Origin of the sequence: Chromobacterium sp. ASV23 (genome assembly GCF_016428945.1) — a bacterium.
GTDB lineage: Bacteria > Pseudomonadota > Gammaproteobacteria > Burkholderiales > Chromobacteriaceae > Chromobacterium > Chromobacterium sinusclupearum.
Genome location: NZ_JAELTR010000037.1, coordinates 1 through 41365, shown reverse-complemented (window position 1 = coordinate 41365; position 41365 = coordinate 1). Strand labels below are relative to the sequence as shown.

Sequence of the window (41365 nt, the reverse complement as noted above, 5' to 3'; positions counted from 1 at the left end):
CCCCCCCCCCCCCCCCCCCCCCCCCCCCCCCCCCCCCCCCCCCCCCCCCCCCCCCCCCCCCCCCCCCCCCCCCCCCCCCCCCCCCCCCCCCCCCCCCCCCCCCCCCCCCCCCCCCCCCCCCACCCCCACCTCCGTGCTGTCGTCGGCAGCGTCAGATGTGTATAAGAGACAGGGAACGTACTTCCGGATCGCTGCTGCAGCCCAGGAACAAGCGCTGATGACCTAGTCCGCGCAGGATTTCCATCATCTGGCGCAACAGCGCCTTGCCCACCCCCAGCCCCTCGTACTCAGGCAATAAGGCCAGCACCACGATCTCGCCACTCATTGCGTCACCAAAGCAATAACCGACGATACCGCCATCCACCTCAGCCACCACGCCTGGCAGCTCGCCCACGCGCACGCTTTGCGCCCAGCTTTCACGCGTGATGCCCAATTCGTTCAGCGTGGATTCGGAAATGGCATTCTCACGGGTCTGACCGCGAATGACGATGCAGGTGGTGATGTCTCCCGGATGAGCAGGGCGGTAGCTAATGGCTCTCATAATTTCCCAAAGAACATAATTGATGTCAGATTCTGACCCAGCTTACCTCCAGATGGTTCATACAAAGCAAAAGGCGGAAGTTATAAAACCAGCCGCCTTTCAGAACCTAAAAAATGAGATGCCATTCAAAAAATCAATCAATTCAAGCAGTTCAGCGTCTCCTGAAAGAAATCCTCAGAACCCCCTCCCGATAGACAAACCCTCGACAATCCTTTTGTATTCCACGATGGCATCTCTGGAAGATTTGGCTCGGAGCGTCTGATCGTTCACATAGCCTTTTTTCAACAAGCTCTTTCCTCGCCAGACATTGGCATAGAATCCATAAATCGAAGATACGAGAAGACCCAACACCAAACCCAAAAAGGGATGAAACTCCAAAAAGCCATTGAGAAGAATGGCTAGCAACACACCGACCGCCCCTTGCCAATATAGGCGATGAAAAAATGCCCAAGCTCCGCCAAAGAAAAAGGCGAACCAGTTCATGCCCTCTTTTAGGGCTACAATTGATTTCCCGTTAACCGAGTACAGTTTCCAACTATGCATGCTCCCCCCCAAGATAACCATCCATCCAATCTCTCATAATACAACTGCGGGATTGACCAGGCTCAAATACTTCTGACTTCGTAACCGCGCTCCCGCAAGACTTTCACCCACTCCGCCATGGCGATCTCCACCAGCGCCGGCTGGCCAGCAAAACCAAACTCGATATGCATCTGCGGAATCGCCTCATTGCCGAAATTGGGCAGACTGGACAATTTGAGCGAAGGGTAGCGGGTAGTGAAATCCTGCATCAGCCCGATCAAATCGCCCTCTTTCGCAGCGATGGCGATGCAAGTCATTTCGATATCGGGCTGATCGTTGAACAGCTGGCGATAATGGGTATCCAGCACCCACTCGATCATGGGCCAGGCCATGCTGGGGAAGCCGGGCACAAAGTGGACGTGGCCGCAGGAAAAACCGGGAATCTGATTGACGGGATTGGGAATGATGGCCGCGCCCTGCGGAAAGTGGCCCATGTGGATGCGGTGCGGATAGGCTTCGTCGCCGAAGCGCGCTTCCAGCAGCGCCTTGGCTTCCGGGTGCAGCGCCAGCGGCACGCCCAGCGCGCGGGCGGCGCAGGCGCGGGTATGGTCGTCCGGGGTGGCGCCGATGCCGCCGAAGCTGAACACTAAATCGCTGCCGGCGAAAGCGCGGCGCAGGGCGGATTCGATGCGGGCCGGATCATCGCCCAGGTACTCGGCCCAGGCCAGCTTCATGCCGCGCGCGGCGAGAATGCGGATCAGCGCCTGCATGTGTTTGTCCTGGCGTTTGCCGGACAGCAATTCGTCGCCGATGATCAGTGCGCCCACTTGCATGTTTTGCTCCTTTTAGCGTCCGCCGTCTTCCAGCATGCGCCGGCAGACGGCATAGCAGTCGTCGATATGGCTGTTGCCGACATAGCGCATGGCGGCGAAGCCGATGGCGGCATTGGCCGCCCAGCCGAGCACCGGCACCAGCTTCAGCGCTTGTTTGCCGGCCCAGCGTCCGGCGGCTCGCTTGACCAGCGCAGCCAGCAGCGTCCGCGTCACCTCCAGCCCCAAAAGCGCGCTGCCGGCGCGGCGGATCAGCTGGTACAACATCTGCTTGCGCGCCGCGTCGTAAGCGGCAATCTGCTCCGGCGCCACGCCAAAGCGCTGGTTGATGGCCGGAATCAGCTGCAGCAGGATGGCCACATCGGCGGCAACATCCACGCCGGGCGCCGGCAAGGCCGACGCGCCGGCCGACAGCGCGGCGCGTTGCCTCACCAAGGCGCGGCATTCCTCGCGGATGGCATCCAGCTGCGCCAGGCTGGCGGGCAGCATATCAGTGCGCCTCACCCACCTGCGGGCCAACCAGCGCATCCTGCGGCATCGTCAGCTGCCTCACCACGGCCTGAGCGGCGGCGAAGTCGGCACTGGCGATCACTTGCCGCCAGCTCTGCGCGCTGCTCTTGGCCGCCATGCGTTCCAGGCGCGCCGCCAGCTTGGGTTGCGGCGGCGGCGCAAGCTGAGCCAGCATTCTGTCGGCCTCTTCCGGCTGGTTGCACACCAGGACCATGTCGCAACCGGCATCCAGCGCCGCATCGGCGCGTTGCACATAGCTGCCGGCTCCGGCCGCGCCGGCCATGTCCAGCGCATCGGAGAAGATCACGCCGTCGAAGCCCAGCTTGCCGCGCAGGATATCCTGCAGCCAGACGCGGGAGAAGCCGGCCGGCTGGCTGTCCACCGCCGGATACAACACATGGGCCGGCATCACCGCCCCCATGCCGGCATCGGCCAGACGCGCGAAGGGGATCAGATCGTCGCGCTCGATCTCGGCCAGGCTGCGATCGTCCTGCGGCATCAGGTGGTGGCTGTCTCCGGTCACATAACCATGGCCGGGGTAATGCTTGCCGCAACTCATCATGCCGCCGCGTCCCAGGCCCTGCTGCAGCGCCTCGGCCAGCGCCGCCACGGCCTCCGGATCGCGGTGGAAAGAACGGTTGCCGATGACGGCGCAACGCTCCCAGTTCAGATCCAGCACCGGGGTGAAGGACAAGTCGATGCCGCAGGCCGACAGCTCGGCCGCCAGCACATAGCCGACGGTTTCCGCCAGTTTGAGCGCCTGATCGCGGTCGGCATCCCAGGCTTCGCCCAGCACATTCATCGGCGGCAGGCGGGTGAAACCATCGAGGAAGCGCTGCACGCGGCCGCCTTCGTGGTCGACGGCGATCAGCAGATGCGGGCTGCGCAAGGCGCGGATCTCGGCGGTCAGCGCGCGCAGCTGCTCGATATCTTGGAAATTGCGGCGGAACAGGATGACGCCGCCCACCAGCGGATGGCTGAGCCGAGCGCGTTCCTGCTCGGTGAGCGCGAAGCCGGCGATGTCCACCATCACCGGGCCGCGCGGAAGGTTCAATGGGGTCTGAGTCATGGTTTTATCCTCGACCGTTGCGGGAGGCATGGATTGCCAACCCAAGTATTGCAAAGACAAGGCGGGAGCGCCGCTCGTTCCCGCTACGATTCCAGCACGACAAAAGCCAGCGCGTGGCCGCGCTCATCGCTGATCGACACATGCATGCGCGCGACGCCGCGCGCGGCGGCGAAGGCGGCCAGCTCGTCGGACAGCGCCAGCAAGGGCTTGCCCTGCGCGTCATGGCAGACGCCTATCGCCGTCAGCAAGGCCGGCGCCACCACGCCGGTGCCCAAGGCCTTGGCGAACGCCTCCTTGACGGCGAAGCGCTTGGCCAGGAAGCGCGCCGGCTCGGCGTGCGCTTCGAATTCCGCTTGCTCGATTTCCGTCAGGATGCGCCGCCCGGCCTTGGCGCCCCAACGCTGGAAGAGCGCTTCCATGCGGGCGATTTCGACCAGATCGGTGCCGATGCCGTAAATCATTACAGCCCCTGGCGGCCTTCTATCATCAGCGTCTTCATTTCGCGCACCGCTTGCGGGAAGCCGACAAACAAGGCGTGGGCGACGATGGCGTGGCCGATGTTCAGTTCGGCGATCTGCGGGATGGCGGCGATCGGCTTGACGTTGTGGTAGTTCAGGCCGTGGCCGGCGTTGACCACCAGCCCCAAGCTGGCGCCGAACTCGGCGGCTTCGCGGATGCGGACCAGTTCGGCCTCGCGCTCGGCCGCATGCAGGGCATCGGCGTAGGCGCCGGTGTGCAGCTCGATCACGCGCGCGCCAGCGTCGTAGGCTTTCTGGATTTGCTCGCGGTCCGGATCGATGAAGATGGAGACGCGGATGCCGGCTTCGCTCAATTTAGCCGTGTAGTGGCCGACGTCGGCGTAATGGCCGCGCACATCCAGGCCGCCTTCGGTGGTGACTTCCTCGCGCTTTTCCGGCACCAGGCAGACATCTTCCGGCGCGACTGCCAGCGCGTGCGCCAGCATTTCCGGCGTCATCGCCATTTCCAGGTTCATCCGGGTTTTCAGCACCGGACGCATGGCCTTGACGTCGGCGTCCTGGATATGGCGGCGATCTTCGCGCAGGTGCAGGGTGATCAGGTCGGCGCCACTGGATTCGGCCACCAGGGCGGCCTCCACCGGGCTGGGGTAGCGGGTGCCGCGCGCTTGGCGCAGCGTGGCGACGTGATCGATGTTTACGCCCAACAGAATCATTTGCTTCTCCCTTTTTCGCCGTCTAGTCCGACAGGGACTGGATGGCCTGCAATAATTCGCGCGACGCCAGCGGCTCCTCGCCCAGCAACGCCCCCAGCCACACCCGGCTGAGCTGGCGCGCTTGGCCGCGCACCGCCGGATCGCTGTAGTCGTCGGCGTCAATCGCCAACAGCGCCGCGCCGGAAAGCCGCGCCACGCGGCCGATCAGCGCCAGCTCAGGATGATCGTCCGGCTCCGGCAGCGCCGCGTCGCGGCACAGGTAATGGCGATCGGCGGCGACGTCCGCGCCGTGGCTGTCCCGCGCCAGCGACGGCGCGTAGCCCAGCACCTGGGCCAGTTTCAACTCATAACGGCGCAGCACCGGCGCCAGCGATGACTGGACGGCCAGATCGCGCACCGCCGAGTCGTAAACGGAAAAAGCCCGCGGCTCGGGATCATCCCGCGCCGTGAGCTTCATCATCAATTCATTCAGGTAAAAGCCGCAAACCAGCGGCAAGCCGGTCAGCGGCCGCACGCCGCCATCCCAATCCGCGCCATGCAGCGTGCGCAACTCGCCCTTGCCGAACCACGAGAGCGTCAGCGGCTGAAACGGCAGCAGCACCCCGCGCAAATCGGAGCGCGGGCGCCGCGCGCCGCGCGCCACCAGGCTGAAACGGCCATGATCGCGCGTCAGCACTTCCAGCAGCAGGCTGGTCTCGCGGTACGGCTGGGTATGCAGGATATAGGCCGACTGCTTGTCCACCCGCCCCGGCTGGCTCATGCGCGGCTATCCTCCGGCAAACGGCGGCTGACGACAAAATCGAACTCGCCGGCGCCGCGCCCCAAGCGCTGCAGAACCAACTGCTCCACCCTGCCGCGCCAGGCGGCGATGGCGTCGACGCTATCCCAATACGTGAGCTGCTCCACCGCATCGCCGCCCAGGCAGCCCGGCTGCGCCGTGGCCAAGCGCAGCGCGCACAGAGACAGCCCGGCCAGCGCCGGCGTGTCGGCGGTAAGCCGCACCGTCCAGCAAGGCTGAAACGGCGGGTGTTCCAACGGCTTCATCAGTCCAGACCGAACTCGCGCAGGAAGCGGACGTCATCGGCCCAGCCGGACTTCACCTTCACCCATACCTGCAGGAACACCTTGCCGTCGAACAGCTTTTCCATGTCCAGACGCGCTTCGGTGGAAATTTTCTTCAGCTTCTCGCCGCCCCTGCCGATCACGATGGGCTTCTGATGCTCCTTGTCCACCAGCACCGCGATGTGGATGCGGCGCAGCGCGCCGTCCATCTCGAACATCTCCACTTCGACGTTCATTTCGTACGGCAGCTCTTCGCCCAGATAGCGGAACAGCTTCTCGCGGACAATCTCGGCCGCCAGGAAACGCTCGTTCTTGTCGGTGATCATGTCTTCCGGATACAGCGGCATCGACTCCGGCAGATGCGGGCGCACTTGGTCCAGCAGCTCGGCCAGGCGCTGGCCGTGCTTGGCGCTGACCACTTCCACGCCGGCGAATTCGAACTCGGCGCACACCTCGTCGATGAAGGCCTGCAGCGCCAGCTTGTCCTTGGCCTTGTCCAGCTTGTTCACCACCAGGATGACCGGCGTTTTCTTGGGCAGCAGCGCCATCACTTCGCGGTCGGCGGCGGTGAAGCGCATCGCTTCCAGCAGGAACAGCACGCAATCGACGCTGCCGAGCGAATCCTTGACGCTCTTGTTCAGCGCCTCGTTCAGCGCGCCCTTGTGGTAGGTCTGGAAGCCCGGCGTGTCGACGAACACGAACTGCGCCGCGTCCTCGGTATGGATGCCGGTGACGCGGTGGCGCGTGGTCTGCGACTTCTTGGACGTGATGCTGATCTTCTGGCCGATCAAGTGGTTCATCAACGTGGACTTGCCCACGTTGGGACGGCCGACGATGGCGACAAAGCCGCAGTGGAATGGGGTGTGGGTCATGTTCGTTTCTTGCTTGCTGCGAGTTTCTGTTCCAGCAGGTTGATCGCCGCTTCGGCGGCCTGTTGCTCGGCGGCGCGGCGGCTGCCGCCTTCGCCGGTGGCGATCAGGGCCACTTCGCCCAGATCGCACTCCACCTTGAACCATTGTTCATGCGCCTCGCCGCTTTGCGACAGGATGCGGTACTTCGGCAACGCCAGCTTGCGCGCCTGCAGCGCTTCCTGCAAGCGGGTCTTGGCGTCCTTGGCCTGGCGCGTGGTGTCGATGGTGGCCACGCGCTGCGCGTACAGCTTGCGCACCACCAGCTCGGCGGCGGCGAAATCCGCGTCGAAGCTGACGGCGGCGAACGTGGCTTCCAGCGCGTCGGCCAGGATGGACGGACGGTTGAAGCCGCCGCTTTTCAGCTCGCCCTCGCCCAGGTACAGGTAGTCGCCCAGCTTCAATTCATGGGCGATCTCGGCCAGCGTGTTCTGGTTGACCAGATTGGCGCGCAACCGGGACAGCTCGCCCTCGGTCAACTGCGGAAACTGGTCGAACAACATGCGGGCCACGGTGTAATTGAGGATGCTGTCGCCGACGAACTCGAAGCGTTCATTATTGGCGCTGCCGTAGCTGCGGTGCGTCAAGGCCTGGCGCAGCAATTCCGGCGTCTTGAAGGAATAGTCCAGCGCCTGGGACAGGCGCCGGAATCGATTATCGGTGTGGGTCACGGTATGGTTATTGAACAGCAGGCGGTTGGCCTGCCTGGGTATCGAAATGGAATAGCAGACTGACATTGGCGAACAGCGGCACCTCGCGCTGATACTGCGCGCGCAGGAAGTTGCCGCTACTGCCGGCCACCACCGTCAAGTTATCGCCCTTGATCGCGGTGATGTCGGCAACGGCCGCCTTCTGGTCAAACTCATGCCGCAGCGTGTACTCGCCGGCATTGGTTTCGGCGGACAGGGTCTGCAACGTATTCTTGATATTGGCGAATTCGGTGTAGACCGGCACGATCTTGAACACCAGCAACAAGGCGGCGCCGGCCAGGGCGACACACAACAGCACGGCGATGCCAGACAAGCCCCTCTGTTTTTTCATGCGAATCTCCCGCTGCGGCCAGCGCGGCCTGTAGCTTATTGAATTTTGCTGCCGATGCGCGACAGGTTGCCGAAGTTCATCCAGATCATGAAGGCCTTGCCGACCATCAGATCATCCTTGACGAAGCCCCAGTAGCGGCCGTCGGAACTGTTGTCGCGGTTGTCGCCCATCATGAAGTAATTGCCCTGCGGCACTTTGCAGACAAAGCCATCGTCATCGTAGCGGCAATTGTCGCGGTACGGGAAGTCCTGCACCTGGCTCAGCGCCACCACAGGCGTGCCCGCATTATTCAGCACCTTGTAGTGCTTGCCGTTCTGGCTTTCACGGAACTGATCGGCCGTAATCTGTTGCAGGCCCAACTCCTTTTCCAGGTAATCGTAGGTGCCGTCCTGCACATCGGTCAGCGGCTTGCCGTTGACGGTCAGGCGCTTGTTGCGGTACTCGACGGTATCGCCCGGCAGGCCGATCACGCGCTTGATGTAATTGATCTTGGGATTCGGCGGGTAGTTGAACACCACCACGTCGCCGTGCTGCACCTGCCCGACCGGGATCAATACATTATTGAGGACCGGCACGCGAATGCCATAGGCGAATTTATTGACCAGGATGAAGTCGCCGACGACCAGGCCCGGCCGCATCGAGCTGGACGGAATCTGGAACGGCTCCACCAGGAAAGAGCGCAGCACGAACACCACCAGGATCACCGGGAAGAAGCCGCGGGAATAATCCACGAAATGGCCGGCCTCGGCGCCGCTGGCGGCGCGCTTCTTGGCCAGCAGCCACTTGTCCAGCGCCCACACCACGCCGGTGATCAGCACAAACACCAGCATCACGGCGGTGAAGCTCATGTAGTTGGAGAGGAAGCCGAAGCCGCCGATCACCAGCGCCAGATAGCCCCACTGCACGGACTGCGGCCAATCGGCCGCCCCTTCCTGCTTCTTGCCGCCCAGCACGATCAGCATGGCGCCGATCGCTGCCAGGGCGACGAATACCCAGTACAAGTTTCCGCCCACTTATTTGTCCCCTACTTGAAGAATGGCAAGGAAAGCCTCTTGCGGGATTTCCACGTTGCCGACCTGTTTCATGCGTTTCTTGCCGGCTTTTTGCTTTTCCAACAGTTTCTTCTTACGCGTGATGTCGCCGCCATAGCACTTGGCCAGCACGTTCTTGCGCAGCGCCTTGACGGTTTCGCGGGCGATGATGTGGCCGCCGATGGCCGCCTGCACCGCGATGTCGAACATCTGGCGCGGGATCAGTTCGCGCATCTTGGACACCAGCTCGCGGCCGCGGTACACGCTGGAAGCGCGGTGCACGATCAGAGACAACGCGTCCACCTTCTCGCCGTTGACCAGCACGTCCAGCTTGACCAGATCGGCGCTCTGGAATTCCTTGAACTCGTAGTCCAGCGAGGCGTAGCCGCGGCTGGTGGACTTCAGCTTGTCGAAGAAGTCCATCACCACTTCGTTCATCGGCAGGTCGTAGGTCAGCATCACCTGGCGGCCCATATACTGCATATTGCGCTGCACGCCGCGCTTCTGGTTGCACAGGGTCATCACCGCGCCGACATAATCCTGCGGCACCAGGATGGTGGAGGTGATGATGGGTTCGCGCAACTCGTCGTACTTGCCGGCTTCCGGCATGCGCGACGGGTTGGACACCACTTCAACCGTGCCGTCCTTCATCACCACTTCGTAATTCACCGTGGGGGCGGTGGTGATCAAGTCCATGTCGAACTCGCGCTCCAGCCGCTCCTGCACGATTTCCAGGTGCAAGAGGCCAAGGAAGCCGCAGCGGAAGCCGAAGCCCAGCGCCTGCGACACTTCCGGCTCGTACTTCAGCGAGGCGTCGTTCAACTGCAGTTTTTCCAGCGCGTCGCGCAGCGCTTCGTAATCGTGGCTTTCCACCGGATACAGGCCGGCGAACACTTGGGACTGCACGTCCTTGAAGCCCGGCAGCGCCTCGGTGGCCGGATTGCTCACCAGGGTGATGGTATCGCCCACCTTGGCCGATTTCAGCTCCTTGATGCCGGCGATGACAAAGCCGACTTCGCCCGCGTTCAGGCTGGGGCGCTGCACCGACTTCGGCGTGAACACGCCCACCTGTTCGCACAGATGCTCGGCGCCGGTGGCCATGAACTTGATCTTGTCCTTGGGCTTCAGCGAGCCGTCGATGACCCGCACCAGCATCACCACGCCGACATAGTTGTCGAACCAGGAGTCGACGATCAGCGCCTTCAGCGGGCCGTCCGGATTGCCCTGCGGCGGCGGAATCTTGTTGACCACCTCTTCCAGGATGTCTTCGATACCGATGCCGGACTTGGCCGAGGCGCGCACCGCGTCTACGGCTTCAATGCCGATGATGTCCTCGATCTCCTGGGAGATGCGTTCGGGGTCGGCGGCCGGCAAGTCGATCTTGTTCAGCACCGGCACCACTTCCACGCCCAGTTCGATGGCGGTGTAGCAGTTGGCCACGGTCTGGGCTTCCACGCCCTGCGAGGCGTCCACCACCAAGAGCGCGCCTTCGCAGGCGGACAGCGAGCGCGACACTTCATAGCTGAAGTCCACGTGTCCCGGGGTGTCGATCAGGTTCAGATGGTAGACCTCGCCATTGCGGGCCTTGTACTGCAAGGCGGCAGTCTGCGCCTTGATGGTGATGCCGCGTTCCTTCTCGATATCCATCGAGTCGAGCACCTGGGCGCTCATTTCGCGCAGCTCGAGGCCGCCGCAGAATTGAATGAAACGGTCGGCCAGGGTGGACTTACCATGGTCGATATGGGCAATGATCGAAAAATTTCGGATGTTCTTCATCGGTTTCCAGCAAAAGAGAAGGGCACGCAAGCGTGCCCGGGGCTGCTGACGGATGGCCCTTCCGGGGGACCCGCTCGGGTCCGACGGCTGCCGGAAGCCGATCAGCAAGCGGGGGCGCGTCCTGCGCGCCCCCGGTTTGACTCACACTGGCGCGGATTTTAGCCGATTTCGCTCAAGTGTGCAGCCAACTTCGTCGCATCGAGATGCCAGTGGCAGATTTCGGTCTCGCCATCCATCAGCACCGGCACCAGCTCATTGAAGCGGGCCTCCAGCGCCGGATCGGCATCGACATCCAGCACTTCCAGCTCAAAGCCGTGGCGCTCGCGCCAGGGCGCAAGCTCCGCCAGCATCTGATGGCACAGGCTGCAGTATTCGCGGAAGTAAAGCGTCAGCTTCACTGCGCGTCGCCCACAGTCAGCGGCACAAACTGCACCTGACCCTGGCGCATCACCTGCAATGCCACCGTGCCGCCCTTCTTCACTTGCTCCAGCGCCTTCTTCAACTGGGCGAAGCTCTGCAGCGGCTCGCTGCCGACGCCGACGATGACGTCGCCGGGCTGAATGCCGGCGCGCATCGCCACGCCGTTGGCCGCGCGCACCAGCAGGCCATAGTCGATGCCGGCCTGCTTCAGCTGCATCGGCGTCAATTCCTGCAGTCGCAGGCCTATCTGCGCCAGGCTCTGCTCACCCTGCGCGCCAGGCTTGCGGTATTCGCGCTGGGCGATGCGGGAGTCCTCTTCCTTCAACTCCTCCGGCACCACGCGCACGCTCGCCGGCGCGCGGTTGCGCCAGATATCCAGCGCCAGCGGCTTGCCAGGCGGCATATCGCTGATCAGGCGCTGCAGATCGCCGCCGGAATTCACTTCCTGGCCATTGACCTTGACGATGATGTCGCCAGCCTTCAGCCCCGCTTTCTGCGCCGGGCCTTTCGGATCCAGCGCATTGATCAGCGCGCCGCTGGGCTTGGCCAGGCCAAACGAGGCCGCCAGCTCCTTGCTCAGCTCCTGAATCACCACGCCGATGCGGCTGCGGGTCACCTTGCCCTTTGCCTTCAGCTGATCCGCCACATTCATCGCGGTATCGATCGGAATGGCGAAAGAGATGCCCATGAAGCCGCCGGAACGGCTATAGATCTGCGAATTGACGCCGATCACCTCGCCCCTCATGTTGAACAGCGGGCCGCCGGAGTTGCCGGGATTGACCGCGGCGTCGGTCTGGATGAACTGCACCGCGCTTTCGTCCGGCAGCATGCGGTTCTTGCCGGAAACGATGCCCGATGTAGCGGTGTTTTCAAAGCCGAACGGCGAGCCGATGGCCAGCACCCACTGTCCCACCTTCACATCCTTGGCATTCCCGAGGCGGGCCACCGGCAGGTTGGCGGCTTCGATCTTCAGCAAGGCCACGTCGGAACGGGCATCGGAGCCGATGACCTTGGCCTGGAATTCGCGCTTGTCGGTCAATTTGACGGTGATCTTGTCGGCGCGCGCCACCACATGGGCATTGGTCAGCACGTAACCGTCAGCGGAGATGATGAAGCCGGAGCCGAGCGAGCTTTCCTGGCGTTCCTGCATGCGCGGCGGCGCGAAACGGCGGAAAAACTCGAAGAACGGGTCGCCCTCCATGCCTTCCGGCAAACCGGACGACACTTCCTTGACCGTGGACGTGGTGCTGATATTGACCACGGCCTTGCCTTCGGTTTCAACAATGGCGCTGAAATCCGGCAGATCCGCCGCCATGGCGACGGGAACCGCGGCAGTCAGCACCGATGCCGCCAGCATGGCGGAAACGATCAGCTTTTTGATCGACATGTGCGCTCCATCTTTTTGCTGTGTTGTGGATTGAATACGCCGGCGAGCGCCGGCTATTGAAACGAACAGACAGGAAATACAAGCCTGGCGGCCGGCATCACCCCTCCTCTATTCTCATCGACGCGGAAGAACAACCGCGCCGGTCACTGCGGGCCACTCTCCCGCCGCCAGCGGAAAAGTGGCCAATCCCAATCATCTTGCCCGGCTCACTCGCTCTTGGCATTGAGATGCATGCCCTTGAGCAGCGCCATCATCGCCGTTTGCGGCATATCGCCCACCGCCGTCAGCTGCATATCGCCCTGATAGCTGGTAGCCATATTGATTGCGCCGTGCAGATTGCCCACCCGCTCCATCCGCGCGTTTTCCGGCGGCGGCGGCTCGACGAACACCGACAGCATCACCAGCCCGTCGGACAGCACCAGATGACGCACCGGCTTGGCTCCCGTGCCAGGCAACACCCGTTCCGCCGAGCGCAACAAGCGGAAGCCCTGCGGCAAACCGGTGATTTCATTTTGCGAAATCGACGGATCCGCGCCCGTCGGCGCCTTGGACGAACGCAGCAGGAACTTCTGCGGCAGCTTGGCGCGGTAGGCCCGCTTATCCTTGACGCCGGCCAGCTCTATCTCGGTGAAGGTGAATTGCTCCACCGAGTCGCCGCGCGGCGACAGGGTGATCATCTTCAAGGGCAGATAGGTGGTCGGCTCGACGCACATGCGCATGGTGTAGCGCTGCGGATCGCGCGGCTGCAGATCCAGCCACTGGCAGTCTCGCTGCGCCACCCGATCCGTGCCGGTGCGCTTGAGCACATAGGAGCGGGCAATATCGTCGACATCGTCAGGCAGCAAGGCCGGGAACAGCCGCATCGCGCTGATCTTGCAGGCCATCAGCGCGCGCTTGTCCTGCGCGTAGCAAGTCAGCTCGCCGCCGTTCCTCACCACCTCGCGCGGCGGACCGTCCAGCGAAGTACGCTTCTCGCGGACATTGTCCCCCGGCCCCTGGCGCACCAGGCGGAAGGTTTCCAGCATGCCATTCATCTGATGCAGATAGGTGCCGTCCAAAGCCTGCTGCCGGCTGGCATTGCCAACCTTGCGCAACAGCTGCATGTCATCCTCGGCGTGGGCCGCACAGGCGGCCCCGAACATCAACACACCAATCAGGGGTACGACACGCATCAGTGGCGAACTCCGTTTCCGTAAGATACGCGCATCACACCTTGATCCGCGGTCACTTCCTGGTGAGCCAGCACATACGGGTCATCCTGCTCAAGCTGAGCCGGCTGAGCCATCTGCACCGGCACGCCGCGATCGGCGATCACGGATGGCGAGGCCTGACGATGGCTGAGCTGCTGCCAGCCCACCACCGCGGCGAAGCTGACGCTGGCGGCCAGCGCCACGGCGCCCGCCGTTCTAGCGCGCTGCGGCCGCATCCAGCGGCGCGGAGCCAGCACGGTCGGCTCCGCCGCCAGGCGCTCGGCCACCTTGGCGCGCACGTCGAGCGAGGCCAGCCGATTGGCGCGCATCGCATCGCCGATCAGATGATATTGTTCCCAGGCCGCATCCAGGTCTTTGTCGTCGGCGATCGAGGCAATGGCCTTATTGACCAGGGGCTCGTCCAGTTCGCCGTCAATCAGCGCGGAAATCGTTTCTTTCATACTTACCACCTTCTGTTCTTGGCCGTATCCAGCAGAGGCCGCAGTTCAGCAGCAATCGCCTCGCGAGCGCGGAAAATCCGCGAACGCACAGTGCCTATCGGACAATCCATCACCGTAGCGATCTCGTCGTAGGACAGCCCCTCCATTTCCCTGAGGGTAATGGCGGTACGCAACTCCTCCGGCAAGGCTTCCACGGCGGCATTGACCGTTGCCAGAATTTCCTTGTTCATCAGCTCGGTTTCGGGCGTGTTCATGTCCGGGATCTGCGACGCCATGTCGAAGCTCTCGCCGTCCTCGTCCTCGATCTCGCTGTTCACCACCGGGCGTCGCCCGTTGGCGCTGAGGAAATTCTTGGCCGTATTGATGCCTATCCTGTACAGCCACGTGTAAAACGCGCTCTCACCTCGGAAAGACGGCAAAGCACGATACGCTTTGATAAAAGCTTCCTGCGTCACATCCTCGATGTCCGAACCGTCGCGGATAAACCGCGACAACAGCCTGGCGAGACGTCGCTGATACTTGGCAACAAGCAGATCGAAAGCTCTTTTTTCACCTCGCTGGGCACGTTCCACCAACTGTTGATCGATATCCCGATCACTCATGTCGTTGTTATGCTCCCTGGTTTGCCCACTGTTCTATGTGGTCGTTACGTGGACTGTGATCTAGACCACAGGCTTCGCCTTGAGTTCCCAATATCGAGGACGATGCGAAACATATCATCCCCGCGGCAAAACTTGAACATCCAAATGTCAACTATTGCCAGTATTTTCTAGAGCCTTTACACTCCAACCAAGCACTTGCTTGAATGACAGGCAGCTAACCCATATCCACCGTCAGGAGCATCCAATGAGCACTCCCGGGCAGCGTTTCCGCCAGGCCGTGGCCACCGAAAAACCGTTGCAAGTGGTGGGCGCAATCAACGCCTATGCTGCACGTTTGGCCGAACACTCAGGTTTCAAGGCCTTATACCTGTCCGGCGGCGGCGTCGCCGCGGCATCCTGCGGCATTCCGGACCTTGGCATCACCACGCTGGAAGACGTGCTGATCGACGCTCGCCGCATCACCGACGTCACCGACCTGCCGCTGCTGGTCGACATCGACACCGGCTGGGGCGGCGCCTTCAACATCGCCCGCGCGGTGCGCAGCCTGGAGAAAGCCGGCGTGGCGGCCGTTCACATTGAAGATCAGGTTCTGCAAAAGCGCTGCGGCCACCGCCCCAATAAGGCGATCGTGCCGCAGGATGAGATGGTGGACCGCATCAAGGCCGCCACCGACGCCCGCCGCGACGACAGCTTCGTCATCATGGCCCGCACCGACGCCCTGGCGGTGGAGGGTTTGGACGCCGCCATCGAACGCGCCGTCGCCTGCGTGGAAGCCGGCGCCGACATGATCTTCCCGGAAGCGATGACCGATCTGGCCATGTACAAGCGCTTCGCCGAGGCGGTGAAAGTGCCGGTGCTGGCCAACATCACCGAGTTTGGCGCCACCCCGTTGTACACCACGGACGAACTGGCCGCCAATGGCGTCGGCCTAGTGCTGTACCCGCTATCGGCCTTCCGCGCCATGAGCCAGGCCGCGCTGGAAGTATACGGCGCGATCCGCCGCGACGGCACGCAACAGGCCGTGCTGGACAAGATGCAAACCCGGGTGCAGCTGTACGACCACCTGGGTTACCACGAATACGAAAAGAAACTGGACCAGCTATTCGCCGCCGGCAAGCAATAAAAACACGCAAAGCAACGGCAACGCCCCAAGTCTGACAAAGGAGAAGTGGCATGACTGAAGTGGTACTAACCGGCAAACCGAAGAAATCCGTGGCGCTGTCCGGCGTGGCCGCCGGCAACACCGCGCTGTGCACCGTAGGCCGCAGCGGCAACGACCTGCACTATCGCGGCTATGACATCCTGGACATCGCCGGCCATTGCGAATTCGAGGAAGTGGCCTACCTGCTGGTGCACGGCAAGCTGCCGAACAAGGCGGAACTGACCGGCTACAAGAAGAAGCTGAAATCGCTGCGCGGCCTGCCAGCCTCGGTCAAGGCCGTGCTGGAAGCGCTGCCGGCCAGCGCCCATCCGATGGATGTGATGCGCAGCGGCGCCTCGGCGCTGGGTTGCGCGCTGCCGGAGAAGGATGACCACAACCTGGCCGGCGCGCGAGACATCGCCGACCGCCTGATGGCCTCTTTCGGCTCCATCCTGCTCTACTGGTATCACTACAGCCACAACGGCAAGCGCATCGAGGTGGAAACCGACGACGACAGCACAGGCGGCCACTTCCTGCACCTGCTGCACGGCGTCAAGCCGTCCTACGAGTGGGTGCGCGCGATGCACACCTCGCTGAACCTCTACGCCGAACACGAATTCAACGCCTCCACCTTCACCGCCCGCGTCATCGCCGGCACCGGCTCCGACATGTACAGCGCCATCACCGGCGCCATCGGCGCGCTGCGCGGCCCCAAACACGGCGGCGCCAACGAAGTGGCGTTTGAAATCCAGCAGCGCTATGAAAATCCGGACGAAGCGGAAGCCGACATCCGCGCCCGCGTCGAGAAGAAAGAAGTGGTGATCGGCTTCGGCCACCCCGTTTATACGATTTCCGACCCGCGCAACAAGGTCATCAAGGAAGTGGCGCGCCAGCTGTCCAAGAGCAACAGCGACATGAAGATGTTCGATATCGCCGAGCGCCTGGAAAGCGTGATGTGGGACGTCAAGAAGATGTTCCCGAATCTGGACTGGTTCTCGGCCGTCAGCTACCACGCGATGGGCGTGCCCACCGCCATGTTCACCCCGCTGTTCGTGATCTCCCGCACCAGCGGCTGGGCAGCCCACGTGATTGAGCAGCGCCAGGACGGCAAGATCATCCGCCCGTCGGCCAATTACATCGGGCCGGAGGATCAGGTTTTCATTCCGTTGGAAAAACGCTGAGCTTCTCGCCACGAGACCCACTGAAAGACGAAGACGCATTTCCAAATACCTAGGCCGTGAAGACGCAGGGCTCTTGTGGATTTCGTGGGTTTCGTGGCCAACTGGATTTACTTGTGGGATTTTAATGAACACCGCCTACCGCACCGCCCTGCCCGGCACCGGGCTAGACTACTTCGACGCCCGCGCCGCCGTGGAAGCCATCCAGCCCGGCACCTGGGACAAGCTGCCCTATACCGGCCACATCCACGCAGAGAACCTGGTCCGCCGCTGCGATCCGGCCATGCTGACCGAATGCCTGGAACAAATCGTCCATCGCAAGCGCGAGCGCGACTTCCCCTGGTTCCCCGCGCGCGTGGTCTGCCATGACATCCTCGGCCAGACCGCGCTGGTGGACCTGGCCGGCCTGCGCGACGCCATCGCCGACCAGGGCGGCGACCCGGCCCAGGTCAACCCGGTGGTGCCGGTGCAGTTGATCGTCGACCACTCGCTGGCGGTGGAATGCGGCGGCTTCGACCCAGACGCGTTCCAGAAGAACCGCGACATCGAAGATCGCCGCAACGAGGACCGTTTCCATTTCATCGAGTGGACCAAGACCGCCTTCGACAATGTCGACGTGATTCCGGCCGGCAATGGCATCATGCACCAGATCAATCTGGAGAAGATGAGCCCAGTGATCCACAACGACCACGGCGTCGCCTACCCGGACACCTGCGTCGGCACCGACAGCCACACCCCGCACGTGGACGCGCTGGGCGTGATCGCCGTAGGCGTCGGCGGCCTGGAAGCCGAGAACGTGATGCTGGGCCGCGCCTCGTGGATGCGGCTGCCGGACATCGTCGGCGTGGAGCTGAGCGGCAAACCTGGCTCCGGCATCACCGCCACCGACGTGGTGCTGGCGCTGACCGAATTCCTGCGCCAACAAAAAGTCGTCGGCGCGTATCTGGAGTTCTACGGCGAAGGCGCGGCCGCGCTGACGCTGGGCGACCGCGCCACCATTTCCAATATGGCGCCGGAGTACGGCGCGACGGCGGCGCTGTTCTTCATCGACCAACAGACGATCGATTACCTGAAACTGACCGGCCGCAGCGACGAGCAGGTGAAGCTGGTGGAAACCTACGCCAAGACCGCCGGCTTGTGGGCGGACAGTCTCAAAACCGCCGAATACGAGCGCGTGCTGAAGTTTGATCTCTCAACCGTCACCCGCACCCTGGCCGGCCCATCGAATCCGCACAAACGGCTGCCGGTAGCCGACCTGGCCGAACGCGGCATCGCGGTCAACTTGCCCGAGGCGCGCGCGCAGGAAGCCCAAGGCCTGCTGCCGGACGGCGCGGTCATCATCGCCGCCATCACCAGTTGCACCAACACCAGCAACCCGCGCAACGTGATCGCCGCCGGCCTGTTGGCGCGCAATGCCAACAAGCTGGGCCTGGTGCGCAAACCGTGGGTCAAGTCTTCGCTCGCGCCCGGCTCCAAGGCCGTGGAACTGTATCTGAAGGAAGCCGGCCTGCTGTCCGAACTGGAAAAGCTCGGCTTTGGCATCGTCGCCTTCGCCTGCACCACCTGCAATGGCATGTCCGGCGCGCTGGATGCGAAAATCCAGCAGGAAATCATAGCCCGCGACCTGTACGCCACGGCAGTGCTGTCCGGCAACCGCAACTTTGACGGCCGCATCCATCCCTACGCCAAGCAGGCCTTCCTCGCCTCGCCGCCGCTGGTGATTGCCTACGCCATCGCCGGCACCATCCGCTTCGACATCGAAAAAGACGTATTGGGCGTGGTAGAGGGCAAGGAAATCCGTCTGAAAGACATCTGGCCGTCCGATGCCGAAATCGACGCCGTGCTGAAGCAGGCTGTCAAACCGGAACAGTTCCGCCAGGTCTACGAGCCGATGTTCGCCATCCGCCAGGACAGCGGCGAGAAGGTCAGCCCGCTGTACGCCTGGCGGCCGCAAAGCACGTATATCCGCCGCCCGCCGTACTGGGAAGGCGCGCTGGCCGGCGCGCGCACGCTGAAGGGCATGCGGCCGCTGGCCTTGCTGCCGGACAACATCACCACCGACCACCTGTCGCCGTCCAACGCCATCCTGGCCAGCTCCGCCGCCGGCGAATACCTGGCCAAGATGGGCCTGCCGGAAGAGGACTTCAACTCCTACGCCACCCACCGCGGCGACCACCTGACCGCGCAGCGCGCCACCTTCGCCAACCCGCAGCTGGTCAACGAAATGGCGGTGGTGGAAGGCGAGGTGAAGAAAGGCTCGCTGGCCCGGGTGGAACCGGAAGGCAAAGTCATGCGGATGTGGGAGGCCATTGAAACCTATATGGAACGCAAGCAGCCCCTGATCATCATCGCCGGGGCCGACTACGGCCAGGGCAGCTCTCGCGACTGGGCGGCCAAGGGCGTGCGTCTGGCAGGCGTCGAAGCCATCGTCGCCGAGGGTTTCGAGCGCATCCACCGGACTAACTTGATTGGAATGGGCGTGCTGCCGCTGGAATTCAAACCCGGCGTCAACCGAAAAACGCTGGGCCTGGACGGCACCGAAACCTACGATGTGATCGGCCGGCGCCAGCCGCGCGCCGACCTGACGCTGCTCATCCATCGCAAAAACGGCGAAACCACGCAGGTGGCCGTGACCTGTAGGCTGGATACGGCGGAAGAAGTGTCGATTTACGAGGCCGGCGGCGTGCTACAGCGCTTTGCTCAGGATTTTCTGGAAGCGGCGCGCGTCTGACAGCGGATACAACAGGATAAATACATGACTGACTCCAAACAAATCCGCATCCCCGCCACCTATATGCGCGGCGGCACCAGCAAGGGCGTATTCTTCCGGCTGCAAGACCTGCCGGAGGCGGCCCGCCAGCCCGGCGCGGCGCGCGACCGGCTGCTGCTGCGCGTCATCGGCAGCCCGGACCCGTACGGCAAGCAGATAGACGGCATGGGCGGCGCCACGTCCAGCACCAGCAAGACCGTCATCGTATCCAAGTCGACACGGAAAGATCACGATGTCGATTATCTGTTCGGCCAGGTCAGCATCGATCAAGCCTTTGTCGACTGGACCGGCAACTGCGGCAACCTGTCCGCCGCGGTCGGGCCGTTCGCCATCGCCAGCGGCCTGATCGACCCGGCGCGCATTCCCGACAACGGCTTCTGCACCGTGCGCATCTGGCAGGCCAATATCGGCAAGACCATCATCGCGCATGTGCCGATCACCCGCGGCCAGGTGCAGGAAACCGGCAACTTTGAACTCGATGGCGTCACCTTCCCCGCCGCCGAGGTGCAGCTGGAATTTCTCGACCCCGCCGACGAGGGGGAAGGCGAAGGCGGAGCCATGTTCCCCACCGGCAAGCTGGTGGACCAACTGGACGTGCCAGGCGTGGGCAACTTCCCGGCCACGCTGATCAATGCCGGCATCCCCACCATCTTCGTCAACGCAGCCGACATCGGCTACACCGGCACGGAATTGCAAGATGCCATCAATGCCGATCCCGCCGCGCTGACGCGCTTTGAAACCATACGCGCCTATGGCGCGCTGAAGATGGGACTGATCCAGGACCTGGACCAGATCGCCAGCCGCCAGCACACGCCCAAGATCGCCTTCGTGGCGCCGCCGGCAGACTACACCGCATCCAGCGGCAAGCGGGTCAAAGCCACGGACATCGACGTGCTGGCGCGCGCCATGTCCATGGGCAAGCTGCACCACGCGATGATGGGCACCGCCGCCGTGGCCATCGGCACCGCCGCCGCCGTGCCCGGCACCCTGGTGAATCTGGCCGCAGGCGGTTGCAAACGCCAGGCCGTCCGTTTCGGCCACCCGTCCGGCACCCTGCGCGTGGGGGCGGAAGCCAAATTGGTAAACGGAGAATGGACCGTGACCAAGGCCATCATGAGCCGCAGCGCCCGCGTCTTGATGGAGGGCTGGGTTCGCGTGCCCGCGGACACAATATAAGAGCCGCGAACAAAACCCCTGACCCTGCGTTGCGCCTCCTTGCCATACGAATTGTACTGTCTGCGTCGGCGCGCCTTGGCTCAGGTGCTCTCATGAGGTTTTGTTCGCGACTCTAAACACACGCCACCGAAAAAGGGATGCCAAGGCATCCCTTTTTCTCTTTCCCCTGTCCGCCCGGCCTGCCGCTGACAATTTCTGGCGCCATCCATGAGATAATGCCGTCAGGCATTCACGCGAGCCGTGCGCATCCCGGCATCATCCGGCCCGCCGACGCGTCATGCCCGCCCTGTCATCACCCGGAAAACCAAGCCCATGGACAATACCGCCCCCATCCTGACGTCTTCATCCGACTGGCACTGGAGCCCCACTCCCTATCCCGGCGCAGATTTCGTCTGGCTGCGCAGAAATCCAGACGGAGGCGGATCGGCGTTGCTGAAGCTGGCCAAAGGGGCGAAGCTGCCCTTGCACCAGCACCCTGGCACGGAGCAAGTGTTCGTAACCGCCGGCAAACTGAAGGTGGGCGAGCATGTGCTGAACAAGGGCGACCACCTGTTCATCGACGCCAATGTCCCGCACGCGGTGGAAGCGCTGCAGGCCACCGTGTATCTGACCCTGTCGGAGACCGATGGCGTGGAGCTGCTGGAGCAAGAGCCGGCCTAAGGCCGACCTGTCATTACGGCTTGATCGCCACCTTCAACACGCCATCTCGCTGATGGGAGAACAAGTCGTAGGCTTCGACGATCTGGTCCAGCTCGTAGCGGTGCGTGACCAGCGGCGACAGATCCAGCCGCTGGCTTTCCAGCACATTCAACAGCCGCCGCATGCGTTCCTTGCCGCCGGGGCACAGCGAGGACACGATGCGCTTGTCGCCCAGGCCGGCATTGAACGCGTCCAGCGGAATCTTCAGATCGGTGGAATAAACCCCCAGGCTGGACAGCGTGCCGCCCGGCTTCAGCACGCGCAACGCCGACTCGAACGTACCTTGGGTGCCCAGGGCTTCGATCGACGCATCCACGCCGCGGCCGCCGGTCAGCTTCATGATTTCCGCAATCACATCCACCTGATGGAAATTCAGCGCCACATCCGCGCCTAGCTGGCGCGATATGCCCAGCCGCTCGTCCAGGCCATCCACCGCGATGATGCAAGACGCGCCGCGCAAACGCGCGCCAGCCACCGCGCACAAGCCTATCGGCCCCTGCGCGAACACCACCACGATGTCGCCGATCCGGATATTGGCCGCCTCCGCACCGGCAAAACCGGTGGACATGATGTCGGGACACATCAGCACCTGCTCGTCGCTGAGCCCGTCCGGGATCGGCGCCAGATTCGCCTGGGCGTCCGGCACCAGCACGTACTCGGCCTGGGTGCCGTCTATGGTGTTGCCGAAGCGCCAGCCGCCCATGGGCTTGTAGCCATGGCATTCGCAACCGCCGTCCTGCGCCGGATGGCCGTCCTGACATCCATAGGAGGTGAAGCTCGGGCAGATCGCCCCCGCGATCACCCGCTGTCCTTCTCGATAACCTTTGACGTTGGCGCCCAGCTTCTCGATCACGCCCACTGGCTCATGGCCTATGGTCAAGCCGGATGCCACCGGGTACTCGCCTTTCAGAATGTGCACATCGGTGCCGCAAATGGTGGTGGTGGTGATTTTCACCAAGGCATCGCCGGGGCCAACCGCCGGAATCGCTTTTTCCCGCAGTTCTATCCTGCCTGGCGCGACGAATACCGTTGCCTTCATGCTGCTCATGGCCTGTCTCCCGCATTGTTGGCGGTTGCGGCGCAGGATGGCGCCGCAACCCATGCTTCAATACAGTAGACCTATTCGCCGGCCGCAAGCGCGCCGCCAGATCGAATGGCCAGTCCCTGACACAGGTCAAGCAGCCAGTGGCTTCGGCCCTAATTGCCGCCAAACACGGCTTTGACCTGCTGCAGATACTGGAAGCCGCCCATCTCGGTCGGTTCGATGAACGAGCCTTCGCCGTACTCGTTCCAGCAGCAAATCACGGCGTACTTGTGAGCCTGCCACGGCCCGCCATCCATCAGCGCCTTGGCAGCCTGCAGGTGCTGGCGGAACTGCTCCGGCGTGCTTTCGGAATGGTCGTGCTGCGGATAGCCGGTCGTGCCGCCCCATGGCTGCTTGTCCCACCCTGAGGTGGTGGGCACGATCAGCGGCAAGTTGCCCTTCTGCGCGAACCCCTGCCAGTGTGCCCGATAGCCCTGATCCAGCTCGTCATAGCTGTAGGATAGGTGGGGGTCGGCCGGTCCCTGCTGATAGTTGTAGGTGGAGAAGGCGCCATAGCCATCCGCTTTGGCAGTGCTGGAGATGAACGGCGTGGTGGCGCCGGTGCCGGCGACAAACTGGATGCTGGCGCCGCCGGCCTCGGCGACGATGGACTGCGCTCGCGCCAGCAGCGCCTGGCTGGTCTGCCCGAAGGTCTTGGCTTGGCTCTCCAGCATATCGGCGGAGAACACGAAGACCACGGGATGCCCATCCATTTTCAAGAATTCCGGACGGGAAAAGTAGTTAGCCTCCCAGTAGCGGATCATGCCATCCCAGTCGCTCAAACTGGCCGGAAACTTGCTGTGATTGGCCCACAGCAACGAAAACTTCACATTGCTGCGCTCCGGCGCGCGCAGATAGGCTTGAAGCGCATGATCCAGATACACCGTGTTGCCCGGCGGCCCCATATACCAGTCAAAAGCCACAAAGGTGATGCCGTAAGCCGCCATCCAGTCCAGCTGCTGCCGCATCACCGCGTCGTCGCCTTCGTGATACCAGCCCAGCAGCGGCTTGCGCTCCGGATACGGTTTGATCGGGTCCCAGGGATGCATGGAGGGCGAGCCCGGCGTGTTGTCGCGCCATCCGGGAAAGTAATACACCCCCAGCTGATAGGAGCCGGCTGCGGCCTGCCCGGCGCACACGGCGAACAACAGCGCCGCCAAAACATGGCGGCCATGACGGTGGATGGCTTTGAACACAAATACACTCCTAAAAAGTCGCGCGGACATGGGCGCCGGATCAGGTGAAATTCATATTTCATTATCAGGCAAACACAAACAGCACATCGTCAATGATTGCTGTTATGGCCCCGCGAACGGAAATGTTGTCGGTTTGATGTAACAACTGGTTTACATGATGTCGTTCCGCGTAAAATATCTCCACATAAAATAATTTCGCTGGATGACAATCATGAACAAGCCGATGCTCTACGCGTTTGCCGCTATCGCCATGTGGGCTTCCGTGGCCACGCTCAGCGCGCTCACCCACAGCTTGCCGCCCTTCTTCGTCGCCGGCGTGGGCCTGATCCTGGGCAGCTTGCTGACCGTGCGCCGCGCCGGAGAATGGAAAGTGCCGCTTAAAGTGTTCGCCAACGGCGTGTACGGCATCTTCGGTTTTTACTTTTTCCTATTTAACGCCTACCGCCTGGCGCCGGTGATGGAAGCCACCGTGCTCAGTTACGTCTGGCCGCTGCTGATGGTGCTGCTGTCGCCGCTGCTGCTGCCAAACACCCGCCTCGGCGCCAATCACATTCTGGGCAGCCTGATCGGCTTTGCCGGCGCGGCGCTGATCGTCACCGGCGGCAAGTTGTCCCTGTCTATGGATGCCCTGCCCGGCTATCTGATGGCGCTGGGCGCCGCCGTGGTATGGGCCACCTACAGCCTGTTCACCCGCCGCCTGCCGGCCAGTTCCGACAACGCCGTCGGCGGTTTCTGCCTGGCCTCCGGCATGCTGGCCCTGGGCTTGCATTTCGCCACCGAACCGGCCGCCCACCCCACCGCCATGCAATGGCTGATCATCGCGGTGCTGGGCTTGCTGCCCATGGGCGCCGCCTTCCTATGCTGGAACCGCGCCATGCAACTGGGAGACCCGCGCCAGACCGGCGCGCTAGGCAACACCACCCCGCTGCTGTCCACGCTGCTGCTGGTGGCATCCGGCCAGGCTGCGCTCAACGGCAGCTCCGCCATCGCCATCGCCATGATCGTGGGCGGCGCGGCGCTGGGCACGTTGCCGGCGGAGCGGCTGCGTCTGCCCTGGAGTCTGCCGCGCCGCGCCTGAGCCATAGGCCGGGCTCGCCGCTTCGACCCGCGGGCTATAATCGCCGCTCCCACTCCAGGAGAACTGCCATGAAGCCCGCCCTCTTTCTGACGCTGCTCGCGGCCAGCCACGTCGCGCTGGCCGCGGACGACAACTGCAAAAACGCCATGACGACGCTGGAGATCAACGACTGCATGCAAAAGCAGTTTGAAGGCGCGGACAAGCGGTTGAACCTGCGTTATCAGGAATTGCTGCAGAAGCTGCGCCTGAACGATAACAGCGCGGCGGCGGACAAGGACAAGCCCTCCTCCCTGCTGGCGCAGGCCCAGCGCAAATGGATAGCCTTCCGCGACGCGGACTGCGACGCCAAGTACCAGATCTACATAGCCGGCACCATACGCAATGCTGTCTTTCTGGGTTGCAAGATCGAGCGCACCGAACAGCGCATCAAGGAGCTGGACCCCGCCCTCTGGTAAGCCCTCGGGTTTGCGGCCACGCGCCCGAGGAGTATCATTTCCGCCTATCTTCAGACAAAACAAAAAAGGGGCTGACATGGCAAGATACTGGGGACGGGTGCTGACCGCGATGGTCACGCCGTTTGACGCGACGGGGCGCTTGAATCTGGGCATGGCATGCCAGTTGGCGCGCCACCTGGCCGACAACGGCAGCGACGGCCTGGTGCTGGCCGCCACTACCGGCGAGGCCCCCACGCTCTCCGAGGCCGAGCGCTTCGACCTGATCCGCGCCGTCAGCGAAACCGTGACCATCCCGGTGCTGGCGGGCACCGGCAGCAACGACACCCGCCACGCGCTGGAAATGACGGCCAAGGCGGAAGCCGCCGGCGCCGCCGGCGTGTTTTTGGTTTCCCCGTATTACAACCGGCCGCCGCAAGCCGGCATCGAAGCGCACTTCCGCGCGCTGGCCGCCGCAACCCGCTTGCCGGTGATGCTGTACGACGTGCCCTGCCGCACCGGCCGCCGCATCGGCCACGACGTGCTGATCCGCCTGTTCCGCGAGGTGGACAATATCGTCGCCTTCAAGGACGCCACCGGCGACCCGGCCGCCGCGGCCCGCTTGGTGGCCGAAGCCGGCGATCATTTTGAGCTCTACTCCGGCGACGACGCGCTGACGCTGCCGCTGCTGGCCGTCGGCGCCGTCGGCGTGGTCGGCACTTCCAGCCACTGGACCGGCCCGGAGTTCGCCGCCATGATCGCCGCCTTCGAGCAAGGCGAGGTGGCCCGCGCCCGCTCCATCAACGCCGCGCTGCAACCCTCTTTCGCCTTCGCCAATACCGAGGACTCGGTGTTCTCGATGTCGGTCAAGGCCATGCTGCGCAGCCAAGGCCTGGCTGTTGGAGAATGCCGCTTGCCGCTGCCGCCCGCGCCAGCCGGCGTCGAAGAACGCGCCGCCCAGGTATGGGATGAACTGCAGGCCTGGCGAGCGATGCAGCGCTAAGCCGCGCCAATCATGCAAAAAGGAGACCGAGAGGTCTCCTTTTTCTTCGCACTCGTACCGCCCAGGGCTTAATCGCGGAAGTTGTTGAACTGCAGCGGCGCGCCGTTTTCCAGGTCGTTGGCGATATCCTTCTTCAGCAGCGCGATGGCCTCCTGCAGCACGTCGCGCTTGGCGCCGGACACCCGCACCGCCTCGCCTTGGATGCTGGCCTGCACTTTCATCTTGGAGTCCTTCAGCAGCTTGACGATTTTCTTCGCCAGATCGCTGTCCAGGCCTTCCTTGATCTTCAGCACTTTCTTGACCTTGTTGCCGGATACCTTTTCCAGCTTGCCGTAGTCCAGGCTGCGCACGTCGACGGCGCGCTTGGACAGCTTGTTCACCAGGATGTCGTTGACCTGGTCCAGCTGGAATTCGGTGTCCGCGTACAGCGTCACTTCCTTGTCGTTGAATTCGATGCGGGCATCGCTGCCCTTGAAATCGTATCGGGTGGAGACTTCCTTGTTGGCCTGATCCAGCGCGTTGCGCACTTCCACCTTGTTTACTTCGGAAACGACATCAAAAGACGGCATAAAACTATCCTCATATGGAACCAGCAGAATTCTAGTAGCGCGCCGTCGGCTTGTCACCCGCGCCGGGCATTGCCAAACCGCCCCGCTGCGTGGTGTGATGGCGGATTCAAGCCCATCATGACCAAAGACAAGACATGCTCGTGACCCTGCCGCAACTGGCCGCCTTCCTGGCCGCCGCCATGCTGATCACCCTCTCGCCCGGCCCGGACAACCTGATGGTCCTGAGCCAGGGCATTTCGCGCGGCCGCCGCCAAGGCATGGCCTTCGGGCTCGGCTGCGCCCTCGGTTGCCTGAATCACACGCTGCTGGCGGCGCTGGGCATCAGCGCGCTGATCGCCGCTTCGCCGCTGGCTTTCACCGCGCTGAAAATCGCCGGCGGGGCTTATCTGGTTTATCTGGGCTGGGGCGCCATCCGCAGCCCCGGCGCCAGCTTCCGCGCCGATGGCCAGGCAACCGGCCCGCAAAGCTCGTTGGCCGCCACCTTTCGCCGCGGCCTGATCGCCAATGCCATCAACCCCAAGGTGGTGCTGTTCTTCCTCGCCTTCCTGCCGCAATTCGTCAACCCGGCGCAGGGTCCGGCCGGCCTGCAGACCGCCATCCTCGGCACCCTGTTCACGCTGCAGGGCGCCGTCATCTTTGGCGCGCTGGGTTATTTTTCCGGCCATGTCGGCCAGTGGCTGGCCAGAAGCCGCAAGGCGAGCCAATGGCTGGATCGCATCGCGGGCAGCATTTTCATCGCTTTGGGACTGCGCCTGATTCTGGCGCGCTGATCAGTGCCGACCTGTCGTCGGCGACACTAGGAGCCAAGCATGACGTTCAACGTGTACCAAGCCTCCATCCCCGTGCTGTTGCGCGGACTGGACAATCTGTCCGCCATCCTGCGCAAGGCGGAGCAGGACGCCGCCGCGCGCAACATCGCGCCTGAAGTGTTTTTGCAGGCGCGGCTGGCGCCGGACATGTTCCCGCTGTTGCGGCAGGTGCAGATTGTCAGCGACACTGCCAAGGGCTGCGCTGCCCGGCTGGCCGGCATTGAGGTGCCAAGCTACGCCGACGAGGAAAAAAGCTTTGACGAGCTGCAGCAGCGTCTGGCCCAGACCCGCGCCTTTATTGAGCGCATTCCCCAGGCGCAGCTGGACGGCAGCGAAAGCCGCGAAGTGACGCTCAAAGTGCGCGGCAACGAGCTGCGCTTCCAGGGCCAGGACTATCTGTGTGGCTTTGCGCTGCCCAATTTCTATTTCCACATCACGGCAGCCTACGCCATCCTGCGCCATAACGGCGTGCCGCTGGGCAAGATGGACTATCTGGGCCAGGTGCAATAATTAAGCACAAGGCAGACGAACGGCGCGACGGCAAAAACCGCCGCGCCAGCTGTCTATTTCTTCAACAAGAATTCCACCAGCACGGTCTTGAAGATAAAGCCGGTCACGCCGAAGCCGAGCGCCAGAAACAGCACGAACATGCCCAGCTTGCCTGCCTTGGATTTCTTGCCCAGGTCCCAGATGATGAAGCCCATGAACAAAATCAAGCCGGTCAGACAGACCGCCATCGAAATATCGGTGAATTGCTCTTCTGACACTTGTCATCCCTTGCCGGCGCCAGTCTGTCGACCCGGCCTGTTCAATGAAGAAGAATTGCCGCCGCGCAGCACCAACGCCACGCCTGCCGCAGCCATAACCATACCGCCCAGCGCCAGCTCGCTCAAGCGCTCGCCAAACAGCCACCAGGCTTGCAGCGCGGTCAATCCGGGCACCAGATACAGATAGGCCGCCACCCGGCTGACATCGCCATCGCGCAGCATCCGCATCAGCAGCAATACGGCCAGCACCGACAGCATCAGCACGCTCCACCCCAGCGCGAAAATGAACTCTCCGCTCCATACCACTTTGTCGCCGCGCTCAAACGACAGCGCCAGCAGGCCGGTCACGCAAAATGCCGACAGATACTGATGGAAGGTGCCCGTCAAAGGATGGACGCCCTGTCCCCTGCGCTTCTGGTACAGCGTGCCGAAGGTGATCATCAGCAGGCCGGCGGCGACAAACGCAATGCCAGGATTGCCGCTTAGCGCCAGCCCCTTGCTGCCGGCGATCACCAGGGCCGTTCCGGCCAGTCCCAACGCCAAACCCAGCCACTGCACCGCGCGGAAACGCTGTTCGCCCAGCCACCAAGACAGCACAGCCGTCAGCAAGGGCTGCAAGCCCATGACCAGCGCCGCCAGCCCGGCCGGCACACCCAGCTTGATCGCGGCGAACAGGCAACCCAGATAACCACCATGCAGCAATCCGCCGCTGACCCACTGCCGCCTCATTTGCGGCGCGGTTGGCCAAGACGGGCGCAGCGCCGCCACCAGGCCGGCAAAGCACAGCAAGGTCAGCGCCATGCGGATGGCCAGGAAGGTGAACGGCCCGCAATACGGCAGGCCGAGCTTGGCGCCGGTAAAACCGGTGCTCCACAGCAGCACGAATACCCAGGGTATCCACTGATTCGCGCGCATGAGTCCTCCATGACATGCAAAACAAATGGCGGCCTCAGGCCGCCATGTCAAAGATATAAATCGGATTGTATCAGCTACGCTTGCTCCGCGCATTGGCGGCAATGCGCATGCGCAGCGCGTTCAGGCGGATGAAGCCGGCCGCGTCGGCATGATTGTAGGCGCCGCCGTCTTCGTCGAAAGTGGCGATGGTCGGATCGAACAGCGAGTCGGTTTTGGATTCGCGGCCGACGACGATCACATTGCCCTTGTACAGCTTCAGCCGCACCCAACCGTTCACCGTGGCCTGCGACGCGTCTATCATCTGCTGCAGCATCGCGCGCTCCGGGCTCCACCAGTAGCCGGTGTAGATCAGCTGCGCGTACTTCGGCATCAGCTCATCCTTCAGGTGGGCCACTTCGCGGTCCAGGGTGATGGATTCGATGGCGCGGTGCGCTTTCAGCATGATGGTGCCGCCAGGGGTTTCATAGCAGCCGCGCGACTTCATGCCGACATAGCGGTTCTCCACGATGTCCAGGCGGCCGATGCCGTGCTTGTTGCCCAGGCGGTTCAGCTCGGTCAGCACCGCTGCCGGGCTCAGCGCCTTGCCGTTGACGGCGACGATGTCGCCCTGCTGGTATTCCAGCTCCACATATTCGGGCTGGTCCGGCGCGTTTTCCGGGCTGACCGACCACAGCCACATGTCTTCTTCCGGCTCGCGCGCCGGGTCTTCCAGCACCGTGCCTTCATACGAGATATGCAGCAGGTTGGCATCCATGGAATACGGGCTGCCGCCGTTCTTCTTCTTGCTGATGTCGATGCCGTGGGTTTCGGCATAAGCCAGCAGCTTTTCGCGCGACAGCAAATCCCACTCGCGCCACGGCGCGATCACCTTCACATCCGGTTTCAGCGCGTAATAGCCCAGCTCGAAGCGCACCTGGTCGTTGCCCTTGCCGGTGGCGCCGTGCGAGACGGCGTCCGCGCCGACCTGGTTGGCGATCTCGATCTGGCGCTTGGCGATCAGCGGGCGGGCAATCGAGGTGCCCAGCAGGTATTCGCCTTCGTAAATGGTATTGGCGCGGAACATCGGGAACACGAAGTCGCGGACGAATTCCTCGCGCAGATCCTCAATGAAGATGTTCTCCGGCTTGATGCCCAGCGACACCGCCTTTTGCCGCGCCGGCTCCACTTCTTCGCCCTGGCCGATATCGGCGGTGAAGGTCACCACTTCGCACTGGTACTCGTCTTGCAGCCACTTGAGGATCACCGAGGTATCCAGACCGCCGGAGTACGCCAAAACCACTTTTTTGATGTCAGACATTGCTTCTCTTTCTACTGAATTGTTTGCCTATGCGCCGAAGGGAGGACTTCAGTCCTGGCTGCGTCCCAACAGCAGGAATTCGATCAGGGCTTTTTGCACGTGCATGCGGTTTTCCGCTTCGTCCCACACCACGCTCTGCGGACCGTCTATCACCTCTGCCGCCACTTCCTCGCCGCGGTGGGCGGGCAGGCAGTGCATGAACAAGGCGTGGGGCTTGGCATGCTGCATCAGCGCCGCCGTCACCTGATAACCGGCAAAAGCCTCGCGCCGCGCGGTTTGCTCGGCCTCGTAACCCATGCTGGTGAACACGTCGGTGGTGACGATGTCCGCTCCCTGCACGGCGCGCACCGGGTCCTGGGTCAGCTCCAGCACATCAGGGCCGTAATGATGGCCATCAAGCGCGGTCAGCTCGTAACCCAGCGGCGACGCCACTTTCAGCTTGAAGCCTAGCAGGCGCGCGGCCTGCAGCCAGGTGCGGCACACATTGTTGCCGTCGCCTATCCAGGCCACGGTCTTGCCCTTGATCGAACCATGCCGCTCGACATAGGTGAAAATGTCGGCCAACACTTGGCACGGATGGTACTCATTGGTCAGGCCGTTGATCACCGGCACCCGGGAGTGGGCGGCCAAGCGCTCCACCAGGCCCTGCTCGAAGGTGCGGATCATGATGATGTCGCTCATCCTGGACAGCACGCGCGCGGTGTCCTCGATAGGCTCGCCGCGGCCGATCTGCGAACTCTTGGTATCCAAAAACATCGCGTGGCCGCCCAGCTGCGTCATGCCGGCCTCGAACGAGACGCGGGTGCGCGTGGAATTCTTTTCGAACACCATGGACATCACCTTGCCGACCAGCGGCCGGTACAGCTCGCCGGCGCTTTGTCGTCGTTTCAGGACCTGGCTTCGCGCGAAGAGATGGTGGTACTCGTCGGGAGTGAGGTCGCTGAACTGCAGGTAATGCCTTACGGACGTCATGATGCTCCAATCAAAAAAAAAGGCCGTTGCGCGTGCAACACCAAGAGGTGATTTCATGCGCAACGGCACATTACTACACGCTGGTCTCAAGTCACTTTACAAATGCCGCACCCCTATAAGCACACAGGCATGTTTTACAGAAATGCGACATTTGTTATATTTATCGGAAATCGCCCTGTCTGACAAGCACTCAGTTGAACAGGCTGCGCCCCGGCAGCTCCGCCCACTCCTCCGGCCGCAGCACCCGCACGTAGAATTCCCCGCCATCTTCGGCCAAACCATGCATTTCTATGGTTTTTTGCGTTTTTTGCAAACGCGCCAGATAAGCCAGTATGGTGTCGTCTATCACCTGCCCCGGCACCAGCACCGGAATGCCGGGCGGATACGGCACGATCTGGTCGCAACACACGCGCCCGCTCAGCGCGGCATTCGGCCGTCCGTCGTCATCCAGCAGCGGCAAACGTTCGCCGGCCTCGTAGAATGCGTCGCGCGGCAGGCAGGCGAGGCGGGTGAAGCGCGGGATTTCCGGCATCCGCCCCAGGGCGCGCGGCGGCCGGCCTTCCTTGGTCAGCCGCAGCATCGCGTCATACAGCCGCGACAACTTGCTGCGGGTGGTGCCTATGGTCAGCAGCAGCGTGATGGTGCTGAAGGTCGACTTCTCCACCTGGATGTTGTAGCGCTCGAACAGCGCCTGCTGCAGCTCGTCGGCGGTGAAGCCGGAGCGGCTGAAATCGACCGTCAGCTTGGTGGGGTCCAGCTGAATGCCGTCCTCGCGCATTTCTTCCGGCAATAGATCATTCAGCTCCAGCACGCGAAAGGCGCCCGTAGAATTGATCTTCTCCCGCAGCTCCTGCGCCAGCTTCAAGGTGCGGTCCAGCAGGCGGTAGCCTTCCATCACCGCCTGCTTGCGCGCCACGTCCAGGCTGGCGATCAGGTTGTACTGCGGGCTGGTGGACGCATGCATATTGAAGTTTTCGCGGAACAAATGCTCGTCGAAGCGCGGGTCGTTGACGTGAATCATGCTGGCTTGCGAGAACGCCGACAGCACCTTGTGCGTGCTTTGCGTCACGTAGTCGGCACCGGACTCCAGCGCGGTGGGGCGGAAGGCCGGATGGAAACGGGCGAAGCCGTACCACGCCTCGTCCACGATGACCTTGATGCCCTTCTCATGCGCCGCCTCGATGATGGGCTTCAAGTCGTAGCGCAGGCCATCGTAAGTGCATGAAGTCAGGATCAGCACGCGCGCGTCCGGATTCTCGTCTATGGCCTGGAAAATGATCGCCTTCGGCACCGGCCCGAAAATGCCGTACTGGCGGTTGATCGAGGAGTCCAGATACACCGGCCGCGCGCCGGACAGAATCACGCCATGATGCACGGACTTGTGACAGTTGCGATCCAGCAGCAGCTTGTCGCCCGGCGCCAGCAGGGTCTGGAAGATCACTTTGTTGGAAGTAGAGGTGCCATTGGTGGCGAAATAAGTCTTGCGCGCGCCAAAGGCCTTGGCCGCCAACATCTGCGCCTCGGCGATCACCCCGGTGGGATGCAGCAGCGAATCCAGCATCGGCACCGATACCGACAAATCCGCGCGCAGCAGATGCTCGCCGACGAAATCGTGGAAGTCGCCCACCCACGGGCTGCCCTTCAGCGAATCGCCGCCGGAGTGGCCCGGCGTATGCCAGGAGTCCTTGGCCATCCTGACATACTGTTTGAGCCGGTCATAAAAAGGGGTGGCGGATTTTTCCGCCAACTCGGCCGACAAGATGCGGAACCAGCCGTTGAAATCGGCTTCGTCGCGGTAGAAATAGCCGTCCACCGCATGGCTGGCCAACTCCTCCACCAGCGCTCGCTCGTCGTCATCCCGCAAGAAGACGTACAGCGAGATTTCCGGACGAAAATCGCTGATGCGGTTGGCCAGTTGCGCCGCCGCTTCGCCATTGGCGGTACCCTTCAACTGCCGGTCCACCAGCGCCACCTGCACTTCGCCGTCACGGGCAAGCAGCTCCATGGTTTCCGCCGTGGCGTTGGCGGCAACGAAAGTCAGGCCAAACGGATTCTCCAGCCGCACGGCGGCGGCCCCCAGGCCCGCCATCACTTCGGCTTGCCAAGTCACATCGTCGCTGACCACGAGCACGCGGCTAACGGGTTTCATGATGGTTTCTCCTGATGGTGTTTGCCGCGCACATTGTTATATGTGGAGTCTGTCCGGCCATGCGCGTGTTTTTTGTTTTCCCCTATCCTATCCGCATCCTGCGCCCGCCGTCATTATGCAGGCGCACATCGGCCGCATACGTTACAATTGCGCCATGCTGACCGATGCCGAAAAAGACGCCATACGCGACCACTATCGCGCCATTTCCGACCGCCTGCCGGGCTTCCGCCCGCGCGCTTCGCAACGCCGCATGCTGGCCGAAATCGCCAATGCGCTGGCGCGCTCGCAAGAGAAAGTCGGCGACGAATGGCCGCAGCGCGAGGGCGAAAGCATTACCGTGATCGAGGGCCCGACCGGCGTCGGCAAGAGCTTGGCTTATCTATTGGCCGGCGGCGTGATGGCGCGCGCGCGCGGCAAAAAGCTGGTAGTCACCAGCGCCACCGTGGCGCTGCAAGAGCAACTGGTCAACCGCGACCTGCCCTTCGTGGTGGAAAACAGCGGCCTGCCGCTGACCTTCGCCCTGGCAAAGGGCCGCGGCCGCTATCTGTGCCCGTACCGCCTGTACGGCCTCACCGCTCAGCACGCGCAGCAAAGCCTGCTGCAGCCGGACCCGATGATGGCGCTGTGGGACCACAAGCCGGAACAGGCCGAACTGGACGCGCTGACCGCCATGGCGGACGCCTTCCATCAGCGCAAATGGAACGGCGACCGCGACAGCTGGGATAGCGTGGTGGAAGACGGCCTGTGGGCGCGCGTCACCAATGACCGCCACGGCTGTTTGAAAACCGCCTGCCCCAATCGCGTGGAATGTCCGTTCTATCTGGCGCGCGACACATTGGAAAACGTGGACGTGGTGGTGGCCAATCACGACTTGATGCTGGCGGACGTTTCCATGGGCGGCGGCGTCATCCTGCCCGCCCCCGAGGAAAGCTTCTATTGCATAGACGAGGCGCACCATCTGGCCAAGAAAGCCATCAATCAGTTCGCCGCCGAGCATTCGCTGGGCCAGGCGCTGGGCTGGCTGGACAAGGTGGCTGCCGTCGTGGTCCATGCCGAGGCGCATACCGGCAAGGCCGAATTGGCGAGCAGCGCCATCGACTCCGCCGCCGCCTGCGTGGAAACGCTGACCGAGTGGCAATGGCTGCTGGGCAGCGAGGAAGCGCTGGCCGCCAGCAGCGACAACCTGGAGCCGTCCTGGCTGATCGAGGACGGCATCCTGCCGGAGCGCCTGAAAACCCCGGCCGCCAATATGGCGATATCCGCCCGCGCGCTGAGCAAGCAGCTGGACGATATGGGCAATGCCCTGTCCGAGGCGCGCAAGGACAAGAACGGCGACCCCGATCTGGACAAGACCGCCACCGAGCTGGGTTTCCTGATCGGCCGCGCCGAACAGCTGATGGCGGTGTGGGACCTGTTCGATACCGAAACGCCGGAAAACGCGCCGCCTATCGCCAAATGGATTACCCGCCGCTCTGAAGGCAAGGGCGACTATCTGTTCTCCGCGTCGCCCGTCAGCGCCGCCGCCAGTCTGGCCGCCACCCTGTGGCGCCGCGCCGCCGGCGCCATTCTGACCTCGGCCACGCTGCGCTCGCTGGGCGACTTCGAGCTCCTGCTGTCGCAAACCGGCCTGAAATGGCTGCCCAAAGTCAGCTGCCTGGCATTGGACTCGCCTTTCAATTTCGACGAACAGGGCGAACTGTATCTGCCGCCGCTGCTGGCCAGCCCCAAAGACCCGGGCGGCCATACCCGCGAGATCATAGAATGGCTGCCCAAGCTGATCGACCTCTCCCAGGCGGTCGGCACGCTGGTGCTGTTCTCCTCGCGCAAGCAGATGCAGGACGTGGCCGCCGGCCTGCCGGCCGAATTGCGCGCACAACTGCTGGTTCAGGGCGACATTCCCAAGCGCACGCTTCTGGACACCCACCATCAGCGCCTGCAAGACCATCAGGCCAGCGTGATCTTCGGCTTGGATTCTTTCTCGGAAGGCCTGGACCTGCCGGGCGAGAGCTGCGTTCACGTCATCATCGCCAAGCTGCCGTTCGCCATGCCGGACGACCCCGTGGGCAAGACGCTGTCGCGCTGGATAGAAAAGCGCGGCGGCAATCCCTTCATCGAGCTGACCGTGCCGGAAGCGTCGATCAAGCTGGTGCAAGCCGTCGGCCGCCTGATCCGCACCGAGCGCGACTACGGCCGCGTGACCATCCTGGACAATCGCCTGACTCGGCAAAGCTATGGCAAGAAGCTGCTGGCCTCGCTGCCCCCATTCAAGCGCATATGATTTTCAGGTATGATCACGGAACTTTCGCATTAGCAAATAACGCCAGCCTACAATATCCCCTAGCAAGTACGACAAAACAGGCTACACCCAAAGCAAACATACTGGTCCCACCGCCATGATCTGTAATCCGTACGAAATCGTGATCCAAGGCCTCACCTCCGAGGGTCGCACCTTTCGCCCCAGCGACTGGGCCGAGCGCCTGGCCGGCATCCTCGCCTCCTTCGACACCAACCAGAAGTTGTCCTACCACGCCTTCGTCCGTCCGATGATGCTGGAAGGCGTGCGCTGCGTGGCCGTGGACAAGAAACTGGAAAAAATCTACCCGCAAATCTTCCAGTTCCTGATGGCTTTCGCCAAAGACAATGACCTGCGCGTAGTCGATTGTCGGACACTCATCGACGAAATCTACCCGAACAAGTTTTCGGCATAAACGCAACAAGCGTCGTATTCACGCCACTCTTTTTGCCAGTTTGGAAACAGTTTTGTCATATTCTGTGGTTAAACTCAGACAAGTTGTGAAGCGGCAGTCTAATCTGTGAACAGACATGCCGAACCTTCACGCTTCATCGCAGAACCGTCCGACTTGACTTGGAGTTCCATCATGCAAAAGAAGAATCTGGCAGCACTGGTTGCATCGCTGTTCATCGTCCCGGTCGCAGCTCACGCTGACGTCACCATCTATGGCTTCATCAGCGCAGGCATTGAGTCCGTCAAGGCCACCGGCAACGGCAACCCGGCCAACGACTACACCTCGCGTACCCGCGTTTCCGACTATAACTCCCGCATCGGCTTCAAGGGCAACGAAGACCTGGGCAACGGCACCAAGGCCATCTGGCAAGTGGAAAGCAGCCTGCGCAACTTCGAGCAGGGCGGCACCGATGACAAGAACAACTCCGCAACGCTGGGCACCCGCAATACCTTCGTCGGCATCGAAAACGCCGACTTCGGCAAGGTGCTGCTGGGCAACAATGACTCTGCCTACAAAGTCCTGTCCGGCAGCGGCAATAGCGCGCTTGGCGTGGATATCCTGATTAACACCACGGCGGAAAACTTTGGCAAGTCTTCCGTCAACGGTCGTGGCGAAGAACGCCTGAAGAACTCCATCCACTGGTACTCCCCGAACTGGGCCGGCTTCAAGCTGGGCGCATCCTGGGGCGTGGATGAAGCTCGCGTTGTTGACCAAACCAAACCCAGCAATGGCTCCGCAACAGATGCCAAGCGGCTGTCTTTGGGACTGGGTTACAACTGGCAAGGTCTGAACCTAAGCACCGCTTGGGACCGCCGCTATGATAGCGCTGTGAGTGGCGACTCCAACTCCGTCGGTACCGGCTTCTCCGGCAAGAATGTAACGATGTACAACATTGCCGGCAGCTACAAGTTTGACTTTGGTACCTATATTGGCGGCTATTACGAGTGGGCCACTTACGACAACGTTGGTGGTGCTCAACTGAAGCAGGATGACTGGATGATCGCGCTGGGCCAGGACTTTGGCGCTGCTTCCATCAAGCTGGGCTATGGCCAGCTGGGCAGCCTGAAGAACGTATCGGCCGCCTCCAATGGCGACGACTACAAGGCCAAGCAGTGGATCCTGGGCGGTACCTATGATCTGTCCAAAACTACCCAGCTGATTGCCTATTACACCAAGATTACCAACAACGCGAAGGCTAACGCCAACTTCGCCAATGATGCGGTATACGACACCGGTCTGGGCACCAGCGGCGCCAAGCTGACGAGTGGCAATAGCCCGCAAGCCTTCGGCTTCGGCATGAAGGTTGCGTTCTAAGCCTGATTCGATCTAAAAGTCAAAACGCCACGGCATGCCGTGGCGTTTTTTTCTTTGTAATCACCAGAACATCAACCACACACCCTGCTCAGCTCCTCCGGCTGCGATACCAGGAAGTTGCCTTCTCCCTGCCATTGCATGATGCGCTTGTTGCGCTGACGCTCCCACTCATCCACCGGATATTGGCGCGCCCAGGCGCACATCAGTTGCTTGTCCTGACGGCTCATGTTCAAGCCATAGCGCTGGTGCATATACAGCGTAATCCGCGCCGCCGCCCCCCTAACCTCCTCGCGCGGCTGAAAGCGCTTGAGCTTGAAGTCCACGATGGACTGGCACTGGCCATACACAGGCCTGGGATGAATTTCCCAAGCGCCATAGGTGAAGTTGGCTCGGTCGCCGTTTACCTCCCCCACCGCCGGCACCAGATTATTCAGGTCACCCTCCGCCATCTGGAACAAGGGATCATTTGCGGCGCAATTCTTGCGGCCTCCCTGCTGCCAACACTGGCGCTGATGCCCCAGCACCCAGGCCGGCACCACATGCTCCCATTCGATGCGGCTGGCCCGGCTTTCCGATTTTCGTGGCTGATAGCCACAAGATGCCCAGTCCACATCCTTGCCCTGATAGCGGCAGCCGCAATAAAAGTCGACCTCCATGCCGGAATACAGCCTCGGCAGGATACGCTTGGCGGCAGTGAAGTTCCGATGCCCCACTTCCTTGCTGCCGCCAACCAATGGCTGAGGACTTACCTTGTCTACATGGACCGATGCCGCTTGCCCGGTTCCAGAGAGCAAAGCCTCGCCCAGTGCCGCCAATTGCTTGACTTCGCCAGACTTGGCCACCTGGCTCAACTGATGAGCGTCACAGGCAGCCAGGGACAAACTGATTGAAATTAGAAATATCGATGTTCGCATTGACCGGAGTGTAAGCACTCAAGCCAATAGCGGCAATATGATTGCCTAATTATTACAAAGCCCGCGCAAATCCACCGCGCGGGCTTCATATCCACTCCCAACAAGGGCTTACCAAATCCGGATGCGCTGCTCCTCTGGCTTGTACATCTTATCGCCAGGCTTCACTTCAAACGCGCGCTGAAACGCGTCGCTGTTGGATGTGGCGCCGATGGCGCGGAATGCCTCCGGCGAATGCGGATCGCTCACCAGGCGCTGCAGCAATGCCTCATCGCGCATCTTGCCCCGCCAGATCTGCGCAAAACCATAGAAGAAGCGCTGATCGCCGCTCATGCCGTCAATCACCGGCGCAGGCTTGCCCGCCAGCGACAACTGGTAAGCCTTGTAAGCGATCTGCAGGCCCACGTTATCCGCAATATTCTCGCCCAAGGTCAGCTTGCCGTTGATATGCTTGCCTGGCAGCGGCTCGTACGCTTCATACTGCGCCACCAGCCTGCTGGTCAGCTCATGGAAACGCGCCTTGTCCTCAGCCGTCCACCAGTCGCGCAAATTGCCATCGGCATCATACTGGCTGCCCTGATCATCGAAACCATGGCTGATTTCGTGACCGATGACCGCGCCGATTCCACCGTAATTGGCCGCATCATCCGCCGCGCCATTGAAGAACGGAGGCTGCAGAATAGCCGCAGGGAACACAATCTCGTTTTGCGATGGATTGTAATAGGCATTGACTGTCTGCGGCGTCATGCCCCATTCGGTGCGATCCACCGGCTTGCCCAAGTGGGACAATTGCCATTGGTATTCGAAACGGTTGGCGCGCTTGACGTTGCCGACCAGATCATCGGCTTTGATCTCCAGCCCTGCATAGTCGCGCCAATGCTCGGGATAGCCAATCTTCAGCATGTACTTGGACAGCTTGAGCTGCGCTGCCTGCTTGGTCTGCGGCCCCATCCAACTCAAGCCATCTATGCTTTGCCGATAAGCCTGCATCAGATTGCCCACCAGTTCCTGCATCTTCAGCTTATTCTCAGCCGGAAAATACTTGGCCACATACAACTGGCCCAAAGCCTCGCCCAATGACGACTCCACAAGTTGGACGCCACGCTTCCAACGAGGACGTTGCTCCGGCGTGCCGGACAGGGCCTTGCCGTAAAAATCGAAGCGCGCGTCCACCATCGCCTTGTTCAGATACGGGGCATAGCCATCCAGAATATGCGCGATCAGATAGTCCTGCCAATTCAGCAGAGGCTCTTTCTGCAAAAGCTTGGCCACGCCGGACACATACTCCGGCTGCGCCACGTTGAATTCGCCCACGCCTGTCATGTCCGCGGCAGCGAAAAACCCATGCCAATCGACTTTAGGCGCCAGTTTGGCCAACTGCGCCGGCGTCATCTTGTTGTAGGTTTTTTGCGGATCGCGGTTTTCCACCCGGCTGCGCTGCAACTGGGCCAATTTGGTTTCCAGTGCCATTGCTCGCTTGGCGCGCTTGTCCGGCTGGGCATAGCCGGCCTGACGGAACAGCCGCGCCAGATAATTCTGGTACGCTTCGCGCATTTTGACGAAACGCGCATCCTTGCCCAGATAGTAATCACGATCCGGCATGGCCAGGCCGCTCTGGTAAAGCTCGGGCAGGTAGGCGGTGGCATTCTTCGCATCGATGTTCACATACAGGCTGATCGGCAATTTGACATTGCTGGACTGCCAACCGCCCAGCAGCCGCACCAGTTCGCCACGGCTAGACAGCATGGTCACCGCCTGCAGATCCGTCTCAATCGGCTGCAGCCCCAGTTTTTCCACCGCAGCCTCGTCCATGAAACTGGCGTACAAGGCGCCAATCTGCCGCTCATTGCCCGCCGCGTCTTTTTTCGCAGAGGCCGTTTCAATCAGGCTGCGGCTGCGGGCCTCGCTCAGATCGCGCAATTCTTTGAAAGCGCCGTCCCAGGATTCGCTGGCGGGGATCTCATGCGTGTCCAGCCACTTGCCATTGACCGCCAGATAGATGTCGTCCTGCGGCCGCACATTGGCATTGAAATTGGCGGAATCGATGCCCGACACGCCATGCGCCCAAGCCTGGCCTGCAAACAAGACAGCCAAGGCTAATGCTCTCATTTTCATTATTCGTCCCTCTCGACACTCATCACAAAAGAAAGGCAGCCCATGGCTGCCTTCCGTGTCAGGTCGTTAAGACCTATTTACTGCAGGAACTGTTCCGATCCCACTATCCCCAGCTTCGTCAAACCCAAACGCTGCGACTCCGCCAGCACCATCGCCACCGGCGCATACGTCGCATCCTTGTTCGGCTTGATGTGCAGCTCCGGTTGCGGATCCGCCTTCCCCGCCGCCGTCAGCTTCGCTTCCAGCGCCTCTCGGTTCGGCAAACGCTCGCCGTTCCACATCACCGCGCTGTCCGGCGTGATGTCGATCTGCACCACCACCGGCTTCGCCTGCTGCTTCGACGGCGTGTTCACCGGCATGTCCAGCTTCACCGCGTGCGTCTGGATCGGAATCGTGATGATCAGCATGATCAGCATCACCAACATCACGTCGATCAGCGGCGTGGTGTTGATTTCCATCATCAGGTCGTCTTCGCCCGACGACCCCACGTTCATCGCCATGC

41 protein-coding genes and 1 pseudogene are annotated in these 41365 nt (G+C 62.3%); 13 read left to right on the top strand and 29 right to left on the bottom strand.

The window, feature by feature from the left end:
• Positions 1–715 precede the first annotated feature (715 nt).
• The 18 genes from JHD59_RS14880 to rpoE form a co-directional block, all read right to left on the bottom strand.
• On the bottom strand, positions 716–1084 hold the full coding sequence (locus JHD59_RS14880) for a DUF2628 domain-containing protein (protein WP_255408118.1): 369 nt from the start codon (positions 1082–1084) through the stop codon (positions 716–718).
• 62 nt (positions 1085–1146) lie between these two features.
• Positions 1147–1896, bottom strand: a complete 750-nt coding sequence (locus JHD59_RS14875) for a molybdopterin-binding protein (protein ID WP_103321458.1) — start codon at positions 1894–1896, stop codon at positions 1147–1149.
• Positions 1897–1908: 12 nt separating this feature from the next.
• The gene (locus JHD59_RS14870; RefSeq protein ID WP_199154807.1) at positions 1909–2382 is read right to left on the bottom strand and encodes a hypothetical protein; all 474 of its coding nucleotides are present in this window, start codon (positions 2380–2382) and stop codon (positions 1909–1911) included.
• Position 2383: 1 nt separating this feature from the next.
• Entirely contained in the window at positions 2384–3472 is a 1089-nt protein-coding gene (gene nagZ, locus JHD59_RS14865; RefSeq protein WP_199154806.1) for a beta-N-acetylhexosaminidase, read from the bottom strand.
• An 83-nt stretch (positions 3473–3555) separates the two neighbouring features.
• Positions 3556–3933 carry a holo-ACP synthase gene (acpS, locus tag JHD59_RS14860; protein ID WP_199154805.1) on the bottom strand — a complete coding sequence of 126 codons (378 nt, stop codon included), beginning with the start codon at positions 3931–3933 and terminating at the stop codon, positions 3556–3558.
• Entirely contained in the window at positions 3933–4664 is a 732-nt protein-coding gene (gene pdxJ / locus JHD59_RS14855) for a pyridoxine 5'-phosphate synthase (RefSeq protein ID WP_199154804.1), read from the bottom strand. Before pdxJ ends, acpS begins: the two co-directional genes overlap by 1 nt.
• Before the next feature lie 22 nt (positions 4665–4686).
• A complete protein-coding gene (recO, locus tag JHD59_RS14850) occupies positions 4687–5424 on the bottom strand; it encodes a DNA repair protein RecO (RefSeq protein WP_199154803.1) in 738 nt (245 codons plus the stop codon).
• Positions 5421–5708: a hypothetical protein gene (locus tag JHD59_RS14845; protein WP_199154802.1), complete on the bottom strand. Its 288-nt coding sequence runs from the start codon at positions 5706–5708 to the stop codon at positions 5421–5423. Before JHD59_RS14845 ends, recO begins: the two co-directional genes overlap by 4 nt.
• The gene (era, locus tag JHD59_RS14840; RefSeq protein WP_103321452.1) at positions 5708–6598 is read right to left on the bottom strand and encodes a GTPase Era; all 891 of its coding nucleotides are present in this window, start codon (positions 6596–6598) and stop codon (positions 5708–5710) included. Before era ends, JHD59_RS14845 begins: the two co-directional genes overlap by 1 nt.
• The gene (rnc, locus tag JHD59_RS14835; RefSeq protein WP_199154801.1) at positions 6595–7305 is read right to left on the bottom strand and encodes a ribonuclease III; all 711 of its coding nucleotides are present in this window, start codon (positions 7303–7305) and stop codon (positions 6595–6597) included. The genes era and rnc overlap by 4 nt, the downstream gene beginning before the upstream one ends.
• A gap of 7 nt (positions 7306–7312) precedes the next feature.
• Positions 7313–7675 (bottom strand): DUF4845 domain-containing protein, encoded by a 363-nt coding sequence (locus JHD59_RS14830; protein WP_071110434.1) that lies wholly within the window; start codon positions 7673–7675, stop codon positions 7313–7315.
• 35 nt (positions 7676–7710) lie between these two features.
• Positions 7711–8688: a signal peptidase I gene (gene lepB / locus JHD59_RS14825; RefSeq protein WP_103321451.1), complete on the bottom strand. Its 978-nt coding sequence runs from the start codon at positions 8686–8688 to the stop codon at positions 7711–7713.
• Positions 8689–10482: a translation elongation factor 4 gene (gene lepA / locus JHD59_RS14820; protein ID WP_199154800.1), complete on the bottom strand. Its 1794-nt coding sequence runs from the start codon at positions 10480–10482 to the stop codon at positions 8689–8691. It abuts the gene before it with no gap.
• A 158-nt stretch (positions 10483–10640) separates the two neighbouring features.
• Positions 10641–10880 (bottom strand): glutaredoxin family protein, encoded by a 240-nt coding sequence (locus tag JHD59_RS14815; protein ID WP_199154799.1) that lies wholly within the window; start codon positions 10878–10880, stop codon positions 10641–10643.
• Positions 10877–12289 (bottom strand): DegQ family serine endoprotease, encoded by a 1413-nt coding sequence (locus JHD59_RS14810; RefSeq protein ID WP_199154798.1) that lies wholly within the window; start codon positions 12287–12289, stop codon positions 10877–10879. The genes JHD59_RS14815 and JHD59_RS14810 overlap by 4 nt, the downstream gene beginning before the upstream one ends.
• Positions 12290–12495: 206 nt before the next feature.
• Positions 12496–13461 (bottom strand): MucB/RseB C-terminal domain-containing protein, encoded by a 966-nt coding sequence (locus tag JHD59_RS14805; RefSeq protein WP_199154797.1) that lies wholly within the window; start codon positions 13459–13461, stop codon positions 12496–12498.
• On the bottom strand, positions 13461–13940 hold the full coding sequence (locus JHD59_RS14800; RefSeq protein ID WP_199154796.1) for a sigma-E factor negative regulatory protein: 480 nt from the start codon (positions 13938–13940) through the stop codon (positions 13461–13463). The genes JHD59_RS14805 and JHD59_RS14800 overlap by 1 nt, the downstream gene beginning before the upstream one ends.
• A 2-nt stretch (positions 13941–13942) precedes the next feature.
• Positions 13943–14542: an RNA polymerase sigma factor RpoE gene (rpoE, locus tag JHD59_RS14795; protein ID WP_043626269.1), complete on the bottom strand. Its 600-nt coding sequence runs from the start codon at positions 14540–14542 to the stop codon at positions 13943–13945.
• Positions 14543–14786: 244 nt separating this feature from the next.
• Between rpoE and prpB the strand changes: the two genes are divergently transcribed.
• The 5 genes from prpB to JHD59_RS14770 all read left to right on the top strand — a co-directional run bounded on the left by prpB (position 14787) and on the right by JHD59_RS14770 (position 21467).
• A complete protein-coding gene (gene prpB, locus JHD59_RS14790) occupies positions 14787–15665 on the top strand; it encodes a methylisocitrate lyase (RefSeq protein WP_199154795.1) in 879 nt (292 codons plus the stop codon).
• A gap of 50 nt (positions 15666–15715) precedes the next feature.
• The gene (prpC, locus tag JHD59_RS14785; protein ID WP_199154794.1) at positions 15716–16864 is read left to right on the top strand and encodes a 2-methylcitrate synthase; all 1149 of its coding nucleotides are present in this window, start codon (positions 15716–15718) and stop codon (positions 16862–16864) included.
• Between the two features lie 124 nt (positions 16865–16988).
• Positions 16989–19592 (top strand): Fe/S-dependent 2-methylisocitrate dehydratase AcnD, encoded by a 2604-nt coding sequence (gene acnD / locus JHD59_RS14780; protein ID WP_199154793.1) that lies wholly within the window; start codon positions 16989–16991, stop codon positions 19590–19592.
• Between the two features lie 24 nt (positions 19593–19616).
• A complete protein-coding gene (prpF, locus tag JHD59_RS14775; protein WP_199154792.1) occupies positions 19617–20807 on the top strand; it encodes a 2-methylaconitate cis-trans isomerase PrpF in 1191 nt (396 codons plus the stop codon).
• Positions 20808–21119: 312 nt separating this feature from the next.
• The gene (locus tag JHD59_RS14770) at positions 21120–21467 is read left to right on the top strand and encodes a cupin domain-containing protein (protein ID WP_103320305.1); all 348 of its coding nucleotides are present in this window, start codon (positions 21120–21122) and stop codon (positions 21465–21467) included.
• A 13-nt stretch (positions 21468–21480) separates the two neighbouring features.
• Here the strand turns inward: JHD59_RS14770 and JHD59_RS14765 are convergent, their stop codons facing one another.
• Positions 21481–22554, bottom strand: a complete 1074-nt coding sequence (locus JHD59_RS14765) for an NAD(P)-dependent alcohol dehydrogenase (RefSeq protein ID WP_199154791.1) — start codon at positions 22552–22554, stop codon at positions 21481–21483.
• A 149-nt stretch (positions 22555–22703) separates the two neighbouring features.
• Positions 22704–23786, bottom strand: a complete 1083-nt coding sequence (locus JHD59_RS14760; RefSeq protein ID WP_199154790.1) for a glycoside hydrolase family 99-like domain-containing protein — start codon at positions 23784–23786, stop codon at positions 22704–22706.
• Positions 23787–23997: 211 nt separating this feature from the next.
• Between JHD59_RS14760 and JHD59_RS14755 the strand changes: the two genes are divergently transcribed.
• The 3 genes from JHD59_RS14755 (at position 23998) to dapA (ending at position 26298) form a co-directional block, all read left to right on the top strand.
• Positions 23998–24864: a DMT family transporter gene (locus tag JHD59_RS14755; protein WP_199154789.1), complete on the top strand. Its 867-nt coding sequence runs from the start codon at positions 23998–24000 to the stop codon at positions 24862–24864.
• Positions 24865–24932: 68 nt separating this feature from the next.
• Positions 24933–25319, top strand: a complete 387-nt coding sequence (locus JHD59_RS14750; protein WP_199154788.1) for a lysozyme inhibitor LprI family protein — start codon at positions 24933–24935, stop codon at positions 25317–25319.
• 76 nt (positions 25320–25395) lie between these two features.
• On the top strand, positions 25396–26298 hold the full coding sequence (gene dapA, locus JHD59_RS14745; RefSeq protein ID WP_199154787.1) for a 4-hydroxy-tetrahydrodipicolinate synthase: 903 nt from the start codon (positions 25396–25398) through the stop codon (positions 26296–26298).
• Between the two features lie 68 nt (positions 26299–26366).
• Here the strand turns inward: dapA and JHD59_RS14740 are convergent, their stop codons facing one another.
• On the bottom strand, positions 26367–26867 hold the full coding sequence (locus JHD59_RS14740) for a YajQ family cyclic di-GMP-binding protein (protein ID WP_103320314.1): 501 nt from the start codon (positions 26865–26867) through the stop codon (positions 26367–26369).
• A 134-nt stretch (positions 26868–27001) separates the two neighbouring features.
• Between JHD59_RS14740 and JHD59_RS14735 the strand changes: the two genes are divergently transcribed.
• Both JHD59_RS14735 and JHD59_RS14730 read left to right on the top strand, forming a co-directional pair.
• A complete protein-coding gene (locus JHD59_RS14735; protein WP_199154786.1) occupies positions 27002–27637 on the top strand; it encodes a LysE family translocator in 636 nt (211 codons plus the stop codon).
• Positions 27638–27676: 39 nt separating this feature from the next.
• A complete protein-coding gene (locus tag JHD59_RS14730; protein ID WP_103320317.1) occupies positions 27677–28186 on the top strand; it encodes a DUF1993 family protein in 510 nt (169 codons plus the stop codon).
• A gap of 53 nt (positions 28187–28239) precedes the next feature.
• Here JHD59_RS14730 and JHD59_RS14725 read toward each other — a convergent pair whose 3' ends face one another.
• The 5 genes from JHD59_RS14725 to JHD59_RS14705 form a co-directional block, all read right to left on the bottom strand.
• On the bottom strand, positions 28240–28443 hold the full coding sequence (locus tag JHD59_RS14725) for a DUF2788 domain-containing protein (protein ID WP_103320319.1): 204 nt from the start codon (positions 28441–28443) through the stop codon (positions 28240–28242).
• 3 nt (positions 28444–28446) lie between these two features.
• On the bottom strand, positions 28447–29358 hold the full coding sequence (locus JHD59_RS14720; protein WP_199154785.1) for a DMT family transporter: 912 nt from the start codon (positions 29356–29358) through the stop codon (positions 28447–28449).
• A gap of 70 nt (positions 29359–29428) precedes the next feature.
• Entirely contained in the window at positions 29429–30655 is a 1227-nt protein-coding gene (locus JHD59_RS14715; RefSeq protein ID WP_199154784.1) for an argininosuccinate synthase, read from the bottom strand.
• Positions 30656–30703: 48 nt separating this feature from the next.
• Entirely contained in the window at positions 30704–31627 is a 924-nt protein-coding gene (gene argF, locus JHD59_RS14710) for an ornithine carbamoyltransferase (protein ID WP_199154783.1), read from the bottom strand.
• A 190-nt stretch (positions 31628–31817) separates the two neighbouring features.
• Positions 31818–33776: an aminotransferase class I/II-fold pyridoxal phosphate-dependent enzyme gene (locus tag JHD59_RS14705; RefSeq protein ID WP_199154782.1), complete on the bottom strand. Its 1959-nt coding sequence runs from the start codon at positions 33774–33776 to the stop codon at positions 31818–31820.
• Positions 33777–33930: 154 nt separating this feature from the next.
• Here JHD59_RS14705 and dinG point away from each other — a divergent pair, with 154 nt between their 5' ends.
• The 3 genes and pseudogenes from dinG (at position 33931) to JHD59_RS14690 (ending at position 37837) form a co-directional block, all read left to right on the top strand.
• On the top strand, positions 33931–36054 hold the full coding sequence (dinG, locus tag JHD59_RS14700; protein WP_199154781.1) for an ATP-dependent DNA helicase DinG: 2124 nt from the start codon (positions 33931–33933) through the stop codon (positions 36052–36054).
• Between the two features lie 115 nt (positions 36055–36169).
• A pseudogene (locus JHD59_RS14695) lies at positions 36170–36457 on the top strand (DUF3579 domain-containing protein); the annotation flags it as partial.
• A 198-nt stretch (positions 36458–36655) separates the two neighbouring features.
• On the top strand, positions 36656–37837 hold the full coding sequence (locus JHD59_RS14690; protein ID WP_199154780.1) for a porin: 1182 nt from the start codon (positions 36656–36658) through the stop codon (positions 37835–37837).
• A gap of 71 nt (positions 37838–37908) precedes the next feature.
• Here JHD59_RS14690 and JHD59_RS14685 read toward each other — a convergent pair whose 3' ends face one another.
• From JHD59_RS14685 to JHD59_RS14675, 3 genes are all read right to left on the bottom strand, one after another.
• On the bottom strand, positions 37909–38718 hold the full coding sequence (locus tag JHD59_RS14685) for an endonuclease (RefSeq protein ID WP_233164207.1): 810 nt from the start codon (positions 38716–38718) through the stop codon (positions 37909–37911).
• Between the two features lie 141 nt (positions 38719–38859).
• The gene (locus JHD59_RS14680; protein WP_233164198.1) at positions 38860–40857 is read right to left on the bottom strand and encodes a M13 family metallopeptidase; all 1998 of its coding nucleotides are present in this window, start codon (positions 40855–40857) and stop codon (positions 38860–38862) included.
• An 83-nt stretch (positions 40858–40940) separates the two neighbouring features.
• Positions 40941–41365: biopolymer transporter ExbD (locus JHD59_RS14675; protein WP_199154778.1), on the bottom strand; the 425-nt coding region annotated here is incomplete at its 5' end.

Coding starts and splice junctions, on each gene's coding strand:
- JHD59_RS14880 (WP_255408118.1), bottom strand. CDS start 1,084: ATGCATAGTTGGAAACTGTACTCGGTTAACGGGAAATCAATTGTAGCC.
- JHD59_RS14875 (WP_103321458.1), bottom strand. CDS start 1,896: ATGCAAGTGGGCGCACTGATCATCGGCGACGAATTGCTGTCCGGCAAA.
- JHD59_RS14870 (WP_199154807.1), bottom strand. CDS start 2,382: ATGCTGCCCGCCAGCCTGGCGCAGCTGGATGCCATCCGCGAGGAATGC.
- nagZ (WP_199154806.1), bottom strand. CDS start 3,472: ATGACTCAGACCCCATTGAACCTTCCGCGCGGCCCGGTGATGGTGGAC.
- acpS (WP_199154805.1), bottom strand. CDS start 3,933: ATGATTTACGGCATCGGCACCGATCTGGTCGAAATCGCCCGCATGGAA.
- pdxJ (WP_199154804.1), bottom strand. CDS start 4,664: ATGATTCTGTTGGGCGTAAACATCGATCACGTCGCCACGCTGCGCCAA.
- recO (WP_199154803.1), bottom strand. CDS start 5,424: ATGAGCCAGCCGGGGCGGGTGGACAAGCAGTCGGCCTATATCCTGCAT.
- JHD59_RS14845 (WP_199154802.1), bottom strand. CDS start 5,708: ATGAAGCCGTTGGAACACCCGCCGTTTCAGCCTTGCTGGACGGTGCGG.
- era (WP_103321452.1), bottom strand. CDS start 6,598: ATGACCCACACCCCATTCCACTGCGGCTTTGTCGCCATCGTCGGCCGT.
- JHD59_RS14830 (WP_071110434.1), bottom strand. CDS start 7,675: ATGAAAAAACAGAGGGGCTTGTCTGGCATCGCCGTGCTGTTGTGTGTC.
- lepA (WP_199154800.1), bottom strand. CDS start 10,482: ATGAAGAACATCCGAAATTTTTCGATCATTGCCCATATCGACCATGGT.
- JHD59_RS14810 (WP_199154798.1), bottom strand. CDS start 12,289: ATGTCGATCAAAAAGCTGATCGTTTCCGCCATGCTGGCGGCATCGGTG.
- JHD59_RS14805 (WP_199154797.1), bottom strand. CDS start 13,461: ATGCGTGTCGTACCCCTGATTGGTGTGTTGATGTTCGGGGCCGCCTGT.
- JHD59_RS14800 (WP_199154796.1), bottom strand. CDS start 13,940: ATGAAAGAAACGATTTCCGCGCTGATTGACGGCGAACTGGACGAGCCC.
- rpoE (WP_043626269.1), bottom strand. CDS start 14,542: ATGAGTGATCGGGATATCGATCAACAGTTGGTGGAACGTGCCCAGCGA.
- prpB (WP_199154795.1), top strand. CDS start 14,787: ATGAGCACTCCCGGGCAGCGTTTCCGCCAGGCCGTGGCCACCGAAAAA.
- prpC (WP_199154794.1), top strand. CDS start 15,716: ATGACTGAAGTGGTACTAACCGGCAAACCGAAGAAATCCGTGGCGCTG.
- acnD (WP_199154793.1), top strand. CDS start 16,989: ATGAACACCGCCTACCGCACCGCCCTGCCCGGCACCGGGCTAGACTAC.
- prpF (WP_199154792.1), top strand. CDS start 19,617: ATGACTGACTCCAAACAAATCCGCATCCCCGCCACCTATATGCGCGGC.
- JHD59_RS14770 (WP_103320305.1), top strand. CDS start 21,120: ATGGACAATACCGCCCCCATCCTGACGTCTTCATCCGACTGGCACTGG.
- JHD59_RS14765 (WP_199154791.1), bottom strand. CDS start 22,554: ATGAGCAGCATGAAGGCAACGGTATTCGTCGCGCCAGGCAGGATAGAA.
- JHD59_RS14755 (WP_199154789.1), top strand. CDS start 23,998: ATGAACAAGCCGATGCTCTACGCGTTTGCCGCTATCGCCATGTGGGCT.
- JHD59_RS14750 (WP_199154788.1), top strand. CDS start 24,933: ATGAAGCCCGCCCTCTTTCTGACGCTGCTCGCGGCCAGCCACGTCGCG.
- dapA (WP_199154787.1), top strand. CDS start 25,396: ATGGCAAGATACTGGGGACGGGTGCTGACCGCGATGGTCACGCCGTTT.
- JHD59_RS14740 (WP_103320314.1), bottom strand. CDS start 26,867: ATGCCGTCTTTTGATGTCGTTTCCGAAGTAAACAAGGTGGAAGTGCGC.
- JHD59_RS14735 (WP_199154786.1), top strand. CDS start 27,002: ATGCTCGTGACCCTGCCGCAACTGGCCGCCTTCCTGGCCGCCGCCATG.
- JHD59_RS14730 (WP_103320317.1), top strand. CDS start 27,677: ATGACGTTCAACGTGTACCAAGCCTCCATCCCCGTGCTGTTGCGCGGA.
- JHD59_RS14720 (WP_199154785.1), bottom strand. CDS start 29,358: ATGCGCGCGAATCAGTGGATACCCTGGGTATTCGTGCTGCTGTGGAGC.
- JHD59_RS14715 (WP_199154784.1), bottom strand. CDS start 30,655: ATGTCTGACATCAAAAAAGTGGTTTTGGCGTACTCCGGCGGTCTGGAT.
- argF (WP_199154783.1), bottom strand. CDS start 31,627: ATGACGTCCGTAAGGCATTACCTGCAGTTCAGCGACCTCACTCCCGAC.
- JHD59_RS14705 (WP_199154782.1), bottom strand. CDS start 33,776: ATGAAACCCGTTAGCCGCGTGCTCGTGGTCAGCGACGATGTGACTTGG.
- dinG (WP_199154781.1), top strand. CDS start 33,931: ATGCTGACCGATGCCGAAAAAGACGCCATACGCGACCACTATCGCGCC.
- JHD59_RS14690 (WP_199154780.1), top strand. CDS start 36,656: ATGCAAAAGAAGAATCTGGCAGCACTGGTTGCATCGCTGTTCATCGTC.
- JHD59_RS14680 (WP_233164198.1), bottom strand. CDS start 40,857: ATGAGAGCATTAGCCTTGGCTGTCTTGTTTGCAGGCCAGGCTTGGGCG.